Below are 56,534 nucleotides of genomic sequence, written 5' to 3'. Positions count from 1 at the left end.
CAGCGTCAGCGCGGAGGCGGGCAGCATGTGGGCTTGGATGGGATCCGTGCGGATGACCATCTCGACCGTCTGGCCGTCGCGCAGGGTCAGGTCGGGGTTGGGGACCGTCGCCTCGACGCGAAAGGTCCGCGTGGTCTCGTCGGCCGACCGGGACAGGAACGTGACCTGGCCCGCGACCCGCTGGCCGGACGCCAAGTGCGCGCCGACCTCCGAGCCGACCGCGACGCGGCTGACCTGTGCTTCCGACAGGAAACCCACGAGCTTCAGGGGATCCAGCTGCACCACCGTCGCGCAGGGCGAGCCGGGTTGGAGCAACGCGCCCAACTCGGCCGTGTCCGTTTCCAACAGGCCGTCGAACGGGGCTTCGATGGTCAGCTTGGCGATCTCCAGGCGGGCGTTCTCGACGGAGGCCTCGGCGGACTGGATCCCGGCCAAAGCCGATTCGATACCGGACTGCACGGTCGACAGACCCGTCTCCGCGGCCGTGACCGACGCCTCGGCGGCACGCAGGGCGGCATCGGCGCCCGCGACCCGGGTCTGTGCGGCGAAGCCTTCCTCCGACAGCCGGGTGGCGGCGTTCTGATTGATGCGCGCCTCCTCCAGGCGGGCCTGCGCCTCCGAGATGCGCGCCTGCGCCTCCGGGCCCCGGGCTTCCGCTTCCGGCACGCGCGAACGGGCTTCGGCCAGCCGTGCCTCCGCCTCCGATAGCTGAGCGAGCCGGGATCCGGCGTCCAGTTCGCACAGCAACTGCCCGGCCTCGACGAACGCACCCTTGCGGATGGGCTCGGACACGATGGTCCCCGACGTTTCCGCAGCGACCGTGACCTCGCGCGCGGCTTCGGTCTGGCCGCGGACGAGGACCGCGTCGTCGACCTGCCGGGCCACGGAGTTCCGCACGAGGACGTTCACGGGATCGGGCGCTGCCTCGCCGCTGACTGCGATCGATACGGGGCCCGAAGGAACGGCGGCATCCGAATCGCCCGTCCTTTCGGGGGCGGCGTCCGCTTCTCCGGTCACGCTGCCCACGAAGCCCAGGAGGCGTTCGCGTTGCAGCACGACGAAGAAGAGCGCGACGCAGACGATCATCGCGGTCAGGACGGGCAGGACGCGCATCGGCACCTCGGAATTCTACGTGATGGCAGCACGGTCCGGCGCTACCGCCGGCGATCACTGAACCGATTGGTTCAGTTCTATGACGATAGGTGAGGTTCCTCAACCCTGAGGCGCAAATAAACCTGGAACGGCGGATCATGCGCTTGCGGCTTGGCCCGCGTGCCGCCGCACGCTAGACGGGCCACGGGACAAGGGAGCGATGGATGGCGAACCCCGACAGTTTCATCGACGAGGTCACGGAGGAGGTCCGCCGCGACCGCTTGTATGGTCTCGTTCGCCGCTGGGGCTGGGTCGCGGTCCTTGCGGTCCTGTTGATCGTGGGCGGCGCGGCCTGGACCGAATGGCGCGCCGCGCAGGCCCGCGATGCGGCGGCCCGGTTCGGCGACGCGATCCTCGCGGCGTCTCAGTTGCAGGACCCGGGCGCGCGTGCCGAAGCCGTGGCCGACGTCGTTCCGGTGACCGACGGGCAGGCCGCCATCGCCGCGCTCCTCACCGCCGCCACCCGCCTGGAGGCCGAGCAGTCGCCGGAAGCCGCGGCCAGCCTTCTGTCCCTGGCCGACGCGGCGGAGGTGCCTCTGCGGTATCGTCACCTGGCGCTGTTGAAGCTGTCGCTGAATGGCGGAACCGGGGACGCCGTCCGGGACGCCTCCATCCTGGAAGAGCTGGCCGCCCCGGGCGCACCCTTCCGCCCCCTCGCGCTGGAGCAGCAGGCCTTGGCCGCCCTGCAGGCGGGGGACGAGGCCACGGCCGTCACGCTGCTGCGCCTGCTGACCCAGGAGGCGGGCGTGTCGGACGCCCTGCGCCGTCGCGCCCTGCAGGTCATCGTCGCCCTCGGTGCCTCGGCAGAGCCCGTCTGATATGATCCCGACCCGTCCACCCATCGCGAAGTCGGGTCTGCCGATGCTGCTCGCGGCCATTCTCCTGGCCGCGTGCTCCAACCAGGACCCCGTGCTGCCGGGGGAACGACAGGACGTCCGCGCCGACGGCGGGCCGGGCGTGCTGGCGGTCGTCGCGACGGACGTTCGGGGTCCGACGCCCATCGCCCTGCCGGCGGCGCGGCGCCTGGCCGACTGGCCCCTGCGGGTCGGCAACGTTCGCAACGACCCGGGGCACGCCACCCTGCGTCCGACGCCGCAGCGGGTCTGGTCGACGTCGATCGGGCAGGGCGATACCCGACGGCAGCGCATCACCGCCGATCCGGTCAGTGACGGGGCCCGGATCTTCACGATGGACGCGCGCTCCCGCGTCACCGCGACGACGCTGGACGGCGCGATTGTCTGGTCCGTCAGCCTGGTACCGAACTGGGACCGCGACATCGATGCGGCCGGTGGTGGTCTGGCCGTCGCGGGCGGCACGCTCTACGCCACGACGGGCTATGGACAGCTGCACGCGCTTGACGCGTCGAGCGGAGGGTCGCGCTGGGTCCAGCGCCTGGATGCGCCCTTGACGGCACCGAAGCCATCGGGCGGCTTGGTCTATCTCGTTTCCCGCGACGGGCGGGGCTGGGCGGTCGCGGCCGATACGGGACGCATCCGGTGGGAGGTGCCCGCGGCGGAGGCGTCGATCGTCATCGCGACGGCCCCCGCACCGGCGCTGACCGATCGGTTGGCCGTGTTCCCGTTCGGATCGGGCGAAGTGGTCGCGACACAGCGGGATTCCGGGGTCCGGGTCTGGGGAACCAGCATATTGGACAGCCGCCGGGGCGTCGCATATGCCGACGTGGGCGACATCACGGGCGATCCGGTCGTGTCCGGGGGCCGCATTTACGTCGGGACGACGTCGGGGCGGATCGTAGCGCTCGACGCCGAAAGCGGCGACCGGCTGTGGACCGCGCGGGACGGCGCCGTCTCGCCCCTCGTGGCGGCGGGCGGGTCCGTGTTCGCGGTGACCGACCGGGCGCAGTTGATACGTCTGGACGCCGCGACGGGCGAGACGGTGTGGCGCGCCGATCTGCCGTTCTACCGCAACACCCGCCGACTGGCGCGTCGACAGGGCGTCTTCGTCCACCACGGGCCCGTCCTGGCGGGCGGGCGCCTGTGGGTCGCGTCCTCCGACGGGGCGCTGCGGGGGTTCGACCCGACTTCCGGCGCGTTGGCCGCGAGCGCCTCGCTTCCGGACGGGGCGGCGACCCGCCCGATCGCGTTCCGCGATGCGCTGTTCGTCGTTGGCAGCGATGGGACGCTTCACGCCTATCGTTGAATGGGTTAGGGCACGGCCCGATCGTACCGACCCGGAACCAGCCGCCATGTTCACGCTCGCCATCGTGGGACGTCCCAACGTGGGCAAGTCGACGCTGTTCAACAGGCTGGTCGGGAAGCGGTTGGCGCTGGTGGACGACCAGCCCGGCGTGACCCGCGACCTGCGCGAGGGGGATGCCCGGCTCGGCGACCTCCGCTTCACGGTGGTCGACACCGCGGGGCTGGAGGACGCGACCGATGACAGCCTGCCCGCACGGATGCGCCGCCTGACCGAACGCGCCATCGCGCAGGCCGACGGGGCGTTGTTCCTGATCGACGCCCGCGCGGGCGTCACGCCGGTGGACCGCGACGTGGCCGACCTGCTGCGCCGGGGCGGCAAGCCCGTCCTGCTGGGCGCCAACAAGGCCGAAGGGCAGGCGGGGGAGGCGGGCTTGCTGGAGGCCTTCGAACTGGGCCTCGGCGAACCCCTGCGCCTGTCCGCCGAGCACGGCGAGGGAATGGCCGAACTGGCCGTGGCGCTGCACGACCACGTCGATGCCCACGCCCCCGAGGAGGCCGAGACGGAGGTCATCGTAGCGGAAGGCGATGCGGTCGAGGACTGGCGCCCCACGGCGAAGCGCCCCCTGCGGATCGCGGTGGTGGGGCGTCCCAACGCCGGCAAGTCCACGTTGATCAACGCGATCCTGGGCGAGGATCGTCTGCTGACCGGGCCGGAGGCCGGGATCACGCGCGATGCGATCGCGCTGACGCTGGACTGGAACGGCACGCCCACGCGCATCTTCGACACGGCGGGCATGCGCAAGAAGGCGAAGGTGCAGGGGAAGCTGGAGAAGCTGAGCGTGTCGGACGGCCTGCGGGCGGTGAAGTTCGCGGAGGTGGTCGTCGTCCTGCTCGACGCCGCCATTCCGTTCGAGCAGCAGGACCTGCGCATCGCGGACCTCGCCGCGCGGGAAGGTCGGGCCGTGGTGGTCGGGGTCAACAAGTGGGACCTGGAATCCGACCGGCAGGCCAAGCTGGCCGAACTGAAGGAGGCGTTCGAGCGTCTGCTCCCCCAACTGCGCGGCGCGCCCCTCGTCACCGTTTCCGCCACGACGGGTCGCGGTCTGGATCGCCTGCACGCCGCGATCGGGAAGGCGCACGAGGTCTGGAACCGGCGCGTCCCCACGGCCGCCTTGAACCGGTGGCTGGCCGGCATGGTGGAGGCCCATCCGCCCCCCGCGCCCCAGGGTCGCCGGATCAAGCTGCGCTACATGACGCAGGCGAAGACGCGGCCCCCCGGCTTCGTGGCGATGTGCAGCCATCCGGACGCCGTGCCCGACGCCTATCGCCGTTATATGGTCAACGGGCTGCGCGTCGACTTCGACATGCCCGGCACCCCCATTCGGCTGCACCTGCGCGGGCAGGGTCAGGACAATCCGTTCAAGGGCCGCAAGAAGGCGCAGCCATCGAAGCTGCGGAAGCATCTGTAACCGGATCCTTAACTCGATCCGGCAATGCTGCGCTGCGGCGAAATCGTCTCGACGGGCAGCGTCTTCGGGGCGTCTTCGGGACCAGTATGACCGGGAGCGCGATCGAGGCGCAAGCCGGGGCGTTCGGTCAACGGGAACAGGGCCCCGTGATGGTTCGCATGCCCCGAACGGGGGTCGTGGCACGGCGCGCCGCACGAGGCGGTCTGTGTCTGCCGCGCGTCTGCTCCCCGTCTGCGCAGCGTCGGACAGATCCCCGGATTCCGGTCCGGCGGTCTGCCCAGCGTCATGCCATGACGGAATGGGAAACGCCGCCGAATGCCGCCTCCATGCGGTGCGGGGGAAGGTAATGTGAGCCGGCTTCGACAGAACGCACTCCCGGGGCCGACGGGACCGCACCGGGAAGGGGGGCCCGATCGTCGGACCGGGAGGAAACGGGGCGTGCCGACGGTTCGGCAGGCCCCGGTTCGTTCAGGCGTTCGCTTCGCGGATCTTGTCGGCGGCGTCCTTGTCGTAGGCGACGCCGTTCTGCTCCAGCATCTGGTCCAGCTCGCCCGACAGCGTCATCTCCGTGATGATGTCGCAGCCGCCCACGAACTCGCCCTTCACGTAGAGTTGCGGGATCGTCGGCCAGTCGCTGTAATCCTTGATGCCCTGCCGGATGTCCGCATTCTCCAGGACGTTCACGTCGGCATAGTCCACGCCCATGTAGTTCAGGACCCCGGCCACCTTCGCGGAGAAGCCGCATTGCGGCATCGTCTTGTTGCCCTTCATGAACAGCACGACGTCCGTGCCCTTCACCATCTGGTCGATCTTCGCCTTCGCGTCGTCGGTCGTCGTGTCCATCGTCGTCTCCTATCGTCGGTTGCGGTTGCGGGGCACGAAGGCCCGCGCATAGGCCTGCGGATCGCGGGGCACGCGCGTCACCTGCTGCGCGCCGCCCCCCAGGCCGGAGAAGTATTCGCTCTCGATCTCGACGTGCCCGTCGCCGGGCTCGACGCCGCGGGGGCGGGCGCCGCCTTCCCGGCGCAGCACCCAGACGGCACGGACCACCAGGATCGCGACGATGGCACACGCGAATACCGTGGCCCAGCCCGTCATTCGGGCGCCCGCGTCGTCAGGGCCAGGGCGTGCAGTTCGCCGGACGGGCCATCCATCTTGCCCTGGAGCGCCGCGTAGACGGCGCGTTGCTGGGCCACGCGGGACTTGCCCCGGAAGCTTTCGTCCACGACCTCGGCGGCATAGTGGTTCCCGTCCCCCGCCAGGTCCGTGATCGTCACGGTGGCGTCGGGAAAGGCGTCGCGGATCAACGCCTCGATCTCGTGGGACTGCATCGCCATCGGCCGCTCCTGTCGCTCGGGGATCAGTTAGGCGTCCGCCGCCCCCGCGGCAACCTCACTCCGCGGCGGTCTTCTCCGCGGCGCGGGCGACGTCCAGCTCGGCGGCCTTCGCCTCCACCTGTTCGACGATGTGGTCGATCATGCGCTCGTTGGACATCTTGTGGGACTGCCGCCCTGCCAGATACACCATGCCGCTGCCCGCCCCGCCGCCGGTGAAGCCGACATCGGTCATCAACGCCTCGCCCGGACCGTTGACCACGCAACCGATGATCGACAGCGACATCGGCGTCTTGACGTGCTCCAACCGCTTCTCCAGCGCCTCCACCGTCTTGATGACGTCGAAGCCCTGCCGCGCGCAGGACGGGCACGAGATGATGTTTACGCCGCGGTGCCGCAGGTTCAGCGACTTCAGGATCTCGTACCCGACCTTCACCTCCTCGACGGGGTCGGCGGACAGGCTGACCCGGATCGTGTCGCCGATGCCCATCCACAGAAGGTTGCCCAGCCCGATGGCCGACTTGATCGTGCCCGAGGTCAGGCCGCCGGCTTCCGTGATGCCCAGGTGGATCGGCGCATCCGTCGCCTCCGCCAGGCCCTGATAGGCGGCCGCCGCCAGGAAGACGTCGGACGCCTTGCAGGATATCTTGAACTCGTGGAAGTCGTTGTCCTGAAGGATGCGGATGTGGTCCAGGCCGGATTCGATCATCGCCTCGGGGCAGGGCTCGCCGTACTTTTCCAGCAGATGCCGTTCGAGGGAGCCCGCGTTCACCCCGATGCGGATCGAACAGCCGTGGTCGCGTGCGGCGCGGATGACCTCGCGGACCCGGTCCGGGCTGCCGATGTTGCCGGGGTTGATCCGCAGGCAGGCGGCGCCGGCCTCCGCCGCTTCTATGCCGCGCCGGTAGTGGAAGTGGATGTCGGCCACCAACGGCACGGGGCTTTCGCGGACGATGTCCTTCATCGCCTTCGCCGATGCCTCGTCGGGTACGCTGACGCGGACGATGTCGGCGCCCGCCTCCGTGCAGCGGCGGATCTGGTCCACCGTGGCCGAGACGTCGGTCGTGGGCGTGTTCGTCATCGTCTGGACGGTGATGGGGGCATCGCCGCCCACGGGCACGTCCCCCACCATGATCTTGCGGCTGGGACGGCGGTCGATCTGGCGCCAGGGGCGGATCGCATTCAAGGACATCGGCGGCTCCCTTCGCGGGTCAGCTATGCCCCGCGGCGGGAGGGTGCAACACCCCCGCCCTCAGGGCGTGACGGGCGCGGGCAACGGGGCCGTCGCGGCCAGGTCCAGTTCGGCGACGACCCGGGCGAGGTCGCGATCGGCGTCCGGGTCGGCGGCCGCATAGGTCTGGCCCACCGCTTCGGGGGCCAAGGCCACGTCCGACACGACCTGCGCCCCGGGCGCCACCGGGCCATAGGTCTGCCCCGCCACCGCGAAGTAGAGCGCGCCGGAATTGCCGGTCCGCAGGGTCGCCGTCGCCGCCGCCTCGGCCGGAACCGCCCACGTGTCGCCGGCGGCCATGGTGCGTTCGTACAGCGTCGCGCCGTCCGCGGACCGGACGCGCACCCAGGCATCGCGCACGGCGACGAGCGTGACGGTCTGCGGCCCGTCGGCCAGCACGCGGGGCGGAACGGCGTCGCCGTCCGCCGCCGCGACCTGCTGCACGTCGCCGATGGCTTCCAGGAGTGCCGCATCGATCGACGCGCCGATGCCCGCCACGGGGTCGGTTCCCCCGTTCCGGAGGCCGCCCCGATCGGGGCCCGCCGCCTGCGCGAGGGCGCCGACGGTGCCCGGACGGATGGTTCCGATGGGCGCATCGCGCGCCGTCAGGACGGGCGCGTCCAGCGCGCGGGGCCGGTACAACTGGTTCAGGGCATCGTCTGCGGCCGTCATGGCCGCCACCTCCGGCCCGCCGACGGGCAGGGGGGCCTGCTCCAACGGGTCGAGTTCGGCCACGAGGCTCGGCGCCTCCTCGATGGGGGCGACCTGGACGCGCTGGATCTCCTGCACCAGCATCCAACCGCCGTATCCGATGCCGCCGACGAGGGCCGCCAGGAAGGCGAGGCTGCCGAGCGCGCCGGGCTCGAACCCCGAGAAGGTGGGCTTCACGTTGCGGGCGAAGGGGTTCGCCGCGCCGCCCAGCGGGTCCATCGCGGGCGGGGCCTTCGGCGGCAGCGCCATGCCGGGCGTCTTGCCGCCGAGGTCGATGCCGATGGGGTTGCGGCGGCCGGCTTCGGATTCCAGGGGCTTGAGCGCCTTGATCCCTTCGAAGCCGGATTCCTCGCAAAAGCGGGCGAACACGATCTCCGGGTCCATGCCGAGGTAGCGGGCATAGGACCGCACGTATCCGGCCACGAAGGACAGGCTGTCGAAGACGGTCAGGTCCGCGTTCTCGATCGCCGCGATGTAGCTCGCCTTGATCCGCAACTCGCGCTGCACGTCCATCAGGCTCTTGCCGATGGTCGCACGCTCGCCACGCATCTCGTCGCCCAAGCGCATCTCGAAGCTGTCGAACCCGCGATCGGGTTGCTCGACCATGCTGATCTGCTTCGCTTTCCGTCCGAACATGGCAACTGCCCCGCGATGTCCTGGACCCGCCTCTGCCGGGCGTGGTTCCTGTCCCGTGGTGGGTTCCGGCTTGCCGCCGGCTGCCACCTGCCTAGGCCGTAGTCTAGCAGGGGCCGACCGACAATGCACGGCACAATTTGGGGTTTGCCTGCCCGATCGTTAAGCGGACAGCTGCTGCCGGCTCAACGCGCAGTGCGACCAGAGATCGTCCATCCCGCGGACGAGCCCGTCCATCATCTCGGGCGTGTGGACCGGCGACGGCGTGAACCGCAACCGTTCGGTCCCGCGCGGCACGGTTGGGAAGTTGATCGGCTGGGCATAGACGCCGTGATCCTCCAGCAGCCGGTCCGAGATCATCTTGCACTTGACCGGGTCGCCGACATGGACGGGGACGATGTGGCTGCCATGGTCGATGATGGGCAGGCCCAACCCCTTCAACCGCACCTTCAGCGTACGCGCCCGCGTCTGGTGCAAGTCGCGCAGTCCCCGGTCGCGCTTGAGATGCGCGACGCTGGCCGCGGCGCCGGCCGCCACCGCGGGCGGCAGCGACGTGGTGAAGATGAAGCCGGGCGCATAGGAGCGGATCGCGTCGCACAGCCTGGCGCTGGCCGCGACGTATCCGCCCATCACGCCATACGCCTTGGCCAGCGTCCCGTTGATCATGTCGATGCGGTGCATCAGGCGGTCGCGCTCGGCCACGCCGCCGCCGCGCGGGCCGTACATGCCGACGGCGTGGACCTCGTCGATGTAGGTCAGGGCGCCGAACTCGTCCGCGAGTTCGCAGATCGCCTCGATCGGGCCGAAGTCGCCGTCCATCGAATACACGGATTCGAAGGCGATCACCTTCGGCGCGGCCGGGTCGTCCGCGGCCAGCAGCTGCCGCAGATGCGCGACGTCGTTGTGGCGAAAGACGCGCTTGGCCCCGCCGTTGCGACGCACGCCTTCGATCATGGAGGCGTGGTTCAGCGCGTCGGAGTAGATGACGAGGCCGGGGAACAGCTTGGGCAGGGTGGACAGCGTCGCGTCGTTCGCGATGTAGGCGGAGGTGAACAGCAGCGCCGCCTCCTTGCCGTGCAGGTCGGCCAGCTCGGCCTCCAGGCGCTTGTGGTGGACGGTCGTGCCGCTGATGTTGCGGGTCCCGCCCGATCCGGCCCCCGCCTCGTCCAGCGCGGCATGCATCGCGTCCAGCACGACGGGATGCTGCCCCATCCCGAGATAGTCGTTGCCGCACCAGACGGTGATCTCGCGCGTGGTGCCGTCGGGGCGGGTCCAGGTCGCGTTGGGGAACGCGCCGCGGTGACGTTCGATGTCGATGAAGGTGCGGTAACGGCCTTCTCGGTGCAACGCGGTCAGGGCGGCATCGATCGCGCCGTCGTAGTTCGTCATCCCGGGTCCTTCCGTCTTTCCGTTCCGCGCAGTTAGGGTGCGCGGGCCATCGCGAACAGGTCACAAGTTGTCGCGCGAACCCCTAGGGAGCGACGACGACCTGGCAGTCCCCCTGGCCGCAATTCGCGCGGGCCGTCGCGGCATCGGGGCCCAGCGCCCAGGCGCCGGTGGACGCCGAGGCGGCCAGGACGCCCCCGTTCCGGCGCAGCGCGCGTCCGTTGACCGCGCGGCTGGCGTCCTGGTTGAGCGTGAGCGCCTGACCGGGCCGGAAGCCCCGCGGCAGGACGTCGGCCACGATCACGCAGGCCGCCCCGCCCCGGCGCTTCGCCTCGCATCCCTGCAATGCCGCCGCGCGGGCGCGGGCGGGGGAATGGTAGTTGAACGCGCCGGTCGTCGTTTCCGCCTGCAGGCCCGCGCCGGGCGCGGCCGCCATCGCGCCGTAGTACTTCAGGTCCGCCACGCGCGGCATCGCCTGGAGCGTGGCGATGTCGCCCTGCGTCAGGAAGCCGTGCCGCTGGATCGAGACCACGGTCCGGTCGCCGAACAGCTGCCCCCGGGCCGCGTTCTGGTCCGCCACGCGCTGGGCGGTGGCGGGCAGGGCCAGGAGGATCGGCAGGGCGAGGGCGGCGAGGGCGGCGATGCGCATGGCGGGACTCCGTGTCTTGGTGCGGCACGGTCCTAGGGCACCGCGCCGCGATGGGCAAACGCGGCCTTCCGCGGGGGTCGGGCGCATCGCGGTGCCGTGCCGCCCTTGCCCACGGCCCCGGCGGCGGGCACACCGGAGCGGTCCCATGCGAAAGGCCCGATCCCGATGACCGACACCGCCCCCCTGGATGCCATCCTGGCCCGCATCGACGACGGCGCGGACCGTTCGACCGAGCGATTGCTGGACCTGTTGCGGATCCCGTCGATCAGCACCGATCCGGCCCATGCGGACGACTGCCAGGATGCCGCCGACTGGCTGGTGGCGGAGCTTGGTCGCATCGGCTTCGACGCGTCCAAGCGGCGGACGCCCGGCCATCCGATGGTGATCGCCCATGCCGGCGAGGGGGATCGGCACGTCCTGTTCTATGGCCATTACGACGTGCAGCCCGTCGATCCCCTGTCCCTGTGGGACCGCGACCCGTTCGACCCGGCGGTGGAGGAGACGGCGGGCGGTCCGGTGATCCGCGGGCGCGGGGCATCGGACGACAAGGGCCAGTTGATGACGTTCGTGGAAGCGTGCCGCGCCTGGATGGACGTCCACGGGCGCCTGCCCTGCCGGGTGACCATCCTGTTCGAGGGGGAGGAGGAATCGGGCTCCCCCTCGCTCGTGCCGTTCCTGCAGGAGAACGCCGGGAAGCTGACGGCGGACGTCGCGCTGATCTGCGACACGGGGCTGTTCGACGACCGCGTGCCGGCCATCGTGACCACCCTGCGCGGCCTGTTGGGCGAGGAGGTGACGGTCCACGGTCCCGACCGCGACCTGCATTCGGGACTGTATGGCGGCATGGCCCGCAACCCGCTGCGCGTCCTGGCGCGCGTCCTGGCCGGGCTGCACGACGATGCGGGCCGGGTGCAGGTGCCCGGCTTCTACGACGGCGTGGCGGAGGTGGAGCCCGAGATCCTGGAGGGCTGGCGCGCCCTGGGCTTCTCGGAGGACGGGTTCCTGGGCTCCGTCGGCCTGTCCACGCCCGCGGGCGAGGAGGGGCGCATGGGGCTGGAACAGCTGTGGTCCCGCCCCACCGCCGAGATCAACGGCGTGATCGGCGGCTATACCGGACCGGGGTTCAAGACCGTGCTGCCCGCTCGGGCGAGCGCCAAGGTCAGCTTCCGACTGGTCGGCGGACAGGACCCCCATGCCCTGCGCGACGCGTTCCGCGCCTGGGTCCGCGCGCAGATGCCGCCCGATTGCCGGGTGGAGTTCGCGGGCCATGGCGCATCGCCCGCCTCGCGCATGGATCCCACCCATCCGGTCTTCGCCGCGACGCGTGCGGCGCTGTCGGAGGAATGGGACATGGACGCGGCCTTCGTCGGCGGGGGCGGGTCCATCCCCATCGCGGGCCACTTTCAGACCCACCTGGGAATGCAATCCGTTCTGGCCGGGTTCGCAAAGGACGACGACCAGATCCATTCCCCCAACGAGAAGTACGACCTGCGGAGCTTCCACAAGGGGATCCGGTCCTGGGCGCGGGTGCTGGCGAAGCTGGGGTGACGGGGATGCGGTCCCTGCGGATGCATCAGGTCGACGCGTTCGCCGACCGCCCCTTCGCCGGCAACCCGGCCGCCGTGGTGATCCTGGACGACTGGCTGGCCGAGCCCACGATGGGGGCCATCGCCGCGGAGAACAACCTGCCCGAGACCGCCTTCGCCCGGCGGCGCCCCGACGGGGACTGGGACCTGCGCTGGTTCACCCCCACGCAGGAGGTGGACTTCTGCGGCCATGCGACCCTGGCCACGGCACATGTCCTGATGGCGGAGGACGGGCACGACGGCCCCGTGTCCTTCCACGCCCGCGTGGGAACGTTGCGGGTGGCGCGCGACGGCGGGGGGTACGCGATGGACGTGCCGTCCCTGCCGCCCGACGCGCTGGACGATCCGCCCCCCGAACTGGACGGCGCCTTCGACCGGCCCCCGCACGCGCTGTTCCGCAACTTCGAGAACCTGTTCGCCGACCTGGGATCGGAGGGAGCTGTCCGGGCCTTCGTGCCGGACCTGCCCCGCCTGACGCGCCTGGGGCGGATGGGCCTGTGCGTCACGGGACGGGGGGACGCGGCGTCGGGCGCCGATTTCGTGTCCCGCTACTTCGCGCCGGGCGGGGGCATTCCGGAGGATCCGGTGACCGGCTCCACCCATGCCACGCTGGTGCCGTACTGGTCCGAACGGTTGGGGCGCACGTCGCTGCGCGCCCATCAGGCGTCCGCCCGCGGGGGCTGGCTGGACTGCGACCTGTCGGGGAGCCGCGTGACGTTGCGCGGGCGGGCCGTCACGTTCCTGGCCGGGCATGTCCGCCTGCCGCCCGACATGGGCTGACGGCCGAGGGTGGGACGCCCCGACCCGATGGGACGGATCGGCGACGGCAGCGTGACCCGATGGCCCGCGCCGGAAACGAAGCGGGCGCCCGAAGACGCCCGTTCCGCGATCCGCGCCGCCCCGTCAGTTCAGGGCTTCGTCCGTGATGTCGGACGTCCAGGCGCCTTCGGGCTGCTGCGTGATGACCGGGTCCGACCCGCCCGCCAGCAGGGTGTCGACCGTGCGCTGGAAGTCCGCTTCCTCCAGCGCGCCGTTCGAGCCTTCCGTGAGCTTCGCGATCTCGCCCATCATGCGCTTCTGATGGGCTTCGGACTGGGCGCCCGTCTCGTCGTATTCGAGCACGATCTCGGCGGCCTCCTCCGGGTTGGCTTCCGCCCATTTCCAGCCTTCCATGCTGGCACGCACGAAGCGGACCATCTTGTCGCGGAAGGCGGGGTCCTCCAGGTTCTCCTCCAGCACGTAGAGGCCGTCCTCCAGGGTGGCGACGCCCATGTCCTCGTACTTGAAGGTAACCAGTTCGTCCTCCGTGACGCCGGCATCCAGGACCTGACCGTACTCGTTGTAGGTCATGGTGCTGATGCAATCGGCCTGCCGCTGCAGAAGCGGATCGACGTTGAACGCCTGCTTCAGCACGGTCACGCCCTCGTCGCCCCCGTCGGTGGGGATGCCTTCCTGCGACATCCAGGACAGGAAGGGATACTCGTTCCCGAAGAACCAGACGCCGATGGTCTTGCCGCGGAAGTCCTCCGGGCTTTCGATGCCGGTGTCCTTCCAGCAGGTCAGCATCAGCCCGGACGACTTGAACGGCTGGGCGATGTTGACGACCGGCACGCCGCGTTCGCGCGCGGCCAGGGCGGAGGGCATCCAGTTGACCATGACGTCGGCCCCGCCGCCCGCCAGCACCTGCGGCGGCGCGATGTCGGGGCCGCCGGGCAGGATGGTGACGTCCAGGCCCTCGTCCTCGTAGTATCCGTTCTCCAGCGCGGCGTAGTAGCCCGCGAACTGGGCTTGCGTGACCCAGGTCAACTGCAGCGTCACCTCGTTGTCGTCCTGTGCCAGGGCGGGGGTGGCCAGGGCCAGCGTGCAGGCTGCCGTCAGCGTCTTGGCGAATGTCATCTCGTCTCTCCCAGTCGGTCTGCGGCGCGGTCTGCGCCGCGCCCTGCGGCTATGAAGGCACGGACGGGTGCCCGAGGGAAGACCCGACCGAAGCGCGGATGACGGCGGATCGGGCATCTGCCCGGAAACGAGGCACTATCGTTGCGACGGATGCCAGAAGGTCATGCGCCGCTCGACCCAGGCGATCAGGCCGTACCAGGCGGAGCCCGCGACGGCCGCGACCACGATCTCGGCCCACACCATCGGCAGGTTCAAACGCCCGACTTCCGTCGAGATGCGGAACCCCATTCCGACAGTGGGTGAGCCGAAGAACTCCGCCACGATGGCGCCGATCAACGCCAGGGTGGATGCGATCTTCAAGCCGTTGAACACGAACGGCATGGCGGCGGGCAGGTTCAGGTGCCGGACCGTCTGGCTCGGCGTCGCGGCATAGGTCCGCATCAGGTCGCGCTGCATCGCGTCCGTCGCGGCTAGGCCGGCAACGGTGTTCACGAGCATGGGGAAGAACACCATCACCACTACGACCGCGGCCTTCGATTCCCAGCCGAAGCCGAACCACATCACCAGGATCGGAGCCGTTCCGACGATGGGAAGGGCGGCCATGAAGTTGCCGACGGGCAGCAAGCCGCGACGCAGGAAGTCCGACCGGGCCACCAGCAGGGCCGTGCCGACGCCCGCGGCGCAACCCATGATCCAGCCCCCCAGCGCGCCCTTCAGGACAGTCTGGACGAAGTCGGCCCACAGGATGTCGGTGTTGGCCGCGAAGGCCCGTGCTATCTGCGTCGGCGCGGGCAGGATGACGGTGGGGACCCCGAGCAGCCGCACGGTCATCTCCCACAGGACCAGGAGCGTCAGGCCGAACAGGATCGGGGCCACCACGCCGCCCGCCCGGGTCCGCGCGACGCGCACGTTCAGCCACCAGAGCAGGCCCCAGGTCCCCCCGATGAGCAGCCCGCTCAACGCGCCAGCCCCATGCGCCGCAGCGTGATCCGCTCGATCAAGGCGATGGTCGCCACCAGCATCGCCGCGACGATGGCCGCGCCGAACAGGGCCGACCAGATCTGGATCGTCTGCCCGTAATAGCTGCCGGCCAGCAGGCGCGCCCCCAGGCCGCGGACGGCGCCGGTCGGAAGCTCGCCGATGATGGCGCCCACCAGGGCGGCGGCGATGGCGATCTTCAGCGATGCGAAGAGGTAGGGCAGCGAGGTAGGCAGGCGCAGCGACAGGAAGGTCCGCAGGCGGGACGCGTTCCAGGTCCGCATCAGGTCGAGATCCGCAGACCCGGGCGCGCGTAAGCCTTTCACCATGCCTACGGTGACTGGGAAGAAGGATAGATAGGCGCTGATGATCGACTTGGGCAGCAATCCCTGGATGCCCACGGAGTTCAGCACGACGATGATCATCGGCGCGATGGCCAGGATCGGGATGGTCTGGGACGCGATGGCCCAAGGCATCACGGACAGGTCCATGACCCGGCTGTGCACGATCCCCACCGCCAGCGCGATGCCCAGGAGCGACCCGATGGCGAAGCCCAGAAGCGTGGGGGCCAGCGTGATGCCCGCGTGGAACACGAGGCTGCGGCGGGACGTGACCCGCTTGTCCACGACGCTGTCCCACAGCTCCGCGGCCACCTGATGCGGCGCGGGAAGGCGGGGACGTTCCTGCGCGAAGGCGTGTTCGACCGCCACGCCCGGATTGGCGAAGGCCAGGGCCAGCCCGCTCCGGTCGCGGCGTTCCGCCGCCGTCGCCGGCGTGACGGAGACGCCCGCGCGTTCGGCCAGCAGGGTGGATTGCTGCGCGTTCATCGGCAGGCACGCGGCGTACCACAGGGCCACGAGCGCGGCGACCACGGCGAGGATCGGCAGCGCGGTCCGCATCGTTCCCCGGAACGCCAACGCGACCTTGCCCGACCGGCCGATGCCCGCGCCGGAGGCGGAAAGGGGGGCGTCGGTCATGGCGCACGCTCCAACAGGATGTCGGGCAGCGATTCCTCGTTGTCGCCGTCCGTGCGGTCGACCTCCCGGAAATCCAATGCCGCATAGAACGCGCGGGCCGGTTCGTTGGCCTGGAACGTCCAGGCGCGTTGGGGACCATCGCGCACGGCGTCCAGCAGCGCGCGGCCCAGGCCCCGGCCGCGCGCCTCGGGCGCGAGGTAGAGCGCCGTGACCAACGGTCCGTCCGCCGCCACGAAGCCGCCGTCGGCGACGCGGGTCGTTCGGTGGGGCAGGACGTGATCGCGGTAGTATGCGATCACCGCGTCGGGCGAGTGGATGCGCGGCATCCACGGGGTCGCGTCGATCCAGTCGTTCAGGATGGCCGCGCAGCGGGGCGCGTCGTCGGGGGTGCCGGGCCGCATCGTCACGCCCGCCGCCTGCGCCAGATGCGCCACACGGACAGGCCCGCCACGAACAGCGCGACCGCATCGACCCAGCGCCCTTCGACGCCGGGGACGCCGGCCAGGAGGACCCAGGCCGCCACGCCAAGGCCGATCAGGTCGCCGAGGTCGCCGTCCCTCATGCGCGGAGCCGGCGCCAGGCCTGCCAGGCGTGATACAGGTTGGGCACGACGAACGCGCCGATCAGGCCGAGCACGATCCAGTCGTTCGTCCCCCGCAAAGGCGGGCGGATCAGGACCGCCGCCAGCGCCGCGCACAGGGCCAGGGCGGCCACGGACATGGCCAGGTCCCGCCATGCGGACCTGCGATCCTCGGGCCGACGGTCGCCGCGCGTCATGCCGCCTCCACCCCGTCGCGCAGGCCTTCGCGGACACGGTGGGCGACCGCCAGGAACTCGGGCGTGTCGCGGATGTCGAGGGGGCGGTCGCGCGGCAGGGGGCTGTCGATGACGTCGGTGATGCGGCCCGGGCGCGGGGACATCACGACGATCTTCGTGGACAGGTACACGGCCTCGGGGATCGAATGGGTGACGAACAGGATCGTCTTCGCGGTCCGGTCCCAGAGGCGCAAGAGCTCCTCGTTCAGGCGGTCGCGCACGATCTCGTCCAGGGCGCCGAAGGGTTCGTCCATGAGCAGCAGGTCCGCGTCGAAGGCCAAGGCGCGCGCGATGGACGCGCGCTGCTGCATGCCGCCCGACAATTGCCAGGGATGCTTGCCCGCGAAGCCCGACAGCTCGACCAGGTCCAGCGCCTTGGCGGCGCGTTCGCGACGCTCCGCCCGCGGGAAGCCCATGATCTCGAGCGGCAAGGTGATGTTCCGCTCGATCGTGCGCCAGGGATAGAGCCCCGCGGCCTGGAAGACGTAGCCGTAGGCGCGGGCGCGGCGAGCCTCGTCCGGGGTCATGCCGTTCACGGTCAGGGTGCCGCCGGTGGGCGTTTCGAGGGCGGCGACGCAGCGCAGGAAGGTGGTCTTGCCGCAGCCCGACGGGCCGATGAAGCTGACGAACTCGCCCGGCGCCACGGACAGGCCGACGTCGCGCAGGGCGTGGACGGGGCCGTCCGCGGTGCGGAAGGTCAGGTCCAGGCCGGTTGCCTCAACGACGGTGTCCATGCGGGTCCTTCCAGTCCAGCAGCGCCGCCGCCACAATGGCGATTAGGGCGCCGCCCGCAACCTGCAACGCGAAGCGCGGCGCCTGCCAGCCGTCGCGCCACGCCAGTGCCGTTTCCGTCAGCAGGGCGGCGGGGACGAGGAACGCGGCGAGGGCGATCAGCGAAGCGACGGCGCGGCCCCGGTGGCGGGTGGCGGCGAAGGCGCGCCGCGCGATCCAGCCGCCGGCGAGGCCGAACAGGATGGCGAAGGGGGTCGCGAGGGTGAGGAGCCAGGGGAGGGAGGCCGCGACCTTCCACAGGGCCTGTCCGATCGTGGCGGCCTCCGGCCAGGTGAGGATGGCGTAGGTCAGGATCGCGTTGTCGTAGGTCAGCGCCGCGAGGGCGATCGCGGTCCAGAACGGGGAAGCGAAGAGGGCGTCGGCGGTCATGACATGCGTCGCATCCTAACGGTTCCGGCCCCCGAAAACGGCGTGCACCCCCCGTACACCCCCCGTACACCCCCCGTGCATACGAAACGTCGGACCGCGGGCAGAGGCAACACCGCGAGGGAAACGCCGCCGGGCGGGTTGCGCCGCGTCGTGTTCGGTGACGGGCGTCATCCCGGGATCGCCGCCTCCGCCCTGTCGAGCGCGTCGCGGGCCGCCGCGAGGGCGGTGTCCGAAACGGGCCGCAGCGGCGCGGGCAGCGCGGCGGGGGGCAGGCCGTGGCGGTCGGACAGGGCATAGGCCAGGCGGATCGACGTGCCGCCCGCGAGGATGTCGCGCAGCGGGGCGTAGGCCCGCGCCGCACCCTCGGCTGTAGCGGGATCGTCGCGCAGCCGCCAGAGCGCGACGGCCAGATCCGGCGCGAAGCCCGCGAGGACGGAATGGAACGCGTCGGCCCCCGACAGCGCGGCGGGGATCAGCGCGGCGTCGCCCGAATAGCCGATCGAGAAGCCTTCGGGCACGGCGGCCCGCAGGCAGGCGACCTGTCCTGCGTGGTCGCCGTCCGGCGGGGGCGGGTTCTTGACCGCCGCGACGTTGGGGATCGTGGCGAGGCGGGCCTTCAGGGCGTCCGAGATGGCGAAGCCCGTGGTGCGGGGGTTGTCGTAGACGACGACCGGCAGGGCCGTGGCGGCGGCGACGTCGGCGAAGAGGCCGAACACCTCGTCTTCGGTCAGTGGCAGGTAGGACAGCGGCGCCAGCAACAGAGCGGACGCGCCCGCCCGGGCCGCGCCCTCGGCGGCGGCGATCGCGTCCCGCGTGGTCATCGCGCCGATGCCCGCCGTGACGGGGGTGGAGCCGGCGGCATCCACGGCGGCGCGGACGGCACGGATTCGTTCGGGGATCGGGAGATAGGGGTAGAGGCCGGTGGAGCCCACCACGCCGACCGCGTCGATGCCGGGTCGGATCAGATGGGCCACGCGGGCCGACAGGGCGTCGGCGTCGACCGCGCCGTCGCGGAGGGGGGTGATGGGGAAGGCGGACAGGCCGGTGATGTGCATGGGGGTGGTGTAGCCGCGGTTGCGGCTGGGTGGAACACGTCGCCGGCCTGCGCAAAGGCCCATCTGCCGGGGCGCGCGGTTCGGCGCCCCGTCATGCGGTTCCGCCGAAGGGTCCTGCGCGGGGCGGCATCGCGATGCCCGCCATCCGCGGTGCGCGTCGGCCGGCGGGCACGGCGATGCCGGCCCCATGCTCGCTTGGCTTCTCGCTGTTGCGCCCCCGGAGCGGATGAGTTGGTTGAACCCGGACGCGTCAGATCGCGTTGTGATCCCGGAACCCCACATGGAGGACGACGGAAATGGGGAGGCTCATCAAGTACTTCGCGATCTGGAAGCTGTTCAAGCGTTTGCGCCGGCGATCGTAGCGCCGCGCTCGGTTCGCGGCGGGCTTTGGCGCCACGGCGCCACCGTTGCCGGCAGCGTCCGCGCAGGTGCGGAAAGGTGCGTCGTGTTCCGGCCACGATCCGGGGCCGTGCCGGGCCGTGCGCATCGCGGCGGACGGGTTCGGGTCGGGCGCGGTGTTCGGGGGTGCCGCCGTGCGGATCGGACGGTTCGACGTCGGATAGCATCGCGTCGGGATGGCCGAGATCCGGTGCCGTAAGGTGGGTGAAACCCACCGACGCCTAAGTTTTCGGGGTATCCAGAATATGTGGTCAAAACCGCGGACCGAGGTCAATCGCGACCGCAACCCTCTGTGGTGGGAACGCAGCAGTGAATGCGCCGCTAGGCTATAGACGTGGAACTGTTTCACGCCCGCCGACGACCCAGCTGGGACATGCCTGACTTTTCAGCATCGTAGCGAAATTCTTCGTTGTGCGCCGCCCCGGCTAATACACTCTTTCATGTAAATGCTTCCATGCGCCGTAGCTCGTTTCGACCATTCGAGACCGGCTATAACGCTTGCTTGCATTTGGCGGACGGATGTCGTGGCCCTCCCCAGTATGCGACGGCGGACGCAGCGTTTCCATCCTGCCGAAATCGCCGGCAACCTGCCCCCGGGACGGGCCGGCAGGTGCGCATTACCTACGCCCGATATCTGCTACCGCGCATCCGCCTTGCCTCCGGACCGCCTCGATGATTCCCGATGGGGGTGACCGATCATCCGGACCCCTCCCGCGACCTCAAAGTCGTGGTGGTCGAGCCCGACCGGGACCGCGCCCTGATGATCGTGGACGCGTTGCGCACGGCGGGTTCATACGATGTGATGGTCGTGGACCAGGCATCGGGTCTCGCACGGCGCGTGGCCGAGGCAGCGCCGGATCTCGTCCTAGTCGATCTCAGAAGCCCATCGCGCGATATGATCGAGGACCTGGCGCTAGCCTCTGCGCCCCTCCAGCGGCCAGTTGCTCTGTTCGTGGACGAGAGCGAGGACGGGCTCGCGGAAACCGCGATTGAAGCGGGCCTTTCAGCTTACGTCGTGGCGGGCTTGACGGCAGAGCGCATCAAGCCGGTCTTAGACGCGGCCACTGCGCGCTTCGGGATGATCCAGCGGATGCGCGCAGAACTCGAGGCCACGCGCCGAGCGTTGGAGGAGCGCAAGGTCATCGACCGCGCGAAGGGGTTGCTGATGAAGGCGCGGGGCGTGTCCGAGGACGAGGCATACGCCCTGTTGCGCCGCGCGGCCATGAGCCAGAACAAGCGGATTCCCGACGTCGCCCAGGCCTTGGTCACCGCCGCGGACCTGTTGGGATGAATGTGCCCCTTCGAATCGCACATCTGCGCCTGGTCGACGCGGCGCCGCTGATCGTCGCGCGCGACTTGGGTTTCGCGGAGGCCGAGGGGCTGGCCCTGGATCTGGTCGCCGAGCCGAGCTGGTCTGCCCTGCGTGACACGCTGACATCCGGACGCGTTGCGGCCGCGCAGATGCTGTCGGTCATGCCGGTGGCCATGGCGCTTGGCCTGGGCGGCGTGCCGGGGGAAGTGGAGGCGCTGCAGGTTCTTTCGGTGAACGGCGACGTCATCGGCCTCTCGCAGGCGTTGTCGGACCGCTTGGGCGCGTTGCCCTTCGGCGACGCCCACGCGGCCGGTGCGGCGTTGCTGTCGGCCGCGGAACGCGCGCCCGTGCGGATCGGCGTGCCCTTCCCCTTCTCGATGCATGCGGAACTTCTGCATTATTGGTTGGACCAATGCGGTCCGCCGAACCGACCGAATGCGATCCAGGTTCGCACCGTACCCCCACCCCTGATGACCGACGCGCTGGCGGCGGGGGAGATCGACGCCTTCTGCGTCGGAGAACCCTGGGGGTCCTGGACCGTCGATCGCGGTGCGGGCGTTCTGGTGCTGCCCGGCAGCGCCATCTGGGCCCAAGCGCCCGAGAAGGTCTTGGCAGCCCGTGTAGGTTGGGCGGAAGCGGAACCGGATTTGGCCCGCGCCTTGCTGCGGGCCTTGCACCGGGCCGCGCGATGGCTGGACGTTCCGGCCAACATGGGCTTGGCGGCCGACATGCTTGCCCGCCCGGGCGCACTCGACCTCCCCTCGGAACTGATCGAGCGTGCCCTGAGTGGGCGCCTATCGACGGGGACCGGTCATGCAGTCGTGCCGGGGTTGCTACGGTTCCACGCCGGCGCCGCGGCCTTTCCTTGGCGCAGCCAGGGGGCATGGATCGCGGACCGGCTGGCGCGGCGGCACGATCTGGACCGCGGATGGGCGCAGGCGGCGGGACGGCGGGCGTTCCGCTCCGACCTCTACCGGCGGTTCCTGCAGGACGTGGTCTCGGACCTGCCGGGCGCATCCAGCAAGATCGAAGGTGCGCTTTCCGGTCCGACGCCGGTCGCCTCGCATCGCGGTACGCTCACCCTTGGGCCGGATTCGTTCTTCGACGGCCAAGTCTTCGAACCTTTACCGAGCGACTGACGCAATTTTATGCAATCGCGGCGCCGTGCGATGCCGCGATGCAGAAAACGGACTGGATTCGGGGGCCGGCGCTTGCGGATCGGAACGGGCCCATGGCACCAAACGGGCAACGCCGGGTTGGCAACGACGCCCATCCGGTCCTCGGGCCCCATGATGCGGGCCGCCCCCGAGCATGGCCGCTCGACCCTTCGCGCACCGTCACCGGTGCGGAAGTCGTCGTGCGGCCTTTTCCAATTCCATGGTCCCGCAGGGACCACGACCCCGAGGAACGCCATGATCCGTCACGTCGCCGCCGGACTGCTGTCCGCCACCGCCCTTGCCTGCCCCGCCTTCGCGCAGATGCTCGACCTGGAGGTCGACGAGCTGAAGTTCGGCTTCATCAAACTGACCGACATGGCCCCGCTCGCGGTCGCCTACGAGCAGGGCTACTTTCTGGACGAAGGGCTGTTCGTCACCCTGGAGGCACAGGCGAACTGGAAGGTCCTGCTCGACGGCGTCATCTCGGGCGAGCTGCAAGGCGCGCACATGCTCGCGGGCCAGCCCCTCGCCGCGACCATCGGCTACGGGACGGAAGCCCACATCGTCACGCCCTTCTCGATGGACCTCAACGGCAACGGGATCACCGTCTCCAACGAGGTCTGGGACATGATGAAGCCCTCGATTCCCGTCATGGACGACGGGCGCGTGCAGCACCCGATCGGGGCCGAGTACCTCGCCCCGGTCGTCGAGGCTTTCAACGCGCGGGGCGAGCCCTTCAAGATGGGCATGGTCTTCCCCGTCTCCACCCATAACTACGAGTTGCGCTACTGGCTGGCGGCGGGCGGGTTGAACCCCGGCTACTACGGCGACGGGGACGCCACCGGCCAGGTCGCGGCGGACGTCCTTCTGTCCGTGACGCCGCCGCCGCAGATGCCCGCGACGTTGGAAGCGGGCACGATCCACGGCTACTGCGTGGGCGAACCCTGGAACCAGCAGGCCGTGTTCAAGGGGATCGGCGTCCCGGTCATCACCGATTACGAGATCTGGAAGAACAACCCGGAGAAGGTGTTCGGCATGACGGCCGCCTTCGTGGAGGAGAACCCGAACACCGCGCTTGCGGTGACCAAGGCGCTGATCCGCGCGGCGATCTGGCTTGACAAGAACGACAACGCCAACCGTATGGAAGCCGTCGAGATGCTGGCCCGGCCCGAATATGTCGGCGCCGATGCGGAGGTGATCGCGAACTCGATGACCGGCACCTTCGAATACGAGAAGGGCGATGTGCGCGATGTGCCCGACTTCAATGTCTTCTTCCGCTACAACGCGACCTATCCTTTCTATTCGGACGCGGTCTGGTACCTGACCCAGATGCGCCGCTGGGGTCAGATCGCCGAGCCTAAATCCGACGATTGGTACTTCGAGACGGCGGAGAAGGTGTACCGGCCGGATGTCTACCTGGAAGCAGCGCGGATGCTGGTGGACGAAGGCTTGGCCGACGAAGCCGACTTCCCCTGGAATAGTGACGGCTACAAGGCGCCCACCCCCGCCGAGGACATCATCGACGGCATCGCCTATGACGGCCGCGCGCCCAACGCCTACCTCGACAGCCTGCCCATCGGGCTGAAGGGCGATCAGGTCGTCGTGGGTGACGAGGTCCAGGGCTGACCGGCGCGGGACGGCGGGGCGGCTACGCCCCGTCGTCCCACCGCCCGTCGGACGCCCCCATCCATTCCCAGACATCGCCGCAGCGCGGCATTCGCGGAGACCCATCATGACCGCCGTCGATCCAGACACCATCGAAGCGAACCACCGGGAGGCCCGTCGCGCCGTGTGGTTCACCCGCATCAACCGCGCCGACGCCTGGCTGTCCGTTGCCGGCCTGGGCTGGCTGACGCCGATGCTGCGCGCCGCGGCCGGCGACGACCCGAAGCGTCAGGCGCACGAGATCTGGCGTCTGGCCGGCGTGCCCCTCCTGGCCATCCTGGGCTTCCTCGTCGCGTGGGGCTTGCTGGCGCCGCAAGTGCAGACGTCGCTGGGCGCGGTGCCCGGCCCCGCGCAGGTCTGGGAGCAGGCCATCGCGCTGCACGAGGACGCGAGCCGCAAGGCCGCGTCCGAGGCGCGCTTCCAGGAGCAGGTGGCGACCCTGAACGAACGTCGCGCCGCGAGCGGGCAGGAACCGGTCGAGCGGGCCTATACCGGCGCGCCGTCCTACTACGACCAGATCGCGACGAGCATCGGGACCGTCTTCTTCGGCTTCCTGATCGCCACCATCCTCGCCGTGCCGCTGGGCATCCTGGCGGGCCTGTCGCGCACCGCCAACGCGGCGCTCAACCCGCTGATCCAGATCTTCAAGCCGGTCTCGCCGCTGGCCTGGCTGCCCATCGTCACGATGGTCGTCTCCGCCGTCTATGCGACCAACGACGGGCTCTTCGCCAAGTCGTTCCTGGTCTCGGCTATCACGGTGACGCTCTGCTCGCTCTGGCCGACGCTGATCAACACCGCACTCGGCGTAGCCTCCATCGACCGCGATCTCGTCGCCGTCTCGAAGGTGTTGAAGATGGGCACGTGGGCCAAGATCCGAAAGCTGGTCCTGCCCTCCGCCTTGCCCTTGATCTTCACTGGCCTGCGCCTGTCGCTCGGCGTCGGCTGGATGGTCCTGATCGCTGCCGAGATGCTGGCGCAGAACCCGGGGCTTGGGAAGTTCGTCTGGGACGAGTTCCAGAACGGATCGTCCCAGTCGCTGGCCCGGATCATGGTCGCGGTGCTCACCATCGGCATCATCGGCTTCCTCCTCGACCGGCTGATGTTCGCAATTCAGGCGGCCTTCACCTTCTCGGCGAACCGGTGAGCGGCATGGGGATCCTGACGCTGAAGAACGCCGCCGTTTCGCACGGGGATACGCCGGTCCTGCGCGGCATCGACCTCGACGTGCCCGAAGGCGAGTTCGTCGTCCTGCTGGGCTTTTCGGGCACCGGCAAGACCACCCTGATCAACCTGCTCGCGGGCCTGCAGGCCCCGACCTCGGGCGAGGCGCTGTTCAAGGGCGCCCCAATCCGGGGGCCAGGCCCTGAACGGGGCGTGATCTTCCAGTCCTACTCGCTGATGCCGTGGCTCACGGTGGCGGGGAACGTGCGCCTGGCCGTGGAGGCCGTGTTCCCCGGACTAGGCCGCGCGGAGACCGATGCGCGCGTGGCGAAGTACGTGGCGATGGTGGGCCTGTCCCACGCCGCCGCGCGCCGCCCGGCGGAGCTGTCGGGGGGCATGCGCCAGCGGGTCAACGTGGCGCGCGCGCTGGCGATGAACCCCGAGGTGCTGCTGCTGGACGAGCCGCTCTCCGCGCTCGACGCGCTGACGCGTGGCAACCTGGCCTCCGAGATCGAGGCGATCTGGCGGGCCGAACGGCAGACCTGCGTGCTCGTGACCAACGACGTGGACGAGGCCATCGTGCTGGCCGATCGGATCGTGGCGCTGCGGCCCGACGGGACGTTGGGCCGCGCCTTCCAGGTCGACATCCCGCGCCCCCGTGACAGGGGCGAGATGAACCATCACGCGGGCTTCAAGCGCCTGCGGGCCGAGGTCACGCGCCACCTGATGGAGCTGGGGGAAGCGGCGCAATCGGGCGGCGCGCGGACGCTGCCGGACGTGACCCCGATCCACGGCGTGCCGATGGCCCAGGCCAAGGCGACTGGGGGCCTTATCGACCAGCGGTTCCTCGACTTCAGCCAACTGCACAAGGTCTATCCGACGCCTAAGGGGCCGCTGACGGTCGTAGAGGATTTCGACCTGAAGATGGACCGGGGCGAGTTCGTCTCGCTGATCGGGCATTCGGGCTGCGGCAAGTCCACCGTGCTGACGATGGCCGCCGGCCTCAACGCGATCTCCAAGGGCGCGATCAAGCTGGACGGACGGCATGTGATGGGGGCGGACCCGGAACGGGCCGTGGTGTTCCAGTCCCCATCACTGTTCCCCTGGTTGACGGCTGCGGAGAACGTCGCCGTCGGCGTGGACAAGGTCTATCCCCGCGCGTCACGCGCCGAGCGCCGGGAGGTGGTGGAGTACTACCTCGAACGCGTCGGCCTGGGGAACGCGATGGACAAGCCCGCCGCCGATCTCTCGAACGGGATGAAGCAGCGGGTCGGCATCGCCCGCGCCTTCGCCCTGTCGCCCAAGCTCCTGCTCCTCGACGAGCCGTTCGGCATGCTCGACAGCCTCACCCGCTGGGAGCTACAGGAAGTGCTGATGGAGGTGTGGGAACGCACCAAGGTCACGGCCATCTGCGTCACGCACGACGTGGACGAGGCGATCCTGCTGGCCGACCGCGTCGTGATGATGACGAACGGACCGCAGGCGACCATCGGTAAGATTCTCGACGTCGACCTGCCCCGCCCCCGCACCCGCGCGGCGCTGCTCGAACACCCCGACTATTACGCCTACCGGCAAGAGGTCCTGGATTTCCTGGAGGCGTACGAACACGGGGCGACCCCCAAACCGAAAGCGGAGAAGGCGGCATGAAGCGACTCGTCGTCGTCGGCGCGGGCATGGCCACGGGCCGCGCCCTGGAACATCTGTTCGAACGCGAGCCGGGCCGATGGTCCGTCACGCTCTTCAACGCCGAACCCCGCGGCAACTATGACCGCATCATGCTTTCCCCCGTCCTGTCGGGCGAGAAGGCCTACGAGGACATCGTGATCCACGACGCCGCTTGGTACGAGGCGCATGGCGTGGAGTGCCGGTTCGGCACGCGCGTCGCGTCGGTGGACCGGGCAGCCAAGACCGTCACGTCCGAGACCGGCGACGTCGTGGCCTACGACAAGCTGCTGATCGGGACCGGCTCCGACCCGTTCATGATCCCCCTGCCCGGCCACGACCTCGACGGCGTGATCGCCTACCGGGACCTGGAGGACACGGAACGGATGATGGCGATGGGCGCGGGCCGCCGCGTCGTCGTCATCGGCGGGGGGCTCCTGGGCCTCGAGGCGGCGGCGGGCATGGCCGCGCGCGGCGCCGACGTCACCGTCATCCACATAAACCCGCACCTGATGGAACGGCAGTTGGACGAGGCGGCGGGCTACCTGCTGCGCAAGGCGCTGGTGGAGAAGGGCATCACGGTGCGCTGCTCGGCCAATTCCACGGAGATCCTCGGCGACGGCGGCCATGTCCGCGCGCTGATGCTCGACGACGGGACCGAGCTGGCTTGCGACCTCCTCGTGATGGCGGTGGGGATCCGCCCCAACGTCGCGGTCGCGAAGCGTGCTGGGCTGGCGGTGGGCCGGGGCATCCAGGTGGACGACCGCATGGTCACGTCCGACGCGGACGTGCTGGCGGTGGGCGAATGCGTGGAGCACGACGGCGCGCTCTTCGGTCTTGTCGCGCCGCTCTACGACCAGGCCAAGGTCGTGGCGGCGACGCTGACCGGCGAGGACGCGGCCTTCGTCCCCAAGGAGCTGTCCACCAAGCTGAAGGTGACCGGCTGCGACCTGTTCAGCGCGGGCGACTTCGCGGAGGGCGAAGGGCGCGAGGACATCGTCCTGCGCGACCCGTCGCGCGGGGTGTACCGGCGCTTGGTGCTGCAGCAGGACCGCGTGGTGGGCGCGGTGATGTATGGCGACACCGCCGACAGCGCCTGGTTCTTCCAGCTTATCAAAGACCGGACCGACATCACCGATATGCGCGAGACCCTGATTTTCGGACCGGCCTATCAGGGGGGGGGCCAAGCGGACCCTATGGCGGCCGTTGCAGCCTTGCCGGATGATGCGGAGATCTGCGGTTGCAACGGCGTTTGCAAGGGAACCATCGTGGCGGCCATCGAGGGCGGCGCCGTCGACCTGGGCGGCGTGCGGGCCAACACCAAGGCTAGCGCGTCCTGCGGCACCTGCACGGGGCTCGTCGAGCAGCTGATCGCCGCGCAGACGGGGGCGGCGGCGCCCGCCGTGCAGCCCGTCTGCGGCTGCACCGACCTCACCCACGAGGAGGTGCGGCGGCTCATCAAGTCGCAGGCGCTCAAGACCATGCCGGCCGTCTGGCAAGAACTGGGCTGGAAGACCGTGGACGGCTGCCATACGTGCCGCCCCGCCCTGAACTTCTACCTGCTGGCCGACTGGCCGCTGGACTACGCCGACGACCCGCAGAGCCGCTTCATCAACGAACGCAAACACGCCAACATCCAGGAGGACGGCACGTTCAGCGTCGTGCCACGGATGTGGGGCGGGGTCACGACGCCCGACGAACTCCGCGCCATCGCGGACGCCGCCGACAAGTACCACGTCCCCACCGTGAAGGTGACGGGTGGCCAACGCATCGACCTCCTGGGCGTGCGGGGCGAGGATCTGCCCGCGATCTGGCGCGACCTGAACGAAGCGGGAATGGTTTCGGGCTACGCCTATTCCAAGGGGCTGCGGACGGTGAAGACGTGCGTTGGAACCGACCATTGCCGGTTCGGGACGCAGGATTCTACGGGTCTGGGCATCGCGCTGGAGAAGACGCTCCACGGATCCTGGACGCCCCACAAGCTCAAGCTCGGCGTGTCCGGCTGCCCGCGCAACTGCGCGGAGGCGACGTGCAAGGACATCGGCGTGGTCTGCGTCGACAGCGGCTACCAAGTCTCGATCGGCGGGGCCGCGGGCATGGACGTCAAGGAGACGGAGTTTCTGATTCAGGTCCCTACGGAGGCAGAGACGATCCAGGTAATCAAGGCGGTGATCCAGGTCTACCGCGAAAACGCCAAGTATCTCGACCGCATTTACAAGTGGCTGGCCAAGGTCGGGATGGACTGGGTGCGCGCGCAGATCGAGGACCCGGATGAGCGGCGGGCGCTCGTCGATCGGTTCGAGCTGTCGCAATCGGTCTATCGCCACGACCCCTGGGCGCGGCACGCGGCGGCGCAGGCCGAACGCTACCGTCCGGTCGCGTCCCTCGCCCTGGAGGCCGCCGAATGAACTGGATCGACATCGCGGCGCTGGACGAGATCCCCGCCCGCGGGGCCCGGAAGCTGACGACGGCGCAGGGCTGCGTCGCCGTCTTCCGCACCGGCGGGGACGACGTCTACGCGCTGGACGACCGATGCCCGCACAAGGGCGGGCCCCTGTCCGAAGGCATCGTCCACGGCCAGTCGGTCACCTGTCCGCTGCACAACTGGGTGTTCGACCTGAACACCGGACGCGCCATGGGCGCGGACGAGGGGACGGTGCCCACCTATCCCTGCCGCGTCGAGGGCGGGCGCATCCTGATCGACGCCAGCCGCCTCGCCCGCGCGAGCGCGGCGTGACGGGGATCCGCACCACCTGCGCCTATTGCGGCGTCGGCTGCGGCGTGGTGGCCGAGCCGGGACCGGACGGGTTGGCCGTCTCGGGGGACACCGACCATCCGGCCAACCACGGACGGCTCTGTTCCAAGGGCGCCGCCCTGGGCGAGACGGTCGGGCTGGAGGACCGGCTCCTGCACCCCGTCGTGGACGGTCGCCGCGCGTCGTGGGACGCCGCAATGGACCGGGCGGCGGGCGGCTTCGCCCGCACCATTGCGGAGTATGGGCCGGACGCGGTGGCCTTCTACGTGTCCGGGCAGTTGCTGACGGAGGATTACTACGTCGTCAACAAACTGGCGAAGGGCTTCGTGGGCACGGCGAACATCGACACCAACAGCCGTCTGTGCATGGCGTCGACGGTCGCGGGACACAGACGCGCCTTCGGGACCGACACGGTGCCGGGGCAATACGACGATCTGGAGCAGGCGGACCTGGTGGTGCTGGTGGGCTCGAACCTCGCCTGGTGCCATCCGGTCCTGTTCCAGCGCCTGCGCGCGGCGCGGGATGCGCGGCCGGACATGCGCGTGGTCAACATCGACCCGCGCCGGACGGCGACGTCGGAGATCGCGGACCTGGACCTGCGGATCGCGCCCGGCGGCGATGCGGCGCTGTTCAACCGCCTTCTGGCCCATCTGCACGAAAACGGTGCCGTGGACGCCGAATGGATCCTGGCCCATGTCGGGGGCTTCGACGCCGCGCTGGACGCGGCGCGCGTGGGGCCGGACCGGACGGGTCTGACGCCCCCGGACCTCGCCGCGTTCCTGCGCCTGTGGACCCGAACGGAGAAGGTCGTGACCGTCTTCAGCCAGGGCGTGAACCAGTCCGAGCAGGGGACCGACACGGTGTCGGCCATCATCAACTGCCACCTGGCCACCGGGCGGATCGGGCGGCCCGGTTGCGGACCCTTCTCCGTCACGGGTCAGCCGAACGCGATGGGGGGGCGCGAAGTGGGGGGCCTGGCCAATACCCTGGCCTGCCATCTATCGCTGACGGACCCCGCGCACCGTGCCGCGGTCCAAGCCTTCTGGAACGCGCCCGCGATGCCGCAGGCCGATGGGCCGAAGGCGGTCGAGATGTTCGAGCGCGTGGCCGACGGGCGGATCAAGGCGATCTGGATCGCGTGCACGAACCCGGCCGTCAGCTTGCCCGGCAGCGGTAGGGTCCGCGCAGCGCTGGCGGCCTGTCCCCTGGTCGTCGTCCAGGACGTGACCGCCTGCACGGATACGGCCCGGTTGGCGCATGTCCTGCTGCCCGCCCTCGGCTGGGGAGAGAAGGATGGGACCGTCACGAACTCCGAACGCTGCATCTCGCGCCAGCGCACGGTGCTGCCGCCGCCGGGGGAGGCGCGGGCCGACTGGGCGATCTTCGCCGACCTAGCCACGCGGCTGGGGCACGGACCCGCCTTCGACTATGCCGGCCCGGCGGAGATCTTCCGCGAGCATGCCGCCCTCTCGGGCATCGCCGCATCGCTCGGATCGGACTTCGACATCTCAGGCCTCCGCGACGTCTCGGACGCCGAATACGACGCGCTGGCCCCGGTCCGCTGGCCGGTGACGGCGGCGCGCCGGGGCGGCCGGTTCTTCGGCGACGGCCGGTTCTTCACCCCCGACGGACGCGCACGCATGGTGCCGGTCCGCGCCCCCGCCGCGCCCGAGGCCCGCGGCCTGCGCCTTAACACAGGCCGGGTGCGCGACCAATGGCACACCATGACCCGCACGGGCGCCGCGGCGAGGCTCTCGGCCCATATCGCCGAACCCTACCTGGAGCTGCACCCCGCGGACGCCGCCGCGCACGGCATCGCGCCCGCCTCCGTGATCGAGGTCGCAGGACATGGCGGCACGGCGCTCCTGCGCGCGCTGGTGACAGACCGGGTGCGGCCCGGCGACGCCTTCGCCCCGATCCACTGGTCCGCCGAGACGGCTGCGCAGGCCTGCATCTCCCGCCTGGTGCCGGCCACGACCGACCCCGTCTCGGGCCAGCCCGCATCGAAATCCGCGCGCGTGGAGGTCCGGGCCTGGCCCGCCGCGTGGTTCGCCTACGCCGTCTCCCTGCGAAGGCCCGACCTCGATGCGCTCCCAGGCACCTACTGGGCCAGGGCTCGGACCGAGGCGGGCTGGCAGGTCGAGATGGCTGGCACCGCCCCCGTGGCCGACTGGGACGTCCTGGCGCGCCGCGTCCTGGGCGTCGCGGCCGCGGACCTGTCGCAGGTGCGCGACGCCGCGTCGGGCCGTCATCGCCTCGCCTACCGCCTGGACGGCCTCCTGGCCGGCGCGCTCTTCGTTGCGCCCGGCCCAGTCGCGGTGCAGCGCGGACACGTCGCGGCCCTCCTGGGGACCGAGGACAGCCCCCTCGCCGGGCGTCCGGCCGGCGCCCGGCCCGATCCCGGCCCCACCGTATGCGCCTGCCTGGGTGTGGGCGCGAACACCATCGCGGCCTGCGGCGCGCGCGAGGTCGAAGGCATCGGCGCGGCGACGGGCGCGGGCACCGCCTGCGGCTCCTGCCGCCCCGAGATCGCCGCCATCCTCGCCGCGCACGCCCCCCTGGAGGCCGCGGAATGAGCCTCGCGCCCTATGTCGCCGCCCTCGCCCGGGGGCCCGGCCGGTCGCGCCATCTGGCGCAGGCCGAGGCGGAGGACGCCATGCGCCTCATCCTCTCCGGCGCGGCGGAGCCCGAGGCCGTGGGCGCGCTCCTGATGCTGATGCGCTACCGAAGCGAAAGCGCGGAAGAGGTCGCGGGCCTGACGCGGGGCCTGCGGGCCGCCCTACCAGACTGGCCCGGTCCAGCACCGCTGCTGGATTGGCCAAGCTATGCCGCCGGGCGGACGCGCGGTGTGCCCTGGTTCCTGCTGGCCGCACGGTTGGTCGCGCAAGCCGGGGGCACGGTCCTGCTGCACGGGTGGAACAGCCATCAGGGCGCGCGGGCCGACCTGCGAGCCGCCCTACCTCATGCCGGCATCCGCGCGGCGCGGTCCATGGAGGACGCCGCCGCGATCCTGAGCGCGGACCGCATCGCCTACCTTCCCGCGGAGGCTGCGTTGCCGACCTTGGTGGACCTGTTGCGCCTGCGTACGGTCCTGGGCTTGCGCTCTCCTCTCAACACAGCCGCGCGGGCCTTGAACCCGGGGGGCGCGCACGCTTCGGTCCAGGGCGTGTTCCACCCGCCCTACCGCATGCTGGCCGTGGAAAGCGCCGCCCTACTGGGTTTATCAAACCTCACCGTCCTGAAGGGCGGCGGGGGCGAGTTCGAGCGTCATCCGGGTAAGCCCGCCCAGATCGACGGGCTCCGCGACGGCGGCCCCTTCGTCCGCGACCTGCCACCGCTGATGGACGCGCATCGCCGCCTTGCCGACGACACCCACGGCGCTTCGGCGCTGGCGGCCCTGTGGTCCGGCGCGCTACGCGACCCGTTCGCTGAGGCGGTCGTGTTGGGCACCGCCGCCCTCGCGCTGGAGACGGCGGGCCTCGACGCCGATCCGGCCGACCTCTGGGCCGGCCGAACGATCCCGGAGGCCGCATGAAGTCCTTTCCAATGTTCCTCGCCCTGTCCGGCCGCCGCGTGGTGATCGCCGGTGGCGGCGAGGCGGCGGCGCAGAAGATGCGCCTGATGCTGAAGACCGAGGCGCGGATCGAGATCCTCGCGCCCGCCATCGACGAGGAGATCGCCGCCGCCGTGGCCGCCGGACGCGCCGTCCATCGGACCGGGCCCGTCTCGCCCGCCGCCTTCGAAGGCGCCGCCCTCGTCTTCGTCTGCACCGGCAGCCCGGGCGCGGATGCCTGTCTCCACGCGCTCGCCAAGGAGGCGGGGGCCCTCGTCAACGTCGTGGACCGCCCCGCGCTCTGCGACGCGACCACGCCGTCCATCGTGGACCGCGACCCGGTCGTCGTCGCCATCGGGACGGAAGGGACGGCCCCCGTCCTGGCGCGGCGCATCAAGACGGAAATCGAAGGGATGCTCGACCCGCGCCTCGGCGCCTTCGCCGCGCTCGCGGGGCGGCTGCGCACCTCGGTCGCCCGCCACGTCGCGCCGTCCCGTCGCCGCGCCTTCTGGGCTTGGGCGATGGAAGGGCCCTGGCAACGGTTCCGGTCGGGCGCGGAGCGGGAGACGGCCGCCGCGCTCAAGGCCGCGATCCGCGCGGGCGGGCCGGATGAGGAGGCGGGGGGACGCATCGACCTCGTAGGAGCGGGACCGGGTGCGCGCGACCTGCTGACGATGCGCGCCGTACGGCGACTGCAGGAGGCGGACGTCATCTTCTACGACCGCCTGGTCGATCCGGACGTCCTGGAATTGGCGCGACGCGACGCAGAACGTGTCTTCGCCGGAAAGGCGACCGGCGCTCATGCCTGGCCGCAGGAACGGATCGACCGTGCCATCGTCGCCGAAGCGCGCAAGGGCCGCCGCGTCGTGCGCTTGAAGTCAGGCGATCCCTCCATCTTCGGCCGGGCCAGCGAAGAGATGGCCGCTGCCGAAGCCGCGGGGATCCCGTGCGAGATCATTCCCGGCGTCACCGCGGCTTCGGCGGCGGCGGCGGCGCTCGGCCGTCCGCTTACAGAACGGGGCGAAACCGACCGGCTGGTCATCGCCACGGGCACCTGCCGCCTCGGCGACGCCGACCCCGATTGGGCCGCGATGCTATCCCCCGGGACGACGCTGGCGCTCTACATGGCGGCGGGACGGGCGGACGAGATCGCGACCATCCTGCGGGACGCGGGCCTGCCCGGTTCGGTGGAGGTGGAGATCGCCGGAGCCGTCACGACGCGGCGCGAACGCCTCCACCGCACCGACCTGGCATCGTTGGGGTCCGAACCGATCGACGCCCCGGCCCTGCTGCTGCTGCGCCATTCGAAGCGGAGGGCCATCGACAGCCAGGCGGCGTAATCGAGGTCGCCTCACGGGGTGCACCCCCACGGTACGGCCCCTCGGAACATCTGTCCCGTTCCGTAAGGATGCTTCGGACCGTTCGGAACGTCCGGCGGCGCGGGTCCAGGCTTGTCGGGAACGGTCGAGCCGTCCGTCCCGTCATGCACGCCGCGTTCCCCGACGTCGTCGCGCCGGGGCGGCTACGGTGGCAGCATCGTCGATCCAACCACTTATCTCGAAGGTACGAGAACGAACAGTGGACGGACTATCCAACCACATGTCTTGGATACCCAGTTTTCGGAGTAGGATCGCGGTGGGTTTCACCCACCTTACGGCTGCTGGTCCATCGGTCGTCGAACTGCCGCGACGACATCGGTCGTGGAGGGCGGAGGGCCCGCGTCGAGCCCGGGGCGGGGCAGTAGGGCGTATGGTGGATGATCCGTAGGGGTCCGTAGAGTAGGCAGGGTGGCGCCCGCCCTGCGATCACCCGTTACGTCGCATCGTCCGGTGTCGATTGACTGACGGAAACCATCGGTCCGATGATACCCATGCAAAGAACTATGATAAGATAGGTTGTCAGGCCGGACCAAAACATCTGAGCGGCGAATAGCACGAGACCTATGCTCAGGGTGCAATAGAATCCCCGCTCGAACGCGCGGGTCTTCGGTGGCTCGACATCTTCCAGAACGGCCCAAACTATCCCCGCGACGGGGCCACCGATCAAGAGGGCGGGAATCGAGATGAAGAGCCCGCCGAAGAAACTGAACCAAAACGCGATGAACGCCTGGCCGAACGCTTCCCCAAAAGACCGAAGACCGCCCCGCAATAGATCGAGCGTCGGCGAGACGATGGCGATGAGCAGAGAAAAGGCGAGCAGGCTGAGTATCCAGGATGCGGCTAGCCATTCGCCGAAGCTTTCCTTCTTCATCGTGCCCCTGCCGGAATGTTCATCGGGTTTCGCTCGATGTTCCGCGGTGTGACTGGCACCTTTCGCTCGCTAGGCGCCTTCGCCAAACCTGCATAGTCCGTCGGAGAGATACTCGTCATCTAACGATGCAGTGGATGGATAACACATGGTATAGTTGCACCCTATGCATACCGGCCCACGTGGCGTCCGGGCGCAGCAAGCACGGGATAGCGCCTGCCGCCCCGCTTACCGCTAAGCAAAGGTGTCGGGTGCGTAGCACCATGCCCACCATTCGAAGTGTGGGTCAGGCAACGGGGCGAAACCCCAACCATCGCGTCGCGATGGTCAGTTGCGACGAAGCGTCGGTTGAGGGATCCATCCTTCGAGACGGTCGAAATCCGGCGGGTAGCCGAAGTTCCTGTCCCTCATGTTCCAGGCCCACGCTGCCTGCGCCGCGCAAAGCAGGCCGTCGATCGTGTCGCCGGTCGGATCCTCGACGGCCTTCGACGCATGTCCCTGCAGGTCGATCGTAAAGTCGAATGTCTTTCTGAAGTCGTCGGATCGGAGATAGGCGACGATCCGTTCCCTCGCCTCGCGATGCGCCGGGGTCTGCTTCGCAGGCATGTCGTTCTTGTAGGACACCTTGCCGATGCCATCGCGAACCAACACACCCGGATAGGCTTCGACCACGACACGCTCCGGGTCCCCGCTCTCCCGCAGTCCCGGTATGCGCACGTCCGCTTCGACGAGGAGCGGCGCGGCGAAATGGAACATCAGGCCGACGGGCGTATAGGAATGTGTCTGCGGGCTCGCGCCACCCGCCATCGCGTCGACCTTCCGCTTGTGCTGCTTGTCCCCGGTCGGACGATCCCGTTTGTAATCGTCGAGGAAGCGAACCCATTCGGATCGGTCGAGCCGACCGAACCGCTCGACGTAATGCGTCCAATCATCGGCGTTGGACGTATTCTCCAGGAAGGTCCGTGACTGTCCGAAGGGGAAATCGATCCCCGCGATCCACGGGCCGGGCCGACGAAGAGCGCCGAGGAAGGCGTCCCCGCTCCCGAGCGTTCCGTAATCCTTCAGTGCGAGGACGTCGCCGTCGAATTCGCATTCGGAGACCGTGATCGGCTTCGACGCCTTCGGCGCGCTCGTCATGTCGATACCGCGGACGTGCAACGGTCAAACCTCACTTGGACGGTTTATCGGATTTCGTTCGATCCAGCGCGACTTATCTTCTGCATTCCGATTGGAATTATGGTCCATGGCGGTAGATCCGAATGACGGTGGCGCCGGACGGGTATGGCACGGGCGGCCCCCGATCAAATGCCCCCATAGGGGTTTCGGCGGATGATACGCTGCTGATCCACACCCCGATCACCGTCCGCATCCGCCCCTCCCATCCTCACCCTTCCGTCCCCACCGGCTCGGCCCGCACGGACAGGTCGTACAGACCGTTGCGGTGGAACGAGATCGCGTGGATGCGCCAGCGGCGTTCCAGGAGGAACTCGGACACGGCGCGGTGGACGCCGTAGCGGCCGAGGTTCGGGTCGATATGGGCGAAGTCGTTGAAGATCACGTGGCCGCCGGGCTTGACCTTGCGCGCCGCGAGCGCCGCGTCGGCGACGACGTCGGGGTAGTCGTGGCCCCCGTCGACGTAGATCCAGTCGAAGCTGGCATCCTCGAACCGGGCCACCACCTCGGCGGAGAATCCCTCGTGCCGCTCGACCCGGGGGTCGGCCTTCAGGTCGTCGCGGAACCGCGAATAGTCGAGGTCGACCACGTGGAGGCGGTCCGGTTGGGCCGTCCGCAGGATGAACTCGGCGAACGTGCCGCGGTCGGTCCCGATCTCCAGCACGCGGCCGCCCTTCGGCAGGGAGGCCACGATCGCCTCGCGCGATGGCATGAAGACCGCGCCCTCGAACAATTCGGGCGGCAGGTCGGGCGAGGGATGGGCGGCCTCCGTCACCTGGGCGGCGAGGCGATAGCCCTGTCGCACGAAGCGCGGGGCCCGCTTGCGCAGCTTCATTCCCGTCGGCGTCGCGAGCATGCGCTTGACGTAGGACAGGGCGGCCATCCGCTAGACCCCCGCGGGGATGTTCATCGGGTCCCGCTCGATCTTGCGCGGCGTGTTCAGCGCCTTCCACGTGCTGAGCGCCCTGCCGGTGCTGGCGAAGGGGGGGCGGCGCACGAACTTGCCGCGTCCCGGCCGGGGCTGGCTGTTCTGCCCGTGCGCCCAGATGACGTCGCCACGGGACAGGGTATAGCGGGGGGCGGCGCGCAGCTCCATGCCTTCGAAGACGTTGTAGTCGATGATGGACTTCTGGTTGGCGACGCTGACCGTGCGGTGGATGGACGGGTCCCAAACGACGAGGTCGGCATCGGCGCCCACATGGATGGCGCCCTTCGTGGGATAGACGTTGAGGATCTTGGCGATGTTGGTCGACGTGACGGCCACGAACTCCTCCGGCGTCAGGCGGCCGGTTTCGACGCCCTTCGTCCAGAGCATGCCCATCCGTTCCTCCAACCCCCCCGTGCCGTTGGGGATCATGGCGAAGTTGTCGACACCCATGCGCTTCTGTTCGTCGGTGAAGGCGGCGTGGTCGGTGGCGACGACCTGCAGGCTGCCTGCGGCGAGGCCGGCCCACAGGCCGTCCTGATGCTCCTTCGACCGGAACGGCGGGGACATCACCCGTCGCGCCGCGTATTGCCAGTCCTTGTCGAAGTACTCGGATTCGTCCAGCGTCAGGTGCTGGATCAGCGGCTCGCCATAGACGCGCATCCCCTTCTGACGGGCGCGGCGGATGGCCTCGTGCGCCTGCTCGCATGACACGTGGACGATGTAGAGGGGTGTGCCGGCGGCGTCGGCGATCATGATGGCGCGGTTGGCGGCCTCGCCCTCCACCTCCGGCGGGCGGGAATAGGCGTGGCCCTCGGGGCCGGTGATGCCCTGGGCCAGGTACTTCTGCTGCAGCTCCTGGACGATGTCCCCGTTCTCCGCGTGGACCAGGGGCAGGGCGCCCAGCTCGGCGCAGCGCCCGAACGAGGCGAACATCTCGTCGTCCTCGACCATCAGGGCGCCCTTGTAGGCCATGAAATGCTTGAACGTGTTGATGCCGCGGTCCTTCACCACGGCCTCCATCTCGGTCCAGATGCCCTCGTTCCAGCCGGTGATCGCCATGTGATAGGAGATGTCGCAGCAGATCTGGTCGCGGGACTTGGCGTCCCACGCGTCGATGGCGCTGAGGAGGCTGCCGTCCTCGCCCGGCAGGCAGAAGTCCACCAGCATGGTGGTGCCCCCCGCGGCGGCGGCGAAGGTGCCGGATTCGAACGTTTCCGCCGCCGTGGTGCCCATGAAGGGCATCTCCAGATGCGTGTGGGGGTCGATGCCGCCCGGAATGACATAGGCGTCGGTGGCGTCGATGACCTCGTCGCCCGACAGGCCCTCGCCGATGGCGGCGATGCGCTCGCCCTCGATCAGGACGTCGGCGCGCCGCGTCATGTCGGCCGTGACGACCGTGCCGTTCTTGATGACCTTGGACATGGGGGACCTTTCAGATGCAGTACTGCCCGCCGTCGGGGCGGCGGACGGGATAAAGGGCGCCCCGGAACGCATAGGCGTAGCAGTTGCGCCGGATGCGCATGTCGTCGGCGGTGACGCCGCGGGGCAGCAGCGCGCGGGCGGCCAGGGGCGGCGTGTGGTCCAGGGGCGCGAAGCCCGCCGGGTCCAGCGCCGCGGGCGGGGGCGCGCAGGCGGCCAGCGCCAGGGCGGCCAGAAGGGCCGTTGCGGCGCGGGTCATCGGAACAGCGCCATGCCGTCCTCGTCCGCGACGACGAAGCCGCGCGCGCGCAGCTCGTCGTAGGACGGGTCTTCGAGCATGTCGGGTACGGTCATCTCGAAGGTGGGGTCGTTGGCGAGGCGTTCGAGCCGGCTGCCCATCTCGGACGCCACGGCCTTCGACGCCCGCCCCTCCGCCAGGCGCCCGCGTTCGCGCGCCACGACGTCGTCGGTGAACTTGTAGTGCTTCAGCGGCACCGTGCAGGGCGCCAGGCGCAAGCCCAGCGACAGGTGCGGGTGATAGCAGGCGTCGACGCCGGGCCCGTACCGGCAAAGCGGATGCTTGAAGAGGGCGCAATCCTCGCCGAAGAGGGTGCGGCGCAGGCCGCCGTATTGCAGCACGACGTCCGGGTTGGTCAGCGTGTTGGCGGCTAGGAACGCCGCCAGGTGATGGGTGGGGTCGTGATAGGCGACCGTGCTTATGTCGTTCGTGCTGCAGCGGCGATAGGTCCGCAGCGCGTCCGCGAAGGACACGTCGGAGGCGGTCGCGATGGGCCCTTCGGGCACCATCTCCAGCATGGCGGCCATCAGCCCGGTGCAGCCCGCCTCGTTCAGCCGCCCGGTCAGGCCCGGCAGCGACAGGCGGTCCCGGTTCGGGTAGTCGAGGATCTCGTCCCCGTCCACGACGAGGAACCAGCCCGCCCGGACGAACCGTTCCACCGCATAGCGGCGCATCTCGGTCTGGTGCGTGCGGAAGTCCGCGTCCGAGCGGATCACGGTGGTGTGCGGCAGGGTGGCGGCGATCTCGCGCGTGTCGTCGGTCGAGCCGTTGTCGACCAGGAACAGGTGCCGCGCGCCCAGCGCCATGTAATGCTCGTGGCTGGCCCGGATGTAGTAGGACAGGTTCCGCCCCAGCATGACGACGGCCACGTCCGTCGCCCCCAGATCGACGTGATCGGGCCCGTGCAGCACCCGCAGCGAGTTGCGGATGGCGCGCTGTTCCTGGTGGTGCTGCCACCGCGACCGGAGGCGGCGGGGCACCCGCGTCAGCATGTTCACGTCACGACCTCCGCCTTCGCCAGAACGGCGTGCAGCAGGACGTCGGCGCCCGCCTGCGCCCAGTCCTTCGTGATCTCCTCCGCCTCGTTGTGGGACAGGCCGTCCACGCAGGGGCACATGATCATGGCGGTGGGGGCGACGCGGTTGATCCAGCACGCATCGTGGCCCGCGCCCGACACGATGTCGATATGGCCGTAGCCCAGCGCCTGCGCGGCGTCGCGGACGGCGGCGACGCAGTCCGGATCGAAAGTGACGGGGTCGAAATGGCCGACGTCCTGGATTTCGATCCCCAGGCCGAGGTCGGCGGCGATCTTTGTGGCCTCCGCCTCGATCCGGGCCTTCATGCCGTCCAGCTTGGCGCGGTCGGGGCTGCGGATGTCGATCGTGAAGACGCACCTGCCGGGGATGACGTTGCGGCTGTTGGGGTGGACGTCGCAATGGCCCACCGCGCCCACGGCGGCGGGCTGGGCGTCCATCGCGACCGTGTGCACCAGTTCGGTGATGCGTGCCATGCCGAGGCCCGCGTTCACGCGCATGTCCATGGGCGTGGACCCCGTATGCGATTCCTTGCCCGTCAGCGTCACCTCCAGCCACCACAGGCCCTGGCCGTGCGTGACGACGCCGATGTCCTTGCCTTCAACTTCCAGGATGGGCCCCTGCTCGATGTGAAGCTCGAAGAAGGCGTGGATGTCGTCCGCACGCGCGCCCACGGGCTCGTCGCCGCGCCAGCCGATGCGGTCCAGCTCGTCCCCGAAGCGCAGGCCCTGGGCGTCGGTCCGGTCCTCCACCCAGGCCTGGTCGTGGACGCCCGCGAAGACGCCCGACGCCATCATCGCGGGGGCGAAGCGGGTGCCTTCCTCGTTCGTGAAGTTCGCCACCACGATCGGACGCCGGGTCCGGACGCCCAGGTCGTCGAGCGTGCGCAGGACCTCCAACCCCCCCAGGACGCCCAGCACGCCGTCGTACTTGCCGCCCGTGGGCTGCGTGTCGAGGTGGCTGCCGAGATAGACGGCCTTCGCGTCCGGGTCGGTGCCGTCGCGTCGGGCGAACATGTTGCCCAGGCCGTCCAGTCCCATGGTGCAGCCCGCGGCCTCGCACCAGCGCTGGAACAGCGCGCGGCCGTCGGCGTCGGCGTCGGTCAGGGTCTGGCGGTTGTTGCCGCCCGCGACGCCGGGGCCGATCTTCGCCATCTCCATCAGGCTGTCCCACAGCCGGTCGGGGTCCGTGCGCAGGTTGGTGGCGGGCGGGGCGGATCCGTCGGGGGTGTCGGGCGTTCCGTCTGCCATGGCGCTGCTCTCCGGGTTCGCGGTCGGGATCGGGGGGAGGGGACCGCAGCCGGGCCGGGGTGTCAATCGGATAGGGGGCATGCGCCGCATCGCGGTGCGTGTCTGCGGGGCGATCCGGACGCCGCCCGGCGGTCGACCGACGGCTTGGCGCCCGGATCGGCGTCGGGTCCGATCAGAAGAGTTCGCCGCCGGCCTGTTCCGCGACCGGGTCGGACGCGACGGCGGCGCCTGTCGGGGCGGGATCCGCCGGTCCGCCAGCGGGCGGCGTGCCGCCCGCGACATCCGGTTCTGGTGTGGCCGGACCGTTCGAGGGCGCGGCGGGGGGCTCGACGACGGCCGGTTCCTCGACGTCGGGCGGGATCGACAGCTCCGTGCGGTCGAAGCGCGGCATGGAGATCCCGCCGGTGCGGATGGGGTCGAGTTCGATGCCAGAATACCTGCCGCCGCCGGACGGAGGTTCGAAGAACCGCGGTTCGGGGGCCGGTCGCACCTCGATCGGCCTCGTGATGGCCTCGAAGACGGGGCGAACCGGCGTCGCGACGCCCGCGCGCGTCGCGATCGCGTCCTCCCCGAAGCCGTCCCCTCCGCGGTCCGACGCCTCGCGCGCACTCTCCCGCAGCGCGACGGCCCGCGTCGGAACGGCGGCGTCCGCCCCGCGCGTGCCCGCGTCCGTTCCAGGCGGACGGGCGGTGCAACCGGTGATGGTCAGGAGGCCGAGGAGGGCGGTGACGGCGAGAACGGGCCGATGCATGACGAATATCCCATAATTGCAATGGGACCGTTCCTGCCGCCCGACCGGGGGGGCGTGGCAACCGTGCCGGGACCGGAGGGCGGGGTTGCAGACCTGTCAGGCCAGGTCGTCCGGCGTGACGAAGGCGGCCACCTGGCCTTCGCCCCAAGCCGGGGCGTCCGCGAAGTCGAGGATCAGGCAGGCCCCCGTGGGGAAGCGGTCGAAATCGGGATGGTTCGGCGGCCGGGCGCACAGGCGCCGCGCGGCCCGCGCCATGCCGTCGTTGTGGCCGACCACCAGGACGCAGCCCCGCGCGGGCAGGGCGGCCAGGATCGCGTCCGCTTCCGCCAGGTACAGGGCGTCGGGATGCTCCGGCGTGCCTGGCAGGCCCAGCGCGTCCCACGTCTCGCGCGTGCGGGCGGCGGGCGACACGAGGATGCGGTCGGGCTCCGGCGCGTGGGTCCGCAGCCAGGCGCCGATCCGCGCCGCGGCGTCGCGGCCGCGCCGGTTCAGCGGGCGGTCGCGGTCGTCGAGCGACGGGTCGTCCCAGGACGACTTGGCATGGCGCAGCAGGATCACTCGCACAGGAAGGCCTCCATGTGGTGGGCGGATTGGGCATCGGGCCGGGGCGGCGAGACGGGGCAGGCGCGGCGCACGCGGCAGCCCCGCATCCGGCAATCCCGCCCAGCTTCGGACGCCACGTAGGCGCGACAGGCCGGAACGTCGTAGCCCCCCGCCGTCAGGGCGCCCACGGGGCAGGCGGTGCGGCAGGGCTGGGCGTCGCAGGAGGCGCAGGGCGAGGGCGTGGGAACGGGGCCGTCCGACGGGAGGGGCCGTTCGACGGCGCCCCGGAAGCTGACCATCAGACCCTGGGCGTCGTGGACCAGCATCCCCACGGGGCTGGAATGGCAGCGTCCGCTGCCCAACGCCCAGCGCATGAAGGGTTCGGGCGGTTCGCCGAAGGGGAACCGCGGGGTGCCGCCCCACGCCGCCGCCAGGGCCGCGACCTGCCGCCGGGACCAGGCGTCGACCGGATCGGGATCGTTCCATTCCGGCGATCGGCGCAGGATGTCCCAGAACCGCGCGGGGTCCGGCCCCAGCAGGACCACCGTGGCCCCGTCCGCGGATGCCTCGCCCAGCACCGTCAGCCCCCGCGCCGCCGCATCCGCCGCGATCCCGTCGTCCGGCATGTCCCCGCCGGACGGGAGCGTCCGCCCGCCGGGCCCGTCAGCCACCCGTATGGCTCATGTGGCGGGACATGCGCCCGCCGACCGATTGCCGAGAATAGTCGAAGTCGTGCCCCCTGGGCTTGCGCGCGATGGCGTACCGGATCGCGTCCTCCAACGCCCCGTCCCCGGCGCCCCCCCGCAGGGCCGCGCGCAGGTCGGCGGCGTCCTCCTGCCCCAGGCACATGAACAGCTGCCCCGTGCAGGTGACGCGCACGCGGTTGCACGATTCGCAGAAGTTGTGCGTAAGCGGCGTGATGAAGCCCAGGCGCGGTCCCGTCCCGTCCAGACGAACATAGCGGGCAGGCCCGCCCGTGCGGTCCGGCAGATCGGTCAATGCGAAACGTTCGGCCAGTCGCGCGCGCAGGTCGCGCAGGGGCCAGTACTGGTCCAGCCGCAGCGTCCCGTCGGTGCCGTCGCCCATGTCGCCCATCGGCATGACCTCGATGAAGGTCAGGTCCATGTCCTCCGCGCGGCACCACGACACGAGGTCGAACAGCTCGGATTCGTTGAAGCCCTTCAGCGCGACCGTATTGATCTTGATCCGCATCCCCGCGTCCCGGGCGGCGTCGATCCCGCGGCGGACCTTGTCCAGCGTGCCCCATCGCGTGATCGCCCGGAACTTGTTCGGATCGAGCGTGTCCAGCGATACGTTCACTCGCCGGACGCCGCAGGCGGCCAGGGGGCCCGCGAAGCGGTCCAGCTGCGAGCCGTTGGTCGTCAGCGTTAGCTCGTCCAGGCCTGCGCCCAGGTGCTGGGACATCCCCTCGAAGAAGGACATGACGTTGCGCCGGACCAGGGGCTCGCCGCCCGTGATGCGCAGCTTGGATACGCCCAGGCGCACGAAGGCGGTGCACAGCCGCTCCAGCTCCTCCAGGGTCAGCAGGTCGCGTTTGGGCAGGAACTGCATGTGCTCGGCCATGCAGTACGTGCAGCGGAAGTCGCACCGGTCCGTGACCGACACCCGAAGATAGGTGATCGCGCGGGCGAACGGGTCGATCAGGGGGGCGGCGTGATCCATCCCCCTCAGCTAGCCCCGGCGGCGGCGGCGAACAAGGCGGCGCCTGCTCCGCGCGGGGCTGACACGGGCGCCCGGTCCGCTAGGATCGATCCCGCGACCGCGACCAACGAAAGGAAACGCCCCCGCCATGCGTCTGTTGACCATCGTCCTTCTTTCCGCCGTCCTGACCGGCTGCGGATTCTTCCGGGAGGAGGAGGGCCCGGCCGAGCCCGCGCCCATCATCCTGCCCCCGACCGGCCAGATCGCCGCCGCCCCCACCGGGGGCGGCGCCACCGTCGTCGCGCCCCCGTCCCGCGTCACCGCCCGGGCGGAGGCGCTGGACACCGTGTCGGAGGCCGAGAAGCAGCAGGCCCGCATCGTCGCCGCCTCCGCCGCGTCGGCCGATCTGGGCACCGAAACGGTGGCGCTGGGCGATCCGGCGGAACCCGGGCTCTGGGTCAAGACCGACCTCGTATCGGCGGAGGTGGCGGGCAAGGCCACCGCGGCGGGCGGCACCGGCATCGCGCTGACGCTGCGCCCGCTGGGCGGCGCGGGCGGCGCCCAGATCAGCCTGTCCGCCCTTCAGGCGCTGGGGCTGCCCCTGGCTGGACTGCACCCCGTCACCCTGGCCCGCGTCGGCGGGTGAACCGCCGCCTGATCCCCGCGCTGCGTCCCTGGGACGAGCTGCGCGCCGCGTTTCGCTGGGATCTGCCCCCCCGTTTCGACATCGCGACCGCCTGCTGCGACGCCTGGGCCGCCCGCGACCCCGACCGTTCGGCGATCGTGGATCTGAACCGCGACCGCCGGGTCTGGACGTATGGCGACCTGAAGCGGGCCTCGGACGCCTTGGCCGCAGACCTGGCCCGGCACGGGGTCGGATCGGGCGACCGGGTCGCGATCCTCCTGCCGCAGCGGGCGGAGGTCATGGTCGCCCATTTCGCCGCGATGAAGCTGGGCGCGATCTCGCTCCCCCTGACGGTCCTGTTCGGGGCGGATGCCCTGCGCTATCGGCTGGCCGATTCCGGGGCGGTGGCGATCGTGTCCGACGCCGACGGCCTGGCCCGCGTCGCCGCCCTGGACCTGCCGGATCTGCGCGTGGCGGTCGACGCCGACGCCCTGCCGGCGGAGGGCGCGGTCGAGCCCGCCCCCCTGGGTCCGGAGGATCCGGCGATGGTGATCTATACCTCCGGGACGACGGGCGCGGCCAAGGGCGTGCTCCACGCACACCGTTTCCTTCTGGGCCACATGCCTGGCGTCGAGCTGGCGTTCGAAGGGATGCCCCGACCCGGCGACGTCGGCTGGACGCCCGCGGACTGGGCCTGGATCGGCGGGTTGATGGACATCGCCATGCCCTGCCTGTTCCACGGCGTCCCCCTGGTCGCGAAGCGGTTCCCCAAGTTCGACGCGGACGCCGCCTGGGCCCTGATGCGCGACGAGGGCGTGACGATCGCGTTCCTGCCCCCCACCGCCCTGCGGATGCTGCGCCGGACGGAGCCGCCCGCGGGGCTGTCGCTGCGCGCCGTGATGTCGGGGGGCGAGGCGCTGGGCGCGGACCTGACCGAATGGGGCCGCGACCGCCTGGGCGTGCCCGTCAACGAGATCTACGGCCAGACCGAATGCAACCTGGTGCTGGCGTCCTGCGCGGGCACGCAGGACACGGTGCCGGGCACGCTGGGCCGCGCGGTGCCGGGCTGCGAGGTGCAGGTGCAGGACGGCGGTGGCGTGCCGGTCGCGGTGGGCGCGGTGGGCGAGATCTGCGCCCGCGGGTCGGCGGCGGCGTTCCTGCGGTACTGGAACCGGCCCGCGCCCACCGCCGCGAAGTGGCGGAACGGTTGGCTGCGCACGGGCGACCTGGGGGTCGCGCTGCCGGACGGGGTGGTCCGCTATCACGCGCGGGACGACGACGTCATCAACTCCGCCGGATACCGGATCGGCCCGACGGAGGTGGAGGTCTGCCTGACGTCCCATCCGTCCGTCGTGATGGCCGCGGTGGTGGGCCTGCCCGATCCCGTGCGCGGACAGGCGCTGACCGCCTTCGTCGTCGCGGCCGACCCGTCCGACGCCCTGGCGGCGGCGCTGATCGACCTTGTCCGCACCCGCCTGAGCCCGCACATGGCCCCCCGCGCGATCCACTTCCGCGACGCCCTGCCGACCACGCCCACCGGCAAGATCAGGCGCGCCGCGCTGCGGGACGGGGGGTGAGGGCGGCGCTGCCCGCTCAGGCCGCCTTCAACCGCTGCTCCACCAGCCCGGTCAGCCAGGAACAGCCCGCCGGGATGATCTGGTCCTCGAAGTCGTATTCGGGGTGGTGGACCGGGGCGCTGTCGCCGTTGCCCAGCAGGATATAGGCCCCGGGCCGTTCCAGCAGCATATAGGCGAAGTCCTCGCCCCCCATCACGAGGGGCGCGTCGCCGCAATCGCCCGAGACGTCGCGGGCCACGTCGGCGGCGAAGGCGGTCTGCGCGTCGTGGTTCGCCATCACGGGATAGTTGCGGTCGTACCGGACCTCGACCTCGCCCCCGAATGTGGCGGCGATCCCCGCCGCGATCGCCTTGATCCGCCGTTCGGCCATGTCGCGCTGGCCCGCGTCCATCGTGCGCACCGTGCCCCGCAGCTCGGCCGCGGACGGCAGGACGTTGTAGGCGTCGCTGGAGGTGCGGAACGACGTGACCGACACGACGACCTGTTCCACGGGGTCGGCGTTGCGCGAGGCGATGCTCTGCAGCGCGGTGACGAGATGCGCGCCCATCAAGGTGGTGTCCACGGCGATCTGCGGCTTGGCGGCGTGCCCGCCCACGCCCCGGACCTGCAGCGTGAACTCGTCGGTGGACGCGAAGAACGGGCCGGGCCGGATGGAGAACCGGCCCTGCGGCTGGCCGGGCCAGTTGTGCATCCCGTACACCTCCTGGATGCCGAAGCGGTCCATCAGCCCGTCCTCGCACATGGCCAGGCCGCCGCCGCCGCCTTCCTCCGCCGGCTGGAACACGACGATTGCGGTGCCCGCGAAGTTGCGCGTTTCCGCCAAGTAACGGGCCGCGCCCAGGAGCATCGCGGTGTGCCCGTCGTGGCCGCAGGCGTGCATCTTGCCGGGGATGGTGGAGGCATGGTCCGCGCCGGTCGCCTCCTCGATGGGCAGCGCGTCCATGTCCGCGCGCAGGCCGACCACGCCGTCGCCCGGATGCCGGCCCCGGATCACGCCCACCACGCCCGTGCGGCCGATGCCGGTCACGACCTCGTCGCACCCGAAGGCCCGCAGCTTGTCGGCCACCAGCGCCGCCGTCCGGTGCGTGTCGTAGCCAAGCTCGGGATGGGCGTGGATGTCGCGGCGCCAGGCCGTGATCTCGGGCAGCCATTCGCTGAAGCGGTTCTTGACGGGCATGGGCGGCACCTCCGGACGGGACGATGCCGGTCGCGGGGCGCGACCGCAATGGGTGCGCATCGCCGCAATCCCGGAATCGTTAATTTTCGTTAACCTTTTGGGTGGCGGTAATCCGCCTAGTTAGGCAAGTTTCGTCCGCACGCCGCATGCAACCGTATGCTTTCAAACAGAAAATATCGTCCGACGATTTGGTTCGGATGACCGCCCCCGCTTGGGCGGAACGAAGGGAAAGACATTATGAGCTGGCACGATCCGACCGCGAGCACGAAGGTGCTCACCAAGTCCACATCCGTGATCGATACGGGCGACCGCGCCAAGACCTACGAGATTGCCGAAAGCGTAACTGCCCTGGGCATCGGCGGCACGTCCGACGTCGCGACCGTCCTGAAGGGGATCGCAAAGACGAACGACGGCCTTACCCAATGGGGCGAGGCGAACAACGGCGACGGCGAGAGCCGCAAGTTGCTGGACCTCCATGATGGACAGGGCAACGCGTCCGACGATTTCGTCGCGCTGCTGCGGGAAGCGATCGAGGGCGACGACGGCATCTCCCTGTCCGCCTTCTACAAGCAGGGCGGCGATTACAACCTGACCCTGCAGGTCGACGGCAGCCGGTCGTCGGATCTGTTGAAGTTCGACGCGGATTACGTCCTCGACGCCATGACGCAGGTAGCCGCCGACGATCCGTCAGGCGTGGCCGCGGCCCTCGGCGCGATGCACATCAACAACGGCGACCGCGACGACGGCATCGGCGTCTACGAGTTCACGTTGGCGAACGACCGCGAGAGCTTCTATTGGAGCCATGACAAGAACTGGTCGGACGACGTCGTCGGCCTGTTCGACCGTGTCGGAAACGCGTTCCAGGACGAGGACGCGGTCGCCTTGGTGAACGCCGCCCTCGAGGAGAAGTTCGGCCTTGCCGACTACGACGGGTTGGAGTTCGTATCGAACGACGACGGCGCGATCGTGATCGAGCTTCGCTCCGATCGGGGCACGACGGAAACGCTGGTCCTGCATGGCGACGAGATCGCGGCCGCGTTGGACGGGTTCGGCGCGTCGCTCGGGTTCGGGACGAACCTGGACACGAAGGACAACAAGTCCGCCACCGCCTACCTCGACACCGATGACGGCGGTTCCGTCTGGTGGGGCGGTCACAGGGGCAAGGTGTTCTTCGATGCGGCCGAAACCAAGAGCCTGGATAGCCATGGTGGCGGCAACAAGCTGAACGTGTCGGACGTCGATACCTTCGTCTTCAACGCACTGGCCCACGATGGCGCCAACGACGTCGACGTGACGTTCGGCGGGGCGGCTGGCGACGATTTCATGGTGGTCGAGCTTTCGACCAATGGCGGCAACACCGACACGCTGATCCTGGAAGGCCAGGCGGTCGAAGCCGTGATCGCCGACTACTACGACGGCCTCGTCCTGGCGTGAACTCCGATCCCGCCGCCCGCCACGGGCGGCGGCCTCAACCGTCGGGGGCGCCCCGGGCGGCCCCGTCCTCGTTCCGCACATGGATCGCGCGACGGTCGGGCAACGTGAAGCCCGCATCCCGCAAGGCCCGTTCGACGGCGAGGCGCACGTTCGACGCGGTGGCGATGACGTCCTTCTGCGCGGGCGCCGACCACCAGCGGACGCGCACGACCTTGGCGAAGTCCGCGACCTCCTGCGCCTGCGCGTCGGCGCTGGGATCGTCCACCACGCCGGCGGCCCCCATCGCGGCATCCCGCGCCACTTCCACCGCACGGGCCCAGTCCTCGTCGAGGCCGATCGGAAAGTCCGCCTGCGTGCGGCGCGCCTCGAACGCGGTGTTCACGATGACGGCCCCGGTGAAGATGTCGTAGTTCGGGACCACGACGCGCCGCCCGTCATAGGTGCGGATCTTCGTGGCGCGCGTCTCGATGTGCTCGACCGTGCCCTCGTCCCCGTCCACGACGATCTGGTCGCCGTCGCGGAACGGCTGGCGATACAGGATCACGATCCCCGCGAGCAGGTTCTGCAGGATGTCCTTGAACGCATAGCCGATCGCCAGCGACCCCAGGCCCAGCCCCGCGATCAGGTCGCCGGGCCGCAGCGACGGCGTCACGACCGTCAGCGACAGCAGCAGGCCCGTGGCGATCACCAGCCACTTCGCGACGCTGCCCAGCACGGCCGCGAGGTCGGCCCGGGACTTCGACCGCACGGAATGGCGTACCGACCACGCCACGAACCACGCCAGCCCGACGAACAGGGCGAACAGCACCAGCGCCACGACGATGTTGGGCAGCAAGCGGAAGAACCCGTCCACCCATTCGTCGAGCTTCTGCAGGATCAGGCCGGGATCGGCGTCGACCTGCGTGCGGGCCTCGTCATCCATGGCGGGTCAACCGGACCGGGCGGGGGCGGTTCCGGTCCTCATTCCTTCGACAGCCGTTCCAGCCGTGCCATCAGGCTGGACGTGTCCCAACGCCCCCCGCCCATCGCCTGCACGTCCTTGTAGAACTGGTCGATCAGCGCCGTGGCGGGCAGGGGGGCGCCCATCGCGTCCCCTTCGCGCAGGCAGATGCCCAGGTCCTTGCGCATCCAGTCGACCGCGAAGCCGTGGTCGTACTCGTCCGCCAGCATCGTGGCGTGCCGGTTGACCATCTGCCAGGATCCGGCGGCCCCGCCCTGGATCACGTCGATTACGGCCTCGCCGTCCAGCCCTGCCCTGCGCGCGAAGGTCAGCCCCTCGGCCAGCCCCTGCAGCAGGCCCGCGATGCAGATCTGGTTGACCATCTTCGTCAGCTGTCCCGCGCCCGTGTCCCCCATCCGGCGGCAGGCCTTGGCATAGGCCGCGATCACCGGTTCGGCCGCATCGTAGGCGTCCTGCGGGCCGCCGCACATGACGACCAGCTGCCCGTTCTCCGCCCCGGCCTGCCCGCCGCTGACGGGGGCGTCCACGAAGGCCGCGTCCCCTTCGGCCGCGATCTCGGCCATGGCGCGCGTGACCTCCGCGCTGACGGTGGTGTGGTCCACGAAGGTGGCCCCCGGCGCCAAGCCCGCGAAGGCCCCGTCCGGCCCCTCGCAGACCCCGCGCAGGTCGTCGTCGTTGCCCACGCAGGCCATCACGAACCGGGCGCCCTCCGCCGCCTCGGCCGGCGTGCCCGCGGCTCGCCCGCCGTGCCGCGCCGTCCAGTCCTCCGCCTTGGACCGCGTGCGGTTGTACACGGTTACCTCGTGCCCCGCCGCCGCCAGGTGCCCCGCCATCGGGAAGCCCATGACCCCCAGCCCCAGGAACGCACATCTCGCCATCTCGACCTCCCCTTGCATCCGGTATGGGCGCCGTTAGACCCGGGGAATGGGGTCGGGGCAACAGGTCTGAACGCATGGAGCGCGCGTTCCGCTGGATCTTCCGCGCGGTGGTCGCGGGGCTGTTGCTGATCGGGGGCGTCGTGGGCTTCGCCGCTTGGCTCGCGTCGCGCAGCCTGCCCGACTACGACCGCACGATTCCCGTGGCCGGCCTGTCCGGCCCGGTCGAGATCGTGCGCAACACGCACAACATACCCCATATCTTCGCCGCCGCCGACGCGGACGCGTTCTTCGCGCTGGGCTATGCGCACGCCCAGGACAGGCTATGGCAGATGACGCTCTTGCGCCGCACCGCGCAGGGCCGCCTGTCGGAACTGTTCGGTCCCCGCACCCTGCGCACGGACGAGCTGATGCGCCGGATCGGGGTCTTCGACGCCGCCGTGGCGGCGGTGCGCGCGCAGGACGACGACACGATGGCCGTGCTGCGCGCCTATGCCGCCGGGGTGAACGCCCGGATCCGCGCGGTGAACGCCGACGCCGAAGGCCGCGGCGCGCCGGAGTTCTTCGTGTTCCCCCCCCAGATCGCCCCCTGGCGGCCGGCGGATTCCCTGGCCGTGGGCAAGCTTCTGGCCCTTCAGCTGACCGGCCACGCGGCGGAGGAATCGCTGCGCGCTCGCGCCTCGCTCGTGCTGCCGCCCGAACGGCTGGCGGACTTGCATGCGGACGTGCCCGGCGACGGGACCGCCGTGCTGGCCCATGCGTTGCGCGACGGACTCGACCCCCACATCCGCACCGCCGAGGCGGGCGGCCGCGACCTTTGGCCCATCCCCGTGCGCGGCATGGCCGGCGCGTCGAACGCCTTCGCGGTGGACGCGGCCCACGCCGCGTCGGGCGGCGCATTATTGGCCAACGACCCGCATCTGGGCCTGTCCGCGCCGACGCTGTTCTACCTGGCGCGGCTGCAGCTCTCGACGGGCGGGGTGATCGGCGGCACCGTGCCCGGCATGCCCGCGATCTTCGTGGGACGGTCGGAGCATCTGGGCTGGGCCATCACCTCCGCCTATCTCGACGATCAGGACGTCCTGATCGAACGCCTGAACCCCGATGACCCGAACCAGTACCTGACGGAGGACGGCTGGCTGCCGTTCCGCTCCGCCCAGTCCATCATCGAGATCGCCGACGACGAGCCCGTGCGCCTGACCCTGCGTCGGTCGCGCAACGGCCCCATCCTGACCGGCGCGCAATACGACCTGGGCGCGGTCACCCCCCGCGACCACGTCGCGGCCCTGGCCTGGACCGCCCTGCAGCCGGGCGACACGTCGCTGAAGGGCGCGCTCGACCTGATGCGCGCCCGCGACGTCGAGGAGGGGCTGGAGGCCGCGACCCACTTCGTCGCCCCCGCCAGCAACCTTCTCCTCGCGGACCGCGAACGGGTCGCCATGACGGTGGCGGGCCGCCAGCCCGATCGCCACCCCGACCACCAGTCGAAGGGTCGCATCCCCGCCCCGGGCTGGGTGCCCGCGAACCGCTGGCGCGGCCTGATGCCCGCCGACGCCAACCCCGTCTGGCTGGACCCGCCGGAGGGGATCCTGGGCAACACGAACAACAAGACCGTGGACCGGCCCTTTCCCGCGCACATCAGCTATCACTGGGGCGACACGCAGCGCGTCCAGCGGATGCAGCGCCTGATGGGCCGGCGCGAGGTCCACACCCGCGAAAGCATGATCGGGGCGCAGCTCGACACCGTGTCCAACGCCGCGCGCACGCTCCTGCCGCTGGTGGGGCGCGACCTGTGGTTCGCGGGCGGGGCGGCGGCGGCCGACACGCCCGAACGCCGCCGCCAGACCGCGCTGGCGCTGCTGGCCGCCTGGAACGGCGAGATGTCGGAGCACCTGCCCGAACCCCTGATCTACGCCGCCTGGATGCGCAGCCTGCAGGACCGCCTGATCCGCGACGACCTGGGTCCGCTGGCGGACGCGTACCGCCGCCTCGACCCGCTGTTCCTGGAACGCGTGTTCCGCGACGAGGGGGGCGCCGCCGCCTGGTGCGACGTGGTCCAGTCCACCGCGGTCGAGACCTGCGCCGACATCGCGCGCCTGTCGCTCGACGCCGCCCTCCAGGACCTGCAAGACCGCTATGGTCCCACGGTCGAAGGCTGGCGCTGGGGCGACGCGCACGAGGCGCGCCACGACCACCGCGTCCTGGGCGACGTGCCGGGCCTGGGCTGGGTGGTGAACATCCGGCAATCCACCTCCGGCGGGGACGACACGCTGCTGCGCGGACGCATGTCGGGGGACGGGCCATTCCCCTTCGCGAACGTCCATGCCGCCGTGTATCGCGGGGTGTACGACTTCGCCGATCCCGAAAGCAGCGTCTTCGTGACGTCCACGGGCCAGTCGGGCCATCCCCTGTCACGCCATTACGACGACCTGGGCGAGCTGTGGCGACGGGGGGAATACGTTCCCATGACCCTCGACCCCGCCCTCGCGCGCGCGGGCGCCGTGGGCGTGACGACCCTTGTGCCGGCATCCGGGCGGACGCCCTGAGGATCGGTCGGGGCGCTCCCTCCGCCGCGGGCGGACAGGCTCAGAAGGTGCCCCGTTCGGTCCGCGCCGGACGTTCGGCGGCCCACGACGGGCTGGACGCCTTTCCCTGGATGCGGACGGTGCGTCCGGTCCCGCGGCGCGACGGTCGCACCGCGCCCGCGGCGCCCCGACGACGAACCCTTCAGGCCGCTCGGTCCCCCCGCTTGGGCGCGGACTGGACGGAGAAGGCGCCGACCGCCTCCTCGACCTCGCGCGCCAGAGCCTGCAGTCGCGTCAGCGCGTCGCGGCGGGTCCCGCTGCGATCGGCGTTGGCCTGCGTGTCGGCCGCGTTGCCGGTGGTCGCCCGTTCGCTCAAGGCGCCGATCCCGTCGGCCTGGCGGGTGGCCGCGTCCGCCACCGCCGTCAGGCGGTCGGACGTCGCGCCGACGCCGGCCGTGATCTCGGCGAACCGTTCGCCCGTCTGCACCATCAGGGCCGCCCCCGTGCGGACATGGCCTTCCGACCGGTGCAGGATGTCGCCGATTTGGGCCACGGCGTCGGCGGACCGCTGCGCGAGCGCCCGAACCTCCGTGGCGACCACGGCGAAGCCGCGGCCCGCCGGGCCGGCGCGCGCCGCCTCCACGCCCGCGTTCAATGCGAGTAGGTTGGTCTGGAACGCGATGTCCTCGATCAGGGCGGTGACGCTGCGCACCTCCGCGGACGCGGCCTCGATCCGGTCCATCGCTTCCGTCGCCTCTCGCAGCACCCCGGACCCGGCCTCCACGGTGCGGTCCATCACCGCGGCGCTGTCGACCGCCGCCCGCGCGTCGGCCGCCGTCGCCACGATCGTGTCGCGCACCGCGCTCAGATCGGCGACGAAGACGTCCATGCCCGCGACACGCCCGTCGTCCAGGACCTTGTGTCGGGCCGACAGGGCGACGATGTCCTCGGTCTCGGCGCGGATCCGGACGATCCGGTCGGATGCGGTGGCGATGGCCCGCGCCAGGGACGCGACGGCGTCGTTGTAGTCCCGCGATAGCTGCGCGAACCCGTCGGGCATCGCGTCGATCCGCGCATCCAGTCGGCCCGCCGCAAGCGCGGTCAGCGCGCTCCGCAGCGTGCTCAGCACGGCATCCTGTTCCGCCAGGCTCGCGGCCGCCCGCGCGGCCTCCCGCTCGCGGGTGGCGGCGGCATCCGCCTCCGCTGCCTGCGCGCGATCCGCCTCCGCGGTCGCGGTGGCGACGGCCTCCTCCGCGCGGGCCAGCGCCTCCACCGCGCGCAGACGTTCCCCATCGGCGGCCTTCGCCTGACGGTCCGCTTCGGCCTGCGCCTCGGCGGACGCGGCCAGGGCCTCGTCCGCCGTCTCCTGGCGTTTGGCCGTCTGAGCATCCAGTTGCGCCCGCAGATGCAGCATACGTCCCATCAGATAGGACACGATCAGGATCCCCGCGCAGTACCCGACGGCGTGAAGGACGTTCGTGTAGGTGTCGTCGGTCGGATAGACCCAGCCCGGCATTATCGATCCCACCACGACGTAGAATGCGACGATCGTCCCGCTGGCCAGGATCAGCGCGGACATGCTGGACATCAGTGCGATCACCGCCAGGGCGACCATCAGGTAGAAATGAGCCGTCATGTGCCACGGCGTCTCCGACAGGACCACGATGAAGGTCATCGTCTGCACGCTGAGCGCCTGACCGAGGAACACGCTGCTATGCCGGGGAAACCGGCGTCCCAGCAGGTAGGCGAGCGGATTGAGCGTCAGGGTCACGACCATGAGAGGCAGGACGCTGACGTCGGTCAGCAGCCAGATCAGCCCGATGAAGCAGAAATTTATGACGAGCTCCAGCACCAGCATCTCCGCCTCCAGGCGGGGGCGCTGCTCGATCAGGGGTGGGAGGTCCTTCGTCATCGCGATCGCACTTCTCCGGGCCGGGCGTTCCTGGGCCCGTCCCGTCCTGCACGCGGCAGCCTTGCGAATGGGTTAAGTCCAGGCGACGCGCGAACGCCCGAACGGGGACGGTCCATCGGTCCGCGTCCCCGCGCCGCGCCGCATCCGATCCGGTCCGGGGACATCCCCGGTCGAACCAGCACGCGCGACCGGCACGCGCCTCATTCCCATCCCTTCGCGATCAGCCCCGCCGCCTCCGGCGCGAAATAGGTCAGCACCCCGTCGCAGCCCGCGCGGCGGAAGGCCATCAGGCTTTCCATCATGGCCTTCTCGCCGTCGATCCAGCCCTGCGCCGCCGCCGCGCGTATCATCGCGTACTCGCCCGACACCTGGTACGCGAAGGTCGGCACGGCGAACGTGTCCTTTGCCCTACGGCACACGTCCAGATAGGGCAGACCGGGCTTGACCATCACCATGTCCGCGCCTTCATCCAGGTCGCGCGCGATCATGCGCAGGGCCTCGTCTCCGTTGAGCGGGTCCATCTGGTACGTCTTCTTGTCCCCCGTCAGCGCGCCGGATGCGCCGACCGCGTCGCGAAACGGACCATAGAACGCGCTGGCGTACTTCGCGGCATAGGACATGATCGTCACGTCCCGGTGGCCCGCGCCCTCCAAGGCTCGGCGGATGGCGCCGATGCGCCCGTCCATCATGTCCGACGGCCCGATGATGTCGGCGCCCGCCTCCGCTTGCGACAGGGCCATGCGAACCAGCGCCTCCACCGACTCGTCGTTCAGAATCACGCCGTCGCGGACGAACCCGTCGTGCCCGTTCACGTTGTAGGGGTCGAGCGCCACGTCCGTCATCACCGACACCTGGGGGAACGCCGCCTTGACTGCGCGGGTGGCGCGGTTCGACAGGTTGTCCGGGTTCCAGGCCTCCGCGCAATCCTCCGTCTTCAGGGACGCGTCGGTGTACGGGAACAGGCAGATCGTGCGCACGCCGAGGGCCTGCGCTTCGCCCACGGCGTCCACGACCCGGTCCACGGACCGGCGCACGACGCCGGGCATCGACGGCACCTCCTCCAGTACGCCTTCGCCGTCGCGCACGAAAAGGGGCCAGATCAGGTCGTCGGCATGGAGGCGATCCTGGCGCACCAGCCCCCCCAGGGCGGCGGTGCGGCGCAGGTGGCGGGGACGCGACAGGGCCAGGGGGGCGGGGGGGACGGTGGGGGTCAGGGAGGCACCGCACGACGAGGGCGCACCCATCAACCTGGGCACCCCCGACGAGGTGGCGATCGCGGAGCTCGC

The 56,534-nt window shown here is 70.5% G+C and carries 52 protein-coding genes (1 of these 52 running past the window's edge); 19 read left to right on the top strand and 33 right to left on the bottom strand.

Translation table 11 applies throughout. From position 1 onward, the window contains the following. Window positions 1-1,113, bottom strand: partial view of an efflux RND transporter periplasmic adaptor subunit gene (locus P0084_RS16430; RefSeq protein ID WP_308917964.1) — the 5' portion only. 210 nt of this gene lie to the left of the window's left edge; 1,113 of the gene's 1,323 nt are visible here — the first part of the coding sequence; its start codon is at window positions 1,111-1,113; its stop codon lies off the left edge, out of view. Between the two features lie 203 nt (window positions 1,114-1,316). Here P0084_RS16430 and P0084_RS16425 point away from each other — a divergent pair, with 203 nt between their 5' ends. From P0084_RS16425 to der, 3 genes are read left to right on the top strand one after another with little or no spacing between them, the layout of a single operon-like run. Further along, the gene (locus P0084_RS16425) at window positions 1,317-1,970 is read left to right on the top strand and encodes a tetratricopeptide repeat protein (protein ID WP_308917963.1); all 654 of its coding nucleotides are present in this window, start codon (window positions 1,317-1,319) and stop codon (window positions 1,968-1,970) included. Window position 1,971: 1 nt separating this feature from the next. Then, complete coding sequence (locus P0084_RS16420; protein WP_308917962.1) at window positions 1,972-3,312, top strand: PQQ-like beta-propeller repeat protein; 1,341 nt, start codon at window positions 1,972-1,974, stop codon at window positions 3,310-3,312. Between the two features lie 46 nt (window positions 3,313-3,358). After that, the gene (der, locus tag P0084_RS16415; protein ID WP_308917961.1) at window positions 3,359-4,780 is read left to right on the top strand and encodes a ribosome biogenesis GTPase Der; all 1,422 of its coding nucleotides are present in this window, start codon (window positions 3,359-3,361) and stop codon (window positions 4,778-4,780) included. A gap of 468 nt (window positions 4,781-5,248) precedes the next feature. On the opposite strand, the gene grxD is transcribed toward der, so the two are convergent. From grxD to P0084_RS16380, 7 genes are all read right to left on the bottom strand, one after another. Then, entirely contained in the window at window positions 5,249-5,623 is a 375-nt protein-coding gene (gene grxD, locus P0084_RS16410; protein WP_308917960.1) for a Grx4 family monothiol glutaredoxin, read from the bottom strand. A gap of 9 nt (window positions 5,624-5,632) precedes the next feature. After that, window positions 5,633-5,878 (bottom strand): hypothetical protein, encoded by a 246-nt coding sequence (locus P0084_RS16405; RefSeq protein ID WP_308917959.1) that lies wholly within the window; start codon window positions 5,876-5,878, stop codon window positions 5,633-5,635. Beyond that, complete coding sequence (locus P0084_RS16400) at window positions 5,875-6,117, bottom strand: BolA family protein (protein ID WP_308917958.1); 243 nt, start codon at window positions 6,115-6,117, stop codon at window positions 5,875-5,877. The genes P0084_RS16405 and P0084_RS16400 overlap by 4 nt, the downstream gene beginning before the upstream one ends. Before the next feature lie 55 nt (window positions 6,118-6,172). Next, window positions 6,173-7,306, bottom strand: a complete 1,134-nt coding sequence (ispG, locus tag P0084_RS16395) for a flavodoxin-dependent (E)-4-hydroxy-3-methylbut-2-enyl-diphosphate synthase (RefSeq protein WP_308917957.1) — start codon at window positions 7,304-7,306, stop codon at window positions 6,173-6,175. A gap of 60 nt (window positions 7,307-7,366) precedes the next feature. Beyond that, window positions 7,367-8,692, bottom strand: a complete 1,326-nt coding sequence (locus tag P0084_RS16390; protein ID WP_308917956.1) for a helix-turn-helix domain-containing protein — start codon at window positions 8,690-8,692, stop codon at window positions 7,367-7,369. Window positions 8,693-8,851: 159 nt separating this feature from the next. Further along, window positions 8,852-10,078, bottom strand: a complete 1,227-nt coding sequence (gene hemA / locus P0084_RS16385; protein ID WP_308917955.1) for a 5-aminolevulinate synthase — start codon at window positions 10,076-10,078, stop codon at window positions 8,852-8,854. Window positions 10,079-10,160: 82 nt separating this feature from the next. Further along, window positions 10,161-10,724: a hypothetical protein gene (locus tag P0084_RS16380; RefSeq protein ID WP_308917954.1), complete on the bottom strand. Its 564-nt coding sequence runs from the start codon at window positions 10,722-10,724 to the stop codon at window positions 10,161-10,163. Window positions 10,725-10,889: 165 nt separating this feature from the next. Between P0084_RS16380 and P0084_RS16375 the strand changes: the two genes are divergently transcribed. Both P0084_RS16375 and P0084_RS16370 read left to right on the top strand, forming a co-directional pair. Beyond that, window positions 10,890-12,272, top strand: a complete 1,383-nt coding sequence (locus P0084_RS16375; protein WP_308917953.1) for a M20/M25/M40 family metallo-hydrolase — start codon at window positions 10,890-10,892, stop codon at window positions 12,270-12,272. A 20-nt stretch (window positions 12,273-12,292) separates the two neighbouring features. Beyond that, on the top strand, window positions 12,293-13,090 hold the full coding sequence (locus P0084_RS16370; protein WP_308917952.1) for a PhzF family phenazine biosynthesis protein: 798 nt from the start codon (window positions 12,293-12,295) through the stop codon (window positions 13,088-13,090). Window positions 13,091-13,213: 123 nt separating this feature from the next. Here P0084_RS16370 and P0084_RS16365 read toward each other — a convergent pair whose 3' ends face one another. The 9 genes from P0084_RS16365 to P0084_RS16325 form a co-directional block, all read right to left on the bottom strand. Next, a complete protein-coding gene (locus P0084_RS16365) occupies window positions 13,214-14,206 on the bottom strand; it encodes an ABC transporter substrate-binding protein (protein ID WP_308917951.1) in 993 nt (330 codons plus the stop codon). A 135-nt stretch (window positions 14,207-14,341) separates the two neighbouring features. Further along, window positions 14,342-15,166, bottom strand: coding sequence for an ABC transporter permease (locus P0084_RS16360; RefSeq protein ID WP_308917950.1), 825 nt, complete (start codon window positions 15,164-15,166; stop codon window positions 14,342-14,344). Next, window positions 15,163-16,083: an ABC transporter permease gene (locus P0084_RS16355; protein ID WP_308917969.1), complete on the bottom strand. Its 921-nt coding sequence runs from the start codon at window positions 16,081-16,083 to the stop codon at window positions 15,163-15,165. Before P0084_RS16355 ends, P0084_RS16360 begins: the two co-directional genes overlap by 4 nt. Before the next feature lie 74 nt (window positions 16,084-16,157). Further along, complete coding sequence (locus P0084_RS16350) at window positions 16,158-16,595, bottom strand: GNAT family N-acetyltransferase (RefSeq protein ID WP_308917949.1); 438 nt, start codon at window positions 16,593-16,595, stop codon at window positions 16,158-16,160. After that, window positions 16,565-16,723, bottom strand: a complete 159-nt coding sequence (locus tag P0084_RS16345; protein ID WP_308917948.1) for a hypothetical protein — start codon at window positions 16,721-16,723, stop codon at window positions 16,565-16,567. Before P0084_RS16345 ends, P0084_RS16350 begins: the two co-directional genes overlap by 31 nt. Further along, window positions 16,720-16,938: a hypothetical protein gene (locus P0084_RS16340; protein ID WP_308917947.1), complete on the bottom strand. Its 219-nt coding sequence runs from the start codon at window positions 16,936-16,938 to the stop codon at window positions 16,720-16,722. Before P0084_RS16340 ends, P0084_RS16345 begins: the two co-directional genes overlap by 4 nt. Continuing rightward, a complete protein-coding gene (locus P0084_RS16335; protein ID WP_308917946.1) occupies window positions 16,935-17,711 on the bottom strand; it encodes an ABC transporter ATP-binding protein in 777 nt (258 codons plus the stop codon). Before P0084_RS16335 ends, P0084_RS16340 begins: the two co-directional genes overlap by 4 nt. Continuing rightward, complete coding sequence (locus P0084_RS16330) at window positions 17,695-18,138, bottom strand: hypothetical protein (protein ID WP_308917945.1); 444 nt, start codon at window positions 18,136-18,138, stop codon at window positions 17,695-17,697. Before P0084_RS16330 ends, P0084_RS16335 begins: the two co-directional genes overlap by 17 nt. A gap of 167 nt (window positions 18,139-18,305) precedes the next feature. Then, on the bottom strand, window positions 18,306-19,193 hold the full coding sequence (locus P0084_RS16325) for a dihydrodipicolinate synthase family protein (RefSeq protein WP_308917944.1): 888 nt from the start codon (window positions 19,191-19,193) through the stop codon (window positions 18,306-18,308). 1,159 nt (window positions 19,194-20,352) lie between these two features. Between P0084_RS16325 and P0084_RS16320 the strand changes: the two genes are divergently transcribed. The 10 genes from P0084_RS16320 to cysG all read left to right on the top strand — a co-directional run bounded on the left by P0084_RS16320 (window position 20,353) and on the right by cysG (window position 34,197). Further along, window positions 20,353-20,883: an ANTAR domain-containing response regulator gene (locus P0084_RS16320; protein ID WP_308917968.1), complete on the top strand. Its 531-nt coding sequence runs from the start codon at window positions 20,353-20,355 to the stop codon at window positions 20,881-20,883. Beyond that, on the top strand, window positions 20,880-22,043 hold the full coding sequence (locus tag P0084_RS16315; RefSeq protein ID WP_308917943.1) for a CmpA/NrtA family ABC transporter substrate-binding protein: 1,164 nt from the start codon (window positions 20,880-20,882) through the stop codon (window positions 22,041-22,043). Before P0084_RS16320 ends, P0084_RS16315 begins: the two co-directional genes overlap by 4 nt. Before the next feature lie 273 nt (window positions 22,044-22,316). Continuing rightward, window positions 22,317-23,687 (top strand): CmpA/NrtA family ABC transporter substrate-binding protein, encoded by a 1,371-nt coding sequence (locus P0084_RS16310; RefSeq protein ID WP_308917942.1) that lies wholly within the window; start codon window positions 22,317-22,319, stop codon window positions 23,685-23,687. 106 nt (window positions 23,688-23,793) lie between these two features. Beyond that, complete coding sequence (locus P0084_RS16305) at window positions 23,794-24,870, top strand: ABC transporter permease (protein ID WP_308917941.1); 1,077 nt, start codon at window positions 23,794-23,796, stop codon at window positions 24,868-24,870. 5 nt (window positions 24,871-24,875) lie between these two features. Next, a complete protein-coding gene (locus P0084_RS16300; RefSeq protein WP_308917940.1) occupies window positions 24,876-26,534 on the top strand; it encodes an ABC transporter ATP-binding protein in 1,659 nt (552 codons plus the stop codon). Beyond that, window positions 26,531-28,957 carry a nitrite reductase large subunit NirB gene (nirB, locus tag P0084_RS16295; RefSeq protein ID WP_308917939.1) on the top strand — a complete coding sequence of 809 codons (2,427 nt, stop codon included), beginning with the start codon at window positions 26,531-26,533 and terminating at the stop codon, window positions 28,955-28,957. The genes P0084_RS16300 and nirB overlap by 4 nt, the downstream gene beginning before the upstream one ends. Beyond that, complete coding sequence (gene nirD / locus P0084_RS16290; protein WP_308917938.1) at window positions 28,954-29,286, top strand: nitrite reductase small subunit NirD; 333 nt, start codon at window positions 28,954-28,956, stop codon at window positions 29,284-29,286. Before nirB ends, nirD begins: the two co-directional genes overlap by 4 nt. Continuing rightward, the gene (locus tag P0084_RS16285; protein ID WP_308917937.1) at window positions 29,283-31,880 is read left to right on the top strand and encodes a nitrate reductase; all 2,598 of its coding nucleotides are present in this window, start codon (window positions 29,283-29,285) and stop codon (window positions 31,878-31,880) included. The genes nirD and P0084_RS16285 overlap by 4 nt, the downstream gene beginning before the upstream one ends. After that, on the top strand, window positions 31,877-32,839 hold the full coding sequence (locus P0084_RS16280; RefSeq protein WP_308917936.1) for a glycosyl transferase family protein: 963 nt from the start codon (window positions 31,877-31,879) through the stop codon (window positions 32,837-32,839). The genes P0084_RS16285 and P0084_RS16280 overlap by 4 nt, the downstream gene beginning before the upstream one ends. Continuing rightward, window positions 32,836-34,197 carry a siroheme synthase CysG gene (gene cysG, locus P0084_RS16275; RefSeq protein WP_308917935.1) on the top strand — a complete coding sequence of 454 codons (1,362 nt, stop codon included), beginning with the start codon at window positions 32,836-32,838 and terminating at the stop codon, window positions 34,195-34,197. Before P0084_RS16280 ends, cysG begins: the two co-directional genes overlap by 4 nt. A 472-nt stretch (window positions 34,198-34,669) precedes the next feature. Here the strand turns inward: cysG and P0084_RS16270 are convergent, their stop codons facing one another. From P0084_RS16270 to moaA, 11 genes are all read right to left on the bottom strand, one after another. Continuing rightward, window positions 34,670-35,107 carry a hypothetical protein gene (locus P0084_RS16270; protein ID WP_308917934.1) on the bottom strand — a complete coding sequence of 146 codons (438 nt, stop codon included), beginning with the start codon at window positions 35,105-35,107 and terminating at the stop codon, window positions 34,670-34,672. Window positions 35,108-35,431: 324 nt separating this feature from the next. Beyond that, window positions 35,432-35,911 carry a hypothetical protein gene (locus P0084_RS18550; RefSeq protein WP_374213689.1) on the bottom strand — a complete coding sequence of 160 codons (480 nt, stop codon included), beginning with the start codon at window positions 35,909-35,911 and terminating at the stop codon, window positions 35,432-35,434. 577 nt (window positions 35,912-36,488) lie between these two features. Next, entirely contained in the window at window positions 36,489-37,160 is a 672-nt protein-coding gene (locus tag P0084_RS16260) for a class I SAM-dependent methyltransferase (RefSeq protein WP_308917932.1), read from the bottom strand. A gap of 3 nt (window positions 37,161-37,163) precedes the next feature. Then, complete coding sequence (hydA, locus tag P0084_RS16255; protein ID WP_308917931.1) at window positions 37,164-38,627, bottom strand: dihydropyrimidinase; 1,464 nt, start codon at window positions 38,625-38,627, stop codon at window positions 37,164-37,166. Between the two features lie 10 nt (window positions 38,628-38,637). After that, window positions 38,638-38,883 carry a hypothetical protein gene (locus P0084_RS16250; RefSeq protein ID WP_308917930.1) on the bottom strand — a complete coding sequence of 82 codons (246 nt, stop codon included), beginning with the start codon at window positions 38,881-38,883 and terminating at the stop codon, window positions 38,638-38,640. Further along, complete coding sequence (locus P0084_RS16245) at window positions 38,880-39,914, bottom strand: glycosyltransferase family 2 protein (protein ID WP_308917967.1); 1,035 nt, start codon at window positions 39,912-39,914, stop codon at window positions 38,880-38,882. Before P0084_RS16245 ends, P0084_RS16250 begins: the two co-directional genes overlap by 4 nt. A 2-nt stretch (window positions 39,915-39,916) precedes the next feature. Next, on the bottom strand, window positions 39,917-41,206 hold the full coding sequence (locus P0084_RS16240) for a Zn-dependent hydrolase (protein WP_308917929.1): 1,290 nt from the start codon (window positions 41,204-41,206) through the stop codon (window positions 39,917-39,919). Window positions 41,207-41,378: 172 nt separating this feature from the next. Then, window positions 41,379-41,957, bottom strand: coding sequence for a hypothetical protein (locus P0084_RS16235; RefSeq protein WP_308917928.1), 579 nt, complete (start codon window positions 41,955-41,957; stop codon window positions 41,379-41,381). A 96-nt stretch (window positions 41,958-42,053) separates the two neighbouring features. Next, complete coding sequence (locus tag P0084_RS16230; protein WP_308917927.1) at window positions 42,054-42,521, bottom strand: SixA phosphatase family protein; 468 nt, start codon at window positions 42,519-42,521, stop codon at window positions 42,054-42,056. Further along, a complete protein-coding gene (locus P0084_RS16225) occupies window positions 42,512-43,171 on the bottom strand; it encodes a ferredoxin (protein WP_308917926.1) in 660 nt (219 codons plus the stop codon). The genes P0084_RS16230 and P0084_RS16225 overlap by 10 nt, the downstream gene beginning before the upstream one ends. Next, window positions 43,164-44,183 (bottom strand): GTP 3',8-cyclase MoaA, encoded by a 1,020-nt coding sequence (gene moaA, locus P0084_RS16220; RefSeq protein WP_308917925.1) that lies wholly within the window; start codon window positions 44,181-44,183, stop codon window positions 43,164-43,166. Before moaA ends, P0084_RS16225 begins: the two co-directional genes overlap by 8 nt. A gap of 127 nt (window positions 44,184-44,310) precedes the next feature. Here moaA and P0084_RS16215 point away from each other — a divergent pair, with 127 nt between their 5' ends. Next, complete coding sequence (locus tag P0084_RS16215) at window positions 44,311-44,808, top strand: hypothetical protein (RefSeq protein WP_308917924.1); 498 nt, start codon at window positions 44,311-44,313, stop codon at window positions 44,806-44,808. After that, window positions 44,805-46,364 (top strand): AMP-binding protein, encoded by a 1,560-nt coding sequence (locus tag P0084_RS16210; RefSeq protein ID WP_308917923.1) that lies wholly within the window; start codon window positions 44,805-44,807, stop codon window positions 46,362-46,364. The genes P0084_RS16215 and P0084_RS16210 overlap by 4 nt, the downstream gene beginning before the upstream one ends. Before the next feature lie 16 nt (window positions 46,365-46,380). On the opposite strand, the gene P0084_RS16205 is transcribed toward P0084_RS16210, so the two are convergent. After that, a complete protein-coding gene (locus tag P0084_RS16205) occupies window positions 46,381-47,541 on the bottom strand; it encodes a M20 aminoacylase family protein (RefSeq protein WP_308917922.1) in 1,161 nt (386 codons plus the stop codon). Between the two features lie 237 nt (window positions 47,542-47,778). On the opposite strand from P0084_RS16205, the gene P0084_RS16200 reads away from it, so the two are divergent. Then, the gene (locus P0084_RS16200; RefSeq protein WP_308917921.1) at window positions 47,779-48,975 is read left to right on the top strand and encodes a hypothetical protein; all 1,197 of its coding nucleotides are present in this window, start codon (window positions 47,779-47,781) and stop codon (window positions 48,973-48,975) included. Between the two features lie 34 nt (window positions 48,976-49,009). Here the strand turns inward: P0084_RS16200 and P0084_RS16195 are convergent, their stop codons facing one another. Both P0084_RS16195 and P0084_RS16190 read right to left on the bottom strand, forming a co-directional pair. Continuing rightward, the gene (locus tag P0084_RS16195) at window positions 49,010-49,897 is read right to left on the bottom strand and encodes a mechanosensitive ion channel family protein (RefSeq protein ID WP_308917920.1); all 888 of its coding nucleotides are present in this window, start codon (window positions 49,895-49,897) and stop codon (window positions 49,010-49,012) included. A 38-nt stretch (window positions 49,898-49,935) separates the two neighbouring features. Then, complete coding sequence (locus tag P0084_RS16190; protein ID WP_308917919.1) at window positions 49,936-50,814, bottom strand: NAD(P)-dependent oxidoreductase; 879 nt, start codon at window positions 50,812-50,814, stop codon at window positions 49,936-49,938. A 74-nt stretch (window positions 50,815-50,888) separates the two neighbouring features. Here P0084_RS16190 and P0084_RS16185 point away from each other — a divergent pair, with 74 nt between their 5' ends. After that, window positions 50,889-53,357, top strand: coding sequence for a penicillin acylase family protein (locus tag P0084_RS16185; protein ID WP_308917918.1), 2,469 nt, complete (start codon window positions 50,889-50,891; stop codon window positions 53,355-53,357). A gap of 181 nt (window positions 53,358-53,538) precedes the next feature. Here the strand turns inward: P0084_RS16185 and P0084_RS16180 are convergent, their stop codons facing one another. Next, window positions 53,539-55,248, bottom strand: a complete 1,710-nt coding sequence (locus P0084_RS16180) for a methyl-accepting chemotaxis protein (RefSeq protein ID WP_308917917.1) — start codon at window positions 55,246-55,248, stop codon at window positions 53,539-53,541. Window positions 55,249-55,448: 200 nt separating this feature from the next. Beyond that, window positions 55,449-56,462: a porphobilinogen synthase gene (gene hemB / locus P0084_RS16175; RefSeq protein ID WP_308917966.1), complete on the bottom strand. Its 1,014-nt coding sequence runs from the start codon at window positions 56,460-56,462 to the stop codon at window positions 55,449-55,451. Between the last annotated feature and the right edge of the window lie 72 nt (window positions 56,463-56,534).

It is taken from the genome of Jannaschia maritima (assembly GCF_030973515.1).
GTDB classification, from domain to species: Bacteria; Pseudomonadota; Alphaproteobacteria; order Rhodobacterales; family Rhodobacteraceae; genus Jannaschia; species Jannaschia maritima.
This window is presented reverse-complemented; position numbering and strand designations above follow the sequence as displayed.

What these genes read in the sequence shown, in the direction of transcription:
- hemA (WP_308917955.1), bottom strand. Translation starts at nt 10,078, where the DNA reads ATGACGAACTACGACGGCGCGATCGATGCCGCCCTGACCGCGTTGCAC.
- nirD (WP_308917938.1), top strand. Translation starts at nt 28,954, where the DNA reads ATGAACTGGATCGACATCGCGGCGCTGGACGAGATCCCCGCCCGCGGG.
- P0084_RS16215 (WP_308917924.1), top strand. Translation starts at nt 44,311, where the DNA reads ATGCGTCTGTTGACCATCGTCCTTCTTTCCGCCGTCCTGACCGGCTGC.
- P0084_RS18550 (WP_374213689.1), bottom strand. Translation starts at nt 35,911, where the DNA reads ATGGCGGGTGGCGCGAGCCCGCAGACACATTCCTATACGCCCGTCGGC.
- P0084_RS16300 (WP_308917940.1), top strand. Translation starts at nt 24,876, where the DNA reads ATGGGGATCCTGACGCTGAAGAACGCCGCCGTTTCGCACGGGGATACG.
- P0084_RS16245 (WP_308917967.1), bottom strand. Translation starts at nt 39,914, where the DNA reads ATGCTGACGCGGGTGCCCCGCCGCCTCCGGTCGCGGTGGCAGCACCAC.
- cysG (WP_308917935.1), top strand. Translation starts at nt 32,836, where the DNA reads ATGAAGTCCTTTCCAATGTTCCTCGCCCTGTCCGGCCGCCGCGTGGTG.
- P0084_RS16400 (WP_308917958.1), bottom strand. Translation starts at nt 6,117, where the DNA reads ATGGCGATGCAGTCCCACGAGATCGAGGCGTTGATCCGCGACGCCTTT.
- P0084_RS16325 (WP_308917944.1), bottom strand. Translation starts at nt 19,193, where the DNA reads ATGCACATCACCGGCCTGTCCGCCTTCCCCATCACCCCCCTCCGCGAC.
- P0084_RS16310 (WP_308917942.1), top strand. Translation starts at nt 22,317, where the DNA reads ATGATCCGTCACGTCGCCGCCGGACTGCTGTCCGCCACCGCCCTTGCC.
- P0084_RS16380 (WP_308917954.1), bottom strand. Translation starts at nt 10,724, where the DNA reads ATGCGCATCGCCGCCCTCGCCGCCCTCGCCCTGCCGATCCTCCTGGCC.
- P0084_RS16320 (WP_308917968.1), top strand. Translation starts at nt 20,353, where the DNA reads ATGATCGTGGACGCGTTGCGCACGGCGGGTTCATACGATGTGATGGTC.
- P0084_RS16195 (WP_308917920.1), bottom strand. Translation starts at nt 49,897, where the DNA reads ATGGATGACGAGGCCCGCACGCAGGTCGACGCCGATCCCGGCCTGATC.
- P0084_RS16420 (WP_308917962.1), top strand. Translation starts at nt 1,972, where the DNA reads ATGATCCCGACCCGTCCACCCATCGCGAAGTCGGGTCTGCCGATGCTG.
- P0084_RS16305 (WP_308917941.1), top strand. Translation starts at nt 23,794, where the DNA reads ATGACCGCCGTCGATCCAGACACCATCGAAGCGAACCACCGGGAGGCC.
- ispG (WP_308917957.1), bottom strand. Translation starts at nt 7,306, where the DNA reads ATGTCCTTGAATGCGATCCGCCCCTGGCGCCAGATCGACCGCCGTCCC.
- P0084_RS16205 (WP_308917922.1), bottom strand. Translation starts at nt 47,541, where the DNA reads ATGCCCGTCAAGAACCGCTTCAGCGAATGGCTGCCCGAGATCACGGCC.
- P0084_RS16370 (WP_308917952.1), top strand. Translation starts at nt 12,293, where the DNA reads ATGCATCAGGTCGACGCGTTCGCCGACCGCCCCTTCGCCGGCAACCCG.
- grxD (WP_308917960.1), bottom strand. Translation starts at nt 5,623, where the DNA reads ATGGACACGACGACCGACGACGCGAAGGCGAAGATCGACCAGATGGTG.
- der (WP_308917961.1), top strand. Translation starts at nt 3,359, where the DNA reads ATGTTCACGCTCGCCATCGTGGGACGTCCCAACGTGGGCAAGTCGACG.
- nirB (WP_308917939.1), top strand. Translation starts at nt 26,531, where the DNA reads ATGAAGCGACTCGTCGTCGTCGGCGCGGGCATGGCCACGGGCCGCGCC.
- P0084_RS16185 (WP_308917918.1), top strand. Translation starts at nt 50,889, where the DNA reads ATGGAGCGCGCGTTCCGCTGGATCTTCCGCGCGGTGGTCGCGGGGCTG.
- P0084_RS16335 (WP_308917946.1), bottom strand. Translation starts at nt 17,711, where the DNA reads ATGGACACCGTCGTTGAGGCAACCGGCCTGGACCTGACCTTCCGCACC.
- P0084_RS16200 (WP_308917921.1), top strand. Translation starts at nt 47,779, where the DNA reads ATGAGCTGGCACGATCCGACCGCGAGCACGAAGGTGCTCACCAAGTCC.
- P0084_RS16240 (WP_308917929.1), bottom strand. Translation starts at nt 41,206, where the DNA reads ATGGCAGACGGAACGCCCGACACCCCCGACGGATCCGCCCCGCCCGCC.
- P0084_RS16190 (WP_308917919.1), bottom strand. Translation starts at nt 50,814, where the DNA reads ATGGCGAGATGTGCGTTCCTGGGGCTGGGGGTCATGGGCTTCCCGATG.
- P0084_RS16425 (WP_308917963.1), top strand. Translation starts at nt 1,317, where the DNA reads ATGGCGAACCCCGACAGTTTCATCGACGAGGTCACGGAGGAGGTCCGC.
- P0084_RS16365 (WP_308917951.1), bottom strand. Translation starts at nt 14,206, where the DNA reads ATGACATTCGCCAAGACGCTGACGGCAGCCTGCACGCTGGCCCTGGCC.
- P0084_RS16345 (WP_308917948.1), bottom strand. Translation starts at nt 16,723, where the DNA reads ATGAGGGACGGCGACCTCGGCGACCTGATCGGCCTTGGCGTGGCGGCC.
- P0084_RS16405 (WP_308917959.1), bottom strand. Translation starts at nt 5,878, where the DNA reads ATGACGGGCTGGGCCACGGTATTCGCGTGTGCCATCGTCGCGATCCTG.
- P0084_RS16270 (WP_308917934.1), bottom strand. Translation starts at nt 35,107, where the DNA reads ATGAAGAAGGAAAGCTTCGGCGAATGGCTAGCCGCATCCTGGATACTC.
- P0084_RS16180 (WP_308917917.1), bottom strand. Translation starts at nt 55,248, where the DNA reads ATGACGAAGGACCTCCCACCCCTGATCGAGCAGCGCCCCCGCCTGGAG.
- P0084_RS16260 (WP_308917932.1), bottom strand. Translation starts at nt 37,160, where the DNA reads ATGGCCGCCCTGTCCTACGTCAAGCGCATGCTCGCGACGCCGACGGGA.
- P0084_RS16250 (WP_308917930.1), bottom strand. Translation starts at nt 38,883, where the DNA reads ATGACCCGCGCCGCAACGGCCCTTCTGGCCGCCCTGGCGCTGGCCGCC.
- P0084_RS16315 (WP_308917943.1), top strand. Translation starts at nt 20,880, where the DNA reads ATGAATGTGCCCCTTCGAATCGCACATCTGCGCCTGGTCGACGCGGCG.
- P0084_RS16390 (WP_308917956.1), bottom strand. Translation starts at nt 8,692, where the DNA reads ATGTTCGGACGGAAAGCGAAGCAGATCAGCATGGTCGAGCAACCCGAT.
- P0084_RS16235 (WP_308917928.1), bottom strand. Translation starts at nt 41,957, where the DNA reads ATGCATCGGCCCGTTCTCGCCGTCACCGCCCTCCTCGGCCTCCTGACC.
- moaA (WP_308917925.1), bottom strand. Translation starts at nt 44,183, where the DNA reads ATGGATCACGCCGCCCCCCTGATCGACCCGTTCGCCCGCGCGATCACC.
- P0084_RS16340 (WP_308917947.1), bottom strand. Translation starts at nt 16,938, where the DNA reads ATGACGCGCGGCGACCGTCGGCCCGAGGATCGCAGGTCCGCATGGCGG.
- P0084_RS16280 (WP_308917936.1), top strand. Translation starts at nt 31,877, where the DNA reads ATGAGCCTCGCGCCCTATGTCGCCGCCCTCGCCCGGGGGCCCGGCCGG.
- P0084_RS16375 (WP_308917953.1), top strand. Translation starts at nt 10,890, where the DNA reads ATGACCGACACCGCCCCCCTGGATGCCATCCTGGCCCGCATCGACGAC.
- P0084_RS16355 (WP_308917969.1), bottom strand. Translation starts at nt 16,083, where the DNA reads ATGCGGACCGCGCTGCCGATCCTCGCCGTGGTCGCCGCGCTCGTGGCC.
- hydA (WP_308917931.1), bottom strand. Translation starts at nt 38,627, where the DNA reads ATGTCCAAGGTCATCAAGAACGGCACGGTCGTCACGGCCGACATGACG.
- P0084_RS16330 (WP_308917945.1), bottom strand. Translation starts at nt 18,138, where the DNA reads ATGACCGCCGACGCCCTCTTCGCTTCCCCGTTCTGGACCGCGATCGCC.